Below are 57671 nucleotides of genomic sequence, written 5' to 3'. Positions count from 1 at the left end.
CCATGTTTTTTGGCCATCCCGGCCTCTTCGTACGAAAGTCCATATCGACGTTGAATCTCTTCTGTTAATTGTTTGCCACCAAAACCCTGCTCTCGAGAGTAAATTACTTTATTCTTATGAATAATATTAAGTGTCGTCACAGTGGAACCCGTATCAGCGATGGCAATCGTTGCCTCAGGACCATAATCAGGCAACCCGCTTTGTAAAAGCCCATAGGCATTTTCTAGCGCATAGGCTTCGACATCCACTATTTTGGCTTTCAACCCGGCCAGATCTAATACCGCCACCCTATCGTCTATATTTTCACGCCTTGACGCTGCCAGCTGTACATCTATTAAGCTTGCATTTCTTTCATTTGGACCAATAACACTAAAATCCAGATTAACCTCGTCCAAAGCATAAGGAATGTATTGATCAGCAATCATCTCAACCTGCGCTTCGAGTTCTTCATCACTTTCAGGTTTCGGGATAGTAACAATTTTGGTGATAACAGCGGAGCCAGAAACCGACAACGCAGCTTGCTTTAATTTTGTGCCTGAACGCTCAATAACGGTAGACAGCGTATTTCCGATAGCCTCAAGGTCTGCAAAATTATTATCAATAACCGCATTTTCAGGTAACGCTGCAACACCATAGCTCTCCACTCGGTAACGTGAACCATGTCGACTGAGCTCTATAAGCTTAATCGCTGATGAACTGACATCAATACCCAAAACATTAGGGTTATTACGTTTGAAAAAAGACATCCTGTATTTCCCTTCTCTTTAGTCGTTCCTGTGACCACACAAAGAACTCTCAATAATTTAAATACAACTAAACAACAAAATCAAGCATAAAATCAATAACTAACAACGTTTTCTTTGAGTATAGCCTTACTTTTAGATATATGTGTTTTCATTTTAAAAAAAAACCATTAAGCCACGGTTAATGTGATTTTCTTCATAATGCTAATACAATAGTACACCATTACTTAATCCACCCCCTACTTTTGCAGCTAAAAACGGAATGAATCAACAGCACAGCTCTTCATCACTTTTTAAAAAAGTCAGCATATCTATTTTTTTGATAGGTGTGATTTTTATTGGTGCCCTCGGTTTATACATCAAGTTTTCAATAATACCCGACCTCCCTGATGTCAATCTCTTAAAAAATATCCAGCTCCAAACCCCTATGAGCATCTACAGCCGAGACGGCTTACTCATTGCTAAATTTGGTGAAAAAAAACGCATTCCTACACGTTACGAAGACATTCCAGCGACCCAAATCAATGCCTTTCTTGCCGCTGAAGATAAAGACTTCTTTCAACACTCAGGTGTCGATTTTATTGGGCTTCTGCGTGCCACAGGCCAGCTTCTATTAACTGGCGAGAAGAAACAAGGAGGCAGCACCATTACCATGCAGGTCGCCAGAAATTTCTTTCTCACGAAGAAAAAAACGTATTCGAGAAAAATACGTGAAATCCTCTTATCTTTTATTATTGAAAGAGAGCTAAGCAAACAAGACATTCTAACGCTTTATCTAAATAAAATTTACCTTGGCCATCGCTCGTACGGTATAGCAGCAGCCGCTCAAGTGTATTATGACTCAACACTTTCAGATCTCTCTTTAGCCCAGCAAGCAATGATTGCTGGACTTCCAAAGGCACCTTCCGCCTTCAACCCAATCTCCAACCCAGACAGAGCGCTCCTTCGCCGTAACTATGTTCTTAACCGATTACTAAGTCTTAACTACATTAGTCAACCGGAGTTTAATGCCGCCATTGCCGAACCCATTACCGCTCGCTTACATTCTGCTTCTGTGGAACTTGAAGCACCTTATGTTGCAGAAATGGTGCGCAATGAAGTTTATGAAATATATGGTGATGAAATTTATACCAACGGCATGCATGTTGTCACCACTCTCGACAGCACTCACCAAAATGCTGCCAATCATGCCGTTAGAAAGGCCTTACACGCCTATGATCGGCGCCACGGGTATCGCGGTATTTTAGACCATATTGACTTAGATAATATCGACACCAACGACTTAGATTTAAGTCCTTTATCATCGTATAAAAAAATTGGTGAAACAGAACCCGCCATTGTGACCGCTTTAACGGACAAGAGCGTTACTGCCATCACCTCAGATAAAGTACTAGTCGAAATTACTTGGGAAAACCTGAAATGGGCATGGCCATATATCAACGAAAATAAGCAAGGCAAAAAGCCAACCTCAGCCGCTGAAATTTTGGCTGTTGGTGATATTATCCGGGTTCGTCAGCAACCTAATACTGATATTTTTGAGCTTGCCCAAGTGCCTAACGTTTCTGGCGCGCTCGTTTCAATTAACCCAAACGATGGTGCTCTCACTTCACTTGTTGGGGGCTATGATTATTACTCCAGTAAATTTAACCGTGCCTTTCAATCTCAACGCCAACCGGGGTCTGGCTTCAAACCTATTTTATACTCCGCTGCCCTATCTAAAGGCTATACAACGGCTACGTTGATTAATGATGCTCCTGTCGTTTTTGATGATGCAGGCCTCGAACAGCAATGGCGACCAGAAAATTATAGCGGCAAGTTCTTTGGCCCTACCCGTTTACGTGAAGCGCTTATTCACTCAAGAAACCTAGTCTCAATAAGAATTCTACGGGACATCGGCACAAAATATGTACGAAACTTTGCCGGACGTTTTGGCTTTAACCCCTCCTCACTACCAAACAACCTCTCCTTGTCCCTTGGTAGCGGTAGCGCTAACCCATACAAAATGGCAACCGCTTATTCTGTCTTTGCTAATGGCGGCTTCAGTGTAAGCCCTTATTTTATCCAACAAATTACTTCTGCCTCTGGCGAAATACTCTTCCAAGCTAATCCAGCTGTCGCCATCATCGACAAGCAAGAAACGCCACAAAGCAAAAATCTACTTGCCGACTCAGCAATGACAACGCCGCTAATAACGCCTACGCTATTAGATAACAACACACCCATTGACCCCATCGTTGAGCCTCCTATTAGAAAAGCTCCTCGTGTTATTTCCCCACAACTTCACTTTCTTATTAATTCTTTATTAAGGGATGTTGTCAACCGAGGAACCGGGAGAAAAGCCCTTTCTTTAGGTCGCTCAGACCTAGCAGGTAAAACGGGCACGACCAATGATCAAAGGGATGCTTGGTTCAATGGATTCAACCCTTCATTGGTTGCCGTTGCTTGGGTTGGCCTTGATAACGGCAAACCATTAGGCAATAGAGAAACAGGTGGCCGCGCCGCCTTACCTATTTGGATTGACTTTATGAGGGAGGCACTTAAAAACACACCTAATATCCCCCTCTCACAGCCCGACGGCATTGTTGGTTTATTAATTAACTCTGAGACAGGGTTAAAAACAAACCCTTCAAACCCAAAAGCTATTTTTGAATATTTCCGAGAAGAAAATACACCGCCAGCTGATAATAAAAATAATGAATTCAGTAACTCGTCCCTAGGAAAACAACCCTCCATCGAAGAGTTATTCTAAAACACGCGATCTAGCTACCAAAAAAAACGCACTTAAAAGTGCGTTTTTTGTAGCAATTATTAAACGTTACGGCTATTAACGTTCGTCCAGTGACACATAATCACGTTTTGGAGAACCTTTGTATAGCTGACGTGGACGACCAATTCTACCGTTTGGATCAGCCATCATTTCTAACCAATGTGACACCCAACCAGATGTTCTAGCAAGTGCAAACATCACCGTGAACATACTGACAGGAATACCAAGTGCCTTATAAATAACACCCGAATAAAAATCAACATTTGGATACAACTTACGCTCAACAAAATACTCATCTTTCAATGCAATTTCTTCAAGCTTCATTGCTAATTCAAACATCGGATCTTGCGTGCCCGTCTCTTCAAGCACCTCGTAGCATACCTTTCTAATAATCGTTGCTCTAGGATCAAAATTCTTATATACACGATGCCCAAAACCCATGAGTTTAAATGGGTCATTCTTATCTTTGGCTTTTTCTAAGAATTTAGGAATATTTTCCACACTGCCAATTTCGTCCAGCATTGTCAGCACCCCTTCATTAGCACCACCATGGGCAGGCCCCCATAACGCTGCAATACCCGCTGAAATACAAGCAAATGGGTTTGCACCTGTACTGCCTACCAACCTAACTGTTGAAGTACTCGCATTTTGCTCATGGTCAGCATGCAAAATAAACAATAGATTCAGGGCTTTTGCTGCAATCGGGCTAACGACATAATCCTCACAAGGTACTGAAAACATCATGTACAGTAAGTTTTCACAATAATCTAAATCATTACGCGGGTAGACAATTGGCTCACCGATTGAGTGCTTATAACAAGCCGCAGCAATCGTAGGTAATTTAGAAATCAACCTGTGCGCCGAAACCATCAAGTGCTCTTCATCATTCATGTTTAAACCATCATGATAAAAAGCCGCTAACGACCCTACCACACCCATCATCATGGACATAGGATGAGCATCATGACGAAAACCATCAAAGAACTTTTTCAACGACTCGTTAATCATCGTATGACGGCGAATAATATTACTGAAAGTTGCAAACTCTTCCGCATTTGGCAATTCACCATGAATTAACAAATACGCTGTCTCGATATAGTTACTATTTTCAGCCAACTGCTCAATGGGGTAGCCGCGATGCAACAACACGCCTTTATCGCCATCAATAAACGTAATTTCACTTTCACAACTTGCCGTTGTTCCAAAACTAGGATCGTGTGTGAAGTACCCTAGTTCACCCGGTATCCCTTTAACATCAATGGTTGAATTACCAAGCGTACCCTCAAGTAATGGCAGCTCTACACTTTTCCCAGTTGTATTATCTGTTAGCGTTAAATTTTTTGACGACATCTATAACTCCCTATCTATAAATAGTGCTATCTCACTACTTACGCGCAATAAAAACATGCACTCATTAAAAATAATTTGAAAACTTACTCATGATTTTAACGAACTATCTTAATCAGGTCACCTAGTTTGGGCTCACGATTCGGAAAAAGATCATTCAAAAGCCTCAGTTGGTCTTCTACATGGTGAGTGATCGGCGAGTTTTTAGCCAGCAGCTTTATACTTTTATTATGTTGGCCAACCTTCACTAACACCACCTTTAACTCTTTTGCGACTTTTCTATCTTTAGCATTCAACCTTGAAAAGCTTTTAATGCTCGTAAGCACTTGCTTATCAACCTCTACAAATCTATCAGCTCGTTTTGTTGTCGCAAAAAAGACAAACGCCCTTAAGCCATCAAATACCACGGCTATTCGAACCTTGCCTTGCCCATATGGTGTTTTACCGTTAACTATCGCCTGATAGCCAGCTAACTGACCCACTGAAAAAGGCTTTTCACTGAGTGTTTTTGTTATTCCTAAGCGAGTTCTTAGAAACTCCTTAGGGGTTATTTTTTTGGGTATCCGGAATTTCTGGTTGATAAAATGCCAAAGATGTAAAGAAGAAAATCTTTCTCAGCGGATTATCTGATTGATCCTCTTCAGCCTACTCTACTGCCAATTTTCTGTTTCCACCTTCGCCTGAGTCTTCATAGCGATGCTGACTAGGGAGGACAGCGAGAGCTGGGCAAGCGTCAAAGCGGTTCTGGTTCATGCGCAATCCGGACACCTGCACAACATTCCTCTTGTAAGAAACCGATCAAATTCTCTAGGTGCCCATACTCGGGTATACAGACAATCGTGCGGCTATGTTTCTCCTGCCGGATCAGCCCTACCTTGGCCATGCGCGCAAGGTGATGTGATAGCGTCGAAGCAGGAATACCCAGCCCCTTCTGGATATCTCCGACCGAAGCCCCATCATGGCCAGCTTTGACCAGAAAGCGGAACACGGACAGTCGGTGACTATTCCCTAGCTCAGCTAAGCTGGCTGCAACCTTTTCGTGATCCATAGCACGCCCCAATAATTCGATGTTTCTAGAATTATAGTTGACAGGTCGGATAAACGCAAGTAGGCTGCGTACATCATTTCGACAATACTAGAAATATAGGAGTAATATTGAATGTCATCTCAACTCCAAGACGCTCTAGGCATGTTCGCCTTTCTCGCTATCGAGCTATCGGTTTTATTCATTGGCATTAGCTTGCTGGTCGGAGTTCTTCAACGTCACATCCCACCATCCAAGGTGGAAGCGTTACTGACTTCCAGTGGGAAGCGAGGCTATTTTCTTGCTGCTGGTTTAGGAGCTATAACGCCCTTCTGTAGTTGCTCGACTATCCCCATGTTGAAAGGGTTGATTCGGGCACGGGCCGGTTTTGGGCCGATGATGGTGTTTCTTTTCTCATCTCCGTTGCTGAATCCTATCGTCGTCGGCCTGCTGGTTGCCACGTTTGGATGGACACTTACTGCTATCTATGTGCTCGCCGCTTTGGTGGTCGCGGTAGGTGCCGGATGGCTGCTTCACACGCTTGGCTTCGAGCGTTATGTGCGCCGGACGGCGACACAAGAGAGCAGTGGATGTAGTTCATCAGCAAGCCCGTGCAGTGCTACATCGACCGCATCGAGTTGCGGCACCAACAGCTGCGACACCACTCCGAAGACGGCTTCTTGCGGGGCTGATAGGAAGACAACAGTCTCTACGTCTAGCGAATGCTGTGACAGTCAACCCACTGTCACGGTTAAGAAAGAAGGGAAGTACAGTGGTGTGTGGCGGGAAGCTTGGTCGGACTTTATCGATGTGTTGCCTTACCTGCTCATCGGTATTGCGATTGGCAGCGTGATCTATGGTTTCATGCCCACTGACTTATTGGAGCAGTATGCAGGCCCAGATAATCCCTTTGCCATTCCAGTTGCCGCTGTCATCGGCGTGCCGTTGTATATTCGCGCTGAAGCCGTCATACCTCTGGCAGCGGCTCTGATGGCCAAAGGCGTGGGTGCCGGGACGGTGCTAGCGTTGATCATCGGCAGTGCCGGAGCCAGCCTGACTGAGCTCATTCTGTTGCGCTCTTTGTTCACGCTGAAGCTTTTAGCGGCGTTTTTAGCAGTCATTTTTGCTATGGCGATGATTGCCGGTTACGCCACCTACCTGTTTTTCTGATCAAGGCGGGAGATGATTAATTCGTTAAGCCTTCCTGGGTACCAGTTGGTGGATTCTGATGAGCAGAATGAAGACATACATTTTCGGCTTGAAGCACCTACACCAGTAGCCTGCGAGGGGTGCGGCGTGCAGGGTGAGTTCGTGCGGTTCGGCAAGCGTGACGTTCCCTATCGTGATCTGCCCATCCACGGCAAGCGGGTCACTCTCTGGGTGGTCCGCCGCCGATACACCTGCCGGGCCTGCAAGACAACATTCAGGCCCCAGCTACCGGAGATGGTGGACGGATTCCGTATGACACTGCGGCTGCATGAGTACGTGGAGAAGGAATCCTTCAACCACCCCTACACCTTTGTGGCGGCACAGACCGGCCTGGACGAGAAGACGGTGCGCGACATCTTCAACGCCCGCGCCGAGTTCCTGGGGCGCTGGCACCGCTTCGAGACGCCCCGCATCCTGGGCATTGACGAGCTATACCTGAACAAGCGCTACCGCTGCATTCTGACCAACATTGAGGAGCGAACCCTGCTCGACCTGCTGGCCACCCGCCGCCAGGACGTGGTGACCAACTACCTGATGAAGCTGAAAGACCGGCAGAAGGTCGAGATCGTCAGCATGGACATGTGGAACCCCTACCGGGCAGCGGTCAAGGCTGTGCTGCCCCAGGCCCGTATCGTGGTCGATAAGTTCCATGTGGTGCGCATGGCCAACGATGCCCTAGAGAGAGTGCGCAAGGGCCTCAGAAAGGAGCTGAAACCGTCCCAGAGCCGGACTCTCAAGGGAGACCGGAAAATCCTGCTGAAACGCGCTCACGAAGTCTCAGACCGGGAGCGCCTCATCATGGAGACCTGGACAGGCGCGTTCCCGCAACTGCTGGCCGCCTACGAGCACAAGGAGCGCTTCTACGGCATCTGGGACGCCACCACACGGCTCCAGGCAGAAGCCGCCCTGGACGAGTGGATAGCCACCATCCCGAAGGGCCAAAAGGAAGTCTGGAGCGATCTGGTCAGGGCAGTGGGAAACTGGCGCGAAGAGACCATGACCTACTTCGAGACGGACATGCCCGTCACCAACGCTTACACGGAGTCCATCAACCGACTGGCCAAGGACAAGAACCGTGAAGGGCGCGGTTACTCCTTCGAGGTGATGCGGGCACGAATGCTCTACACCACGAAGCACAAGAAGAAGGCACCGACTGCGAAGGTCTCTCCTTTCTACAAGAAAACCATCGGTTACGGACTGCCGGACTTCGCAGAGGAACTCAACTACGGAGTCGATCTATCAACCATCTGATAATGGTATCAGGTTGGTGGGGTAAAGGTGCCCCATCAACCATTAAATCCGTATACCCATTTTTTTATTTAAATCTTCTAACGTTAATTGCATCAACGCATCGTTGTTAGGGGTTGATGCAGCAATTGCGTTCGGCTTGTTCAAAATAAGCCACTGACTAGGAAACGTCAGTTTAAAATTCATCTCAGGGTGATAAAAGTGACGCCCACGAATGATTCCATCTTTCTCGCTGTCGCCAAATGTTAAGCTCTCTATTTTTTTTAAAAACGTAGTGTCTTGACCAGTCGTTCCTGAAACAACTGATGAAGCCCCTGCTCCACTTAACACTTGTTGCAAACGGGTATCATTATCGGGGTGGGTTGAAAACACACCGTGATAAGCTCGTGGCTCACGGCCTTGCTCAATAGCTAGTTTTTTATCGAACAACTCTTGATTCTTTAACGTTGAGATGACTTGTCGCATGGCAGAGGCACGATACCCCGCATTAATCAGGTACTGAACCCCTAAACCGTCCGCTTCTAACTCGTGTTCACGCCCATAACCTCTGACTATGCCCGTGCCTAACATATTCGTTAATTGTCCAGCCCCCTGCACCCCAGATGCAGCCGCAATAAGGCTTCCAATGATATTTGTTGTCGTTGCTAGGCTATGCTGACGAACAGAGTGTCTCGCTGTGACATGACCTAATTCATGACCCAACACGGCAGCCAACTCAGCCTCACTATTAAGGTACACCAATAAACCTCGAGTAATATAAATATAGCCGCCGGGTAATGCAAAAGCGTTGACTTGAGTGCTATCTAATAAGGTAAATCGGTAAATTAAGTTTTGTCGATGGCTAACACGTGCAACCCGATCACCCACCGATTGCACATACTGCTGAAGCTCTGGGTCATCATAGCGACGATATGCCTTCATTACTTGCTGACTATGCTGCCGACCTAAGGCCAGCTCTTCTTGCTCTGACATTAAAACAAAGTCACGCTCTCCGGTTACTGGGTTAACCGAGCAGCCAACACAGAGTAATACGATTATGACAATACTATAACGACTTACCATGCCTCCTCCCTAAAACACTTAAGCAAAAAAAATGCTACCTATAAGGTAGCATTTTTTTCAACTATACGCTTTAGCGTCAACTTATCCACGCTGATAACGTTTATTAAACTTATCAACACGGCCAGCCGTATCAACAATACGCTGTTTACCGGTATAAAATGGATGACACTCTGAACAAGATTCAATATGCAGTTCAGACTTACTGAGTGTTGAACTAGTTTTAAAAGCATTCCCGCAACTACAAGTAACGGCTACTTCGTTATATTCTGGGTGTGTATCTGGTTTCATAGTATTCTCTAAAAATCTGTGGCAGGACAGTACTGTCCTTAAGCTTGGTCGCGCATCATACGAAAAATGTTAGCCTTTAGCAAGTCCTTTCATTGTTACCTTTGTTCGGTATGATGTCTAATTTTATTAATTGTTCAGAAAACCCCTCATGAAAATTGTTTCAATCAATATTAACGGCATTCGCGCTGGCGAAAGAAAAGGCTTTTTTAACTGGGTACAACAACTCGATGCTGATGTACTGTGCTTACAAGAAATAAAGGCCCAAGAAGATCAACTAACTGCCGATACCTTCTGGCCCGCTAATTACCATTGTTTCTACCATCCTGCCGAAAAGAAAGGTTACAGCGGCGTCGCCATTTTTTCCAAGCAAAAGCCTGACAATGTAACTAAAGGTATTGGTTGGGAAGACTTTGATGCCGAGGGTCGCTTTATTGAAGCCGCCTTTGGCAACCTAAGGGTATCATCTATTTACATGCCATCGGGGTCCTCAAAAGAATCCCGCCAAGCCTTTAAGTACGACTTAATGGATCGATTAATGCCCGTGCTACAAGAAAAACAAAAAGATGGCAAACAACATATTATTTGTGGGGACTGGAATATTGCACATAAAAAAATAGACATTAAGAACTGGCGCGGAAATCAAAAAAACTCTGGTTTTTTACCCGAAGAGCGCGCCTGGCTAGACGATCTATTTGGCAAAGAAGGCTGGGGTGATGCCTTTCGCCTTGTGAACCAAGAAGCTGAACAATATACATGGTGGTCCAACCGAGGACAGGCGTGGGCCAATAACACTGGCTGGCGGATAGATTACCAAGTTATTTCAGAAAACTTAAAAAATACGGTTGCCAATGCATCCATCTATAAAGATGAGCGGTTTTCTGACCATGCCCCCTTGATTGTTGATTACGACATCCCTACAGCCTAATTATGCCGATCTCTATCGCCCAAGGAAGTTGGCTAGGCTCTATTCGTGCCTTCTGCCAACCACCCGTCATAGCGATGCTATTTTTAGGCCTGTCTGCAGGCATTCCACTCCTATTAATTTTTTCTTCATTAGGCTTATGGCTGCGCGAAGCTGGCATTGAGCGTGCTACTGTTACTTATTTTAGTTGGGCTGCTTTGGGCTATTCTTTTAAGTTTGTTTGGGCACCCTTGGTTGATAAATTACCACTGCCTTTTTTAACCACTTGGCTCGGCTATCGACGAAGCTGGATTTTATTCTCACAGCTGATGATTATCATCTCGATTTGCTTGATGGCGTTCATAGATCCGCACCAAGATGACCTAGTTCTCATGGCTTTTGCCGCTATTTTGCTCGGTTTCTCTTCAGCGACGCAAGATATTGTTATTGATGCTTATCGCATTGAATCAGCCGAGAGCAGCCTACAGGCGCTGATGTCATCTAGCTACATTGCCGGCTATCGGATTGGCATGATTGTTTCTGGTGCTGGCGCGTTATTGCTAGCCAACCACTTAGGGTCCAGTATAGACAGCTACAGCTATAGTGCATGGCAGTGGGCCTACCTATGTATGGCCAGCATCATGTTGATTGGCGTTATCACAACACTTTTGATATCTGAGCCCCGTCAAAAAATTCACTCCAATTTTTTCCACGACACCCGTGAGCATGTCCAGCTATTAACGCTTTTCACCTTGGCTGTTACGGGTTTTATTGCTGTTTATTTTTTTAGCGCCGATACGGCAAACCAACTCAAAGCAGAGCTCACCACGCTTTTCTCAAACAGACCCCTAGCCAGTGTTTTAGTCGAATTCTTCCGCCTTGGACTGGCACTGGCAGGTGCAAGCCTTGTCACCCGCCTGCTGATATCAAGTGGGCTTATTTCTTATACACTGGTCACCAAAACTTACATAGAACCCGTTAAAGACTTTTTCTCACGTTATGGTTATTCAGTTGCTTGGCTGCTACTGGCTTTGGTTGGCTTGTATCGAATATCTGATATTGTTCTAGGCGTCATTTCAAACATCTTTTATCAAGACCTTGGCTTCAGTAAGCCCGAGATCGCGAGCGTGGTAAAAACATTCGGACTACTGATGACTCTTCTGGGTGGTTTTATTGGCGGCTTACTTGTTTTACGTTTCGGCGTGATACGAATTTTGTTTATCGGCGCCTTACTATCTGCACTGACTAACTTGCTCTTTATGCTGTTAGCACAAATAGGTCACAATATGCCTATGCTTTACCTTGTGATTTCTGCTGATAATTTGTCTGCTGGTCTTGCTAGCGCTGCCTTCATTGCTTTTTTATCGAGCCTCACCAATGTTTCATTCACCGCCGTACAGTACGCCATTTTTAGTTCTTTGATGACCTTGCTCCCCAAAATATTAGGTGGCTACTCTGGTTCGATGGTTGAATTATTTGGCTATGAACAATTTTTCCTAATCACCGCGTTAATGGGGGTCCCTGTCCTTGTGCTGATCAGTTGGATTAATAAACACATTAAACTAAACGTTTAAAGGGACGTAAAAAACTACGGCACCTTGATGAATAGCTGGCTAATCAACATAAAACTGTTGTTTAAAACTCAATTCCAGCGGTTTTATTACACCTTTTGGTTTTAGGCTGATATTAAATGTCACCACTTCTTTGTTCGACACTCTAAACTCACTCAAATAATAAATAGCCTTTCCTTCCGCTACTCTTCTTGATTCAAGAGTCTTTAACTGACCCGCACGATTAACGGCCATTACTTTAACGTCTGCATTAACTGTTTGAGGCAACTGGCCCGGGTGGGGCTTCTTTTGAACCGACAGGTTTAACACCCCTTTATAACGGCTCCGCAAAATGCCATAAGCCGTAGCCATTTGTGGCGGCAAGGTATCAGCAGTAAACGCGTTGTAATACACAATATAATCACCAAAATCGTAAGCATTTTCTGCTGTACTCAATGTTGGGCATAACAATAAAAGTAATAAAAAGTATTTTTTAAATCGCATCTTTTTTTCCATCAAGTTGATAGAGTGCCACTTCGCCAAATAAATTAGGCCATAGCTTCATTAATGTACTTGGTCGATGATCATAATCCATGATCCCTTTTTTAGAAATCACCATTGAACGTTGATGACAAAACTGTTCAAAATCACTCACTGTACATAAATGTATGTTTTTTGTATCGTACCATTCAGCCGGTAAAGCCTTAGAAACGGGCATCCGCCCTTTCAGCGAAAGGTAAAGGCGACAGCGCCATAAACCAAAGTTTGGGAACGTCACTATACTTTTTCGTCCTACCCGCAGCATTTCCTCCAGTGTTTTATCTGGTCGATGCAGCGCCTGTAATGCTTGGGTCATAATCACGTAATCAAATGATCCATCAGCAAAATCAGTTAAACCTGCATCCAAGTCTGTCTGAATAATATTGACGTTCTTTTTTAAACAACTCAAGACATTCTGTTGGTCTATTTCTACCCCATAGCCCGTCACCTGCCGATTTCTTTGCAACCAATCGAGTAACGCACCATCACCACAACCTAAATCTAGCACCCTAGAGCCCGGCTCTACCCAATCGCAAATTTTTTCTAGTTCGGGCCTAAGTTCACTCACGGCGACACCTCAATATTTCGCATATAGGCACCAAATGCATCGAGATAGTCGTCATTGTGCACTAAAAATGCATCATGCCCATAATTCGACTCAAACTCTAAGTAGCTAACATCTCGACCCGCCTCGGTTAATGCACTGACAATCTCTTTGGAACGAGCAGGTGAAAAACGCCAATCTGTAGTAAACGAGGCTAAAAAGAATTTTGCTTGAACTTTCTCAAATACAGCAGATAAATCGCCCCCCTCTTTTTCAGCAGGGTCAAAATAATCTAACGCCTTGGTCATTAATAAATAAGTGTTCGCGTCGAAACGGTTAGCAAAAGATTCTCCTTGATATCGCAAATAGCTTTCTACTTGAAACTCAACACCGTAATCATATTTAAGTTGATCGTTTTTTAGTTCTCGACCAAATTTATCACCCATTGCATCATCAGATAAATAGGTTATATGCCCCAACATTCTTGCGACCTTTAAACCATTAGCCGGCACCGTATTATGATCATAATAACGACCGCCGTGAAAATCAGCGTCACTCATAATAGCCTGTCTCGCGACCGCATTGAAGGCGATATTTTGTGCTGATAATTTAGGGGCAGACGCAATGACGATGGCATGGCGTATCATATCTGGAAATTGAATCGCCCATTGCAACGCCTGCATACCTCCTAAACTGCCGCCCGCTACAGCGGCCCATTGACTGATACCGAGCTTATCTGCCAGTCTTTTTTGATAGTTAACCCAATCAACAACGGTCACTATTGGAAAGTCTTGACCGTAAGCTTGCGAGGTTTTCGGGTCAATACTTCGCGGCCCTGTTGAACCACTGCAGTGGCCCAAATTACAGGGCGAGACCACAAAAAACCGGTTCGTATCAATTGCTTTTCCCGGCCCTATGCATATATCCCACCAGCCTGGCTTTGAGTCGCCTTCATGATGATACCCAGCGGCATGATGATCTGCCGATAAGGCATGGCAAATTAGAACCGCATTATCTACTGCCGAATTTAACCTGCCATAGGTTTCATAAACAATATCGTATTGCTCAATGAGCCTACCACTCTCCAACGATAACGGCTCGTCAAAGTGAAGGGTTTGTGGCTCAACAATACCCACTGAATTTGTTTTAATATTAGACAATTTATTCTTTTAAGTTATAATAATATCAGTTAATATTATTTTTAATTATATCAAAAACCCTTTATATTCACCGGCCTAGTATGAATTTACTGCGCCTTAAGCGACGATAATAACATGTACCTGTATAACGAATTTGATCAAACTCTTGTCAACGAACGCGTTGAACAATTTCGCGATCAAACAAAGCGGTTCTTAAATGGCGATCTAACGGAAGAACAATTTCGCCCCTTACGCCTTATGAATGGTTTATACATTCAAACACATGCGCCAATGTTGCGCATCAATATACCGTACGGCTTATTATCAAGTAAACAGCTTCGCATGCTTGCCCACGTTTCTCATAAGTATGACAAAGACTACGGACACTTTACGACTCGCCAAAACATTCAGTTTAATTGGCCAGAGCTAAAACGGGTGCCCGATATTCTTGCTGACTTAGCAAGCGTGCAAATGCACTCTATTCAAAGTAGTGGCAATTGCATCCGAAACACGACGGCAGACCCACTAGCCGGCGTTTGTGCAGATGAAATTGAAGACCCAAGACCCTATTGCGAAATAATTCGTCAATGGTCAACTTTACACCCAGAGTTTTCATACCTGCCACGCAAATTTAAAATTGCCGTAAGCGGTTCACCAAAAGATCGTGCCGCTACGCAAGTACACGATATTGGTCTACATCTTAAAAAAGATGCTGATGGCAACATCGGTTTTGAAGTCTTAGTTGGTGGAGGACTTGGGCGCACCCCCGTTATTGGTCAAACAATTAACAACTTTATTGCTGAAAAAGACCTCTTGTCCTACCTTGAAGCGATTCTTCGCGTTTATAACCGCTTTGGCCGCAGAGATAATAAATACAAAGCCCGTATTAAAATACTCGTTCGCGAAACAGGCTTAGATACTTTTAAAGAACAGGTCGAAGCAGAATGGGCTTCCATCCGAGACAGTCAATTAACGCTAACCGACGATAACATTCAACGTGTAAAACGTTACTTCACACCACTAAATTACGAAACAGCTAACGATGAGGCTTTAGAGCAACACTTGGCTAATAGCGGTGCTTTTCGTCAGTGGTTTCAACAAAATACTAAAGCGCACAAACAATCCGGTTACCGTATTGCCTTTGTTTCGCTTAAATCACCAAAGCGTCCGCCGGGCGATGTAACCAAACAGCAAATGGAACTCATCGCCGACTTGGCTGACCAATATAGTTTTGGCCAGATCAGAACCACTCACGACCAAAACCTTGCATTAACCGATGTAAAATCCTGTGATTTATATGCCCTTTGGCAGCAATTAGCCGAGCATGACCTTGCAACAGCAAATATTGGCACGATTACCGATATGATTTGCTGCCCCGGTCTCGATTTTTGTAGCTTAGCAAATGCCAGCTCTATTGATATCGCACAAGGTATTACTGACCGTTTTACTGACAGCGCCATTGACGCTGGCAATATCAGCCTCAAAATGTCTGGTTGCATGAATGGCTGTGGCCACCATAGCATCGGTGAAATTGGTATTTTGGGTGTCGATAAAAAAGGCGAGCAATGGTATCAATTAACTCTAGGTGGTTCCGATAGCCATCAAAGTAAATTAGGGGACAGGCTTGGAAAAGCCATTGCCAAAGATGGTGTAGTAGATGCTATTGACGACATTGTTCAGGTCTATAAAGCCAACAGAATAGATGATGAAAACTTTGCAAGCACACTGCAACGCATCGGATTACAACCGTTTAAGGATAAAGTGTATGACGCTCATTAAAAACAACGAAATCGTTCAAGACCGTTGGACCAAGCTAGACGAAGAGCAAGCTCTACAAGCAGACTATAACATCATCGATCTTGCCTATTGGAATGCCAATAAAGATTCCTTAATCGCTAGCAAAGGACATCTTGGCTTATGGGTTCAAGGCGATGAAAGTGCAGAACAATTTGCAGATGACTTACAATACTTTGAGCTTATCGCTATACACTTTCCAACATTTGTTGACGGTCGTGGTTACTCACTAGCGAAAATATTACGTGAAAAGCACCATTACACCAAAGAAATCAGAGCCGTTGGTGATGTCCTACCCGATCAGGCTCTTTATTTAACACGTGTAGGATTCGATACACTTGAATTCTCAACTAAAGAAGCTGGTTCGCTTGCCTTAGAAAAATTAAATGAGTTTAGCGTTTTCTATCAGGCTGCTACCAACTAGCAGCCTTGCCCTTATCGTTATTTTTATCAAAATAACGACAAGATACGCAAAAAAACATATTACACCACTAGCTCGCTTCTTAGCTCCCTTGCCAGGCTGTAACTAAAACACCCCCTAACCGTCACACAAGCGTCATAACCTGTTGGTACATTTGATGTCCCGTTTCAATGCATAAGGACATCCAATGGATTCACTAATAAAGCTCACTCTCGGCGTCAGCTTAACGCTTGGCATATCATTCTCTACACTTTCTTTTGCTGATATTAATATCGTTAAAAAAGGTCAATATACCGAGGAATGTGGCGGCGAAGAAAGTTGCACCGAGATTTCAGCTTTTAGTCCTGTGTCGAATAGGATTTACACCACCAATGCCGAAGAGAATGAACTCAAAATTCTTAATGTAGATAGTAACGGCTGGCTCTCCGAGCACAGCACTCTGACTTTGATTGGTGGCGGCCCAAACAGTGTTACTACCTACGGGAATTGGGTTGCTGTAGCCGTAGAGGCTGTCAATAAACAAGATGATGGCAACGTTCTTATCTATGACCTTGAAGGAAATTTACAGCGGATCATAAAAGCTGGCGCATTACCCGACATGCTGACATTTACCCCGAACGGTAAATTTTTAATTGTTGCTAACGAAGGAGAGCCTGACGATGAGTATAAAAATGACCCTGAAGGTACGGTAACTGTTATCAATACAAACACTTGGATGCCTGCAACGGCTGATTTTAATACGTTTAACAGTACTAAATTAAAAAACGTGCGTATTTTTGGCCCAGATGCGTCAATTGCCCAAGACCTAGAACCTGAATATATTACTGTTTCAGCCGACTCCAGTACGGCTTGGATTAGCCTGCAAGAAAACAATGCTTTAGCAAAACTAGACATTGCGTCAGCGACTATCACCGATATTTATGGCTTAGGTTACAAAAAACATCAACAAAATAAAAATGCCTTTGATGCCAGCAACAAAGATAATGCAATAAACATTCAAACATGGCCAACATACGGCATGTATCAACCCGATGCTATTGCAAGTTTCGAGTATAAAGGTTCAACTTTCATTTTATCTGCCAATGAGGGCGATGCTAGAGACTATGACGGTTACAGCGAAGAAGTGCGTGTTGAAGACCTAATATTAAACCCTGACGCATTCGAAAATGCTAGAGAGCTTCAACAAATAGAGAACCTGGGGCGATTAAAAACCACCACTGCCAATGGCGATATAAACAATGATGGGGCACATGAAAAGATTTACTCTTATGGCGCACGCTCTTTTTCTATCTGGGATGAAAAAGGGTCTCGAATCTATGACTCTGGGTCTGACTTTGAACGCTTCTTAGCCACCTATGCTGATAACAACGTTGATAATGAACCATGGGAAGAAGGACGTAGTGACGACAAGGGGCCTGAACCTGAATCTATTACTACCGGTGAGCTACGCGGTAAAATTTATGCCTTTATTGGCTTAGAAAGAGCTAATGGTATTTTTATATATGACATCTCTAATCCGCGCAAACCAAAGCCTGCCGGTTATATCAACATTGAGAAGCAAGGTGACATTGGACCAGAAGGGTTAATTTTTATTAAAAAAACTGAGTCTCATGGTTGGCTAATTGTTACTAATGAGATTAGTAACACGATTAGTATTTACGAAATAAGCATTGATTAACACAATGCTTTGTTAAAAAGTCCCTGCTGGTTTTATCAGCAGGGACTTTTTGTGTTCATTGCTGAAACAGCGTGCAATTTAGTTAATGATCTTACCCACTACCATTTGTGCCGATCTTTTCCGAAGCTGATATGAAATAGGCTCAAGCTTCACCCCCCGTAAGGCTAATGTGGGTAACATTTCTTGCAATACACTTAATGTTTCTGGATATGGGTGACCAATGCCCACGGCATAACCGTTTTCTAAAGCTTGTTTAATCAATATATCAAACTGTTGTTTAATCTTTTCTTCATCAATAGTGTGGTCGAGAAAAACATCACGACTAAGGACGGGCACACCTTGTTCAACGGCAATTTGCGCGGCAATAGACTGCCCAGCAGTACGACTATCAACAAAAAAATAATTTCCCTGCCGCATTGTTTTCATCACCCATTCCATATGGCCAGGATGCCGTGTTAGCAAACTCCCTTGGTGATTATTCATACCGATTGCGTGAGGTACTTTATTAAACGCTTGCAACAGGGCCTGCTCCACCTCTTTTTCTTTCATATCAATGGCTAAGGCACCCTCTTCGGCAGCTTCTCCAAGGGTTGACTGCATTGGCATATGCAGCATAACTTCGTGCCCATGCTGATGCGCAAGATTGGCCAACTGTCTGGCTTTTGGTGCATTGGGTAAAACCGCATACGTTAAGTTGGCCGATAGATTAATCAGCTGCCGGCCTTCTTCTAAACGATAACCAATATCGTCAATAATAATACTGATAACCGCCTCTGGTTTTACTTCCTCGGCGTGGCTAGGCCCTATCAAAAAAACACAAGCGATCAATAAAAAAGTCCGAGCCATAATTAACTTTTCCACCGGTCGCTCGTGCCTATCGCTTACTTTCTTAAAATATTGATGCCTTTAAGCAAATTAAGCGCTTCGTGCAAGGGGTAATCTGTACTCACTTGCTCTACTACTTTTTCTTCCTTTTCTTCTTCGCCTTCGGGGTTCACTAAATGCTTTGTTAAATCTTTTTCTTTAATAGCAACAAAATCATCTTCTAATTGTTCTAACTTTACTGCCGATAAAGTAATGTCAGGCGTGATCCCTTCAGCTTGAATTGAGCGACCTGATGGCGTGAAGTAGCGCGCCGTGGTTAATTTAATCGCTCCGCCTTTATTGTTTTCTAAAATCGTTTGCACCGAACCTTTACCAAAACTTTGCTGCCCCATAATCACTGCACGCTTATGGTCTTGTAACGCACCAGCAACAATTTCTGAGGCCGACGCAGAACCACCATTAATCAACACAACAATTGGAGCACCTTTTAAAACATCATTGGGGCCTGCTTTAAAGCTCATTTTAGAATGCTCAATACGGCCTTCTGTGTAAACAATTAAACCATCGCTTAAGAAAGCATCACTCACTGACACGGCCGCATTTAATAAACCACCAGGGTTATTACGTAAATCCAATACCAGACCTTTTAGCTCATTACCTTCAGATTCTTTTTTTAACTCAGAAATCGCGTCATTTAGGTTTTCTCCAGTCCTTGTTTGGAAGCTGGCAATTCTTACATAGCCATAGCCGGGTTCTAAAAGACGATTTTTCACACTAACCACTTTAATAACTGCACGGGTGATCTTAATTTTAAGTGGCTTCGGCTCACCTTCTCTTATAATCGTTAACAGAATATCGGTCCCTGGTTTGCCGCGCATTATTTTTACTGCATCTGACAAGGTCATGCCTTTTACTGGTTTTTCATCTAAACGAATCACCAAATCACCGGCTTCTATCCCTGCTTTAAAAGCAGGCGTATCATCAATTGGCGTAATAACTTTTACGAAACCATCTTCCATACCTACTTCGATGCCTAAACCACCAAATTCCCCACGTGTTCCTTCACGCAAATCTTTAAAGGCTTTTTTATCCAAATAGGTTGAGTGAGGGTCCAAGCCCGTTAACATCCCTTTTATCGCATTCTCTAATAGGTCGTGATCACTAACCTCTTCAACATAAGACGCTTTAATTTGGCCAAATACTTCTGAAAATGCCTTTAAATCCTCTAATGGTAACGAACTGTTAACCCGTTCTTTCTCAGCCAACACGGTCCCGCCAATGCTCAACATAATACCCAGTGCAGCACCTACCATTAACACTGGCAATGTTTTACGTAAAAAATTCATATCAACTCCATTAACTTACAAAATTACCCAACGCGACCTTTTTTAACCGCTCGACACCATTGAATAGGATTCACCGGCTTTCCATTTTTTCTAATGCTGAAGTATAGACCGGCTTTTTGTTGTCCGCCACTCACTCCAACCGTTGCTATCATTTCACCCGCTTCAACCCAGTCACCCACTTCTTTGTACAACCCTTCATTGAAGGCATATAAACTCATATAGTTTGAACCATGATCGACGATAATCAACAAACCATAGCCTCTTAACCAATCCGCATACACTACTCTACCATGCGAGATAGCCTTAATGGCGGTGCCTTCGCTTGCAGCAATAACAACCCCGTCATAGCGACCAGATTGTCTTGCACTACCAAATCGCTTACGTATCGAGCCTTTTATAGGCCAAGGCAATCGACCTTTTAAGCTCTTAAAAGGTTTATTTTGCTGGGCCAACACAGGCGTATCAATAATGACTTGGCGAATACTAGCTAATAGCGTTGTTAAGCGTTTTTCATTTTCTTTTAATTCAGCCAATTCATCGGCCGCTGATTTCATCTCTTTACCTAACTGAGCCAACACCTTTTTACGTTGACTCTTAGCCGCCATTAACTGCTCGTTCTCCATTTTTTTTGCGTCAATAAAGGTGGCTAACTCACTCAACTGATCATCTAGCGCCACTTCAACATCGAGTAATTGTTTAATACCCGCGTCCAGTGCCGTTACATTGTCCAATCTCGCTTGGTTGAAATAGTCATAGTACTGTATTACTCGACTCATCCGATCTGGGTGCTGTTGATTAAGTAACATCTTCACACGCTGTTGCTTACCCATTAAATACGCCGACTTTAATTGCTCTGCCAATAACTGTTTTTGCACCTTAGTCTGTTCTTTTAGCCTAGCTTGCTGGGCTCGCAATTGCTTAATTTTTTTGTCTGTTTCATCAAGCTTTTCATTCAGCAAACGAAGCCTTTTTGAAGACTCAGCCAAGCGTTTATCCAGTTGTTTAAGCGCCTTTTCCTCTTTAGTTTTTGATTGCTGCGTTAAAGCGATGTTTTTTTCCACCAATTGCATCCGCTCGCGCAACAAAGCCAGTTGTTTCTTTTTCTCACTCTCAGACGATGCAAATAAGGACCCTGAACCCAGTAAAGAAACTAATATAAGCGTCGTTAAAATAAGTCGTTGCTTTAACATTCTTATTGGCTAGAGGTACTACTTTAACTGGTTAAATGAAGCAAACTATGCCCACTCATCTCGGCTGATGGACTAAGCCCCATAGCGGCCAACATCGTAGGCGCGACATCTGCTAAATCACCGCTGCTATCAAGCTGTGCGGAACGGCCAACATAAACAAAGGGCACTGGGTTGGTGGTATGCGCTGTGTGCGTCTGACCAGAATCTGGATCCGTCATTTGTTCGGCATTACCATGATCCGCCGTGATAAAAACCTCACCGCCTACTTTTTCAAGTGCTTCCAACAACCTTGCAATGCAGGCATCAATCGTTTCAACAGCTTTCACCGCTGCATCAAAATTACCTGTATGGCCAACCATATCGCAGTTTGCATAATTGGTAATAATGGCATCATATTTTTCTGATAAAACAGCCTCAACCAATTTATCTGTGAGTTCTGGCGCACTCATCTCTGGTTGTAAATCATATGTTTTAACATTTGGCGATGGAATTAAAACTCGATCCTCACCCTCATTTGGTGCGTCATCACCACCATTAAAAAAGAACGTAACATGCGCATACTTTTCAGTTTCAGCAATACGCAATTGCTTTAGACCTTTACTGGCAAGCACCTCTCCAAAGCCGTTATTTACCTCTATAGGAGGGTAGGCAACGGGCAAATCAAAATCCTCATGGTACTGTGTTAAACACACAAATTTATTCAATAACGGCGCCTCAGCTTGCTCAAACTCATTGAAGCCAGTTTCTGTAAATGCCCTGGTTAATTCACGTGTTCTATCTGATCTAAAATTCATAAAAACAACGCTGTCGCCATCTTCTATTTTAATAGCCTGGCTACTGGTAGGGTGTATGCTGGTTGGCAAGACGAACTCATCTGTTTGCTCGCGTCCGTAAGATGCCATTAATCCACTAATTGCATCTTCAGCAGAGTATTCTGCTTTCCCTTGGCTCAATAGGTCATACGCCAGTTGGACTCTATCCCAACGATTATCTCTATCCATCGCATAAAAACGACCTACTAAAGACACCGTTTTGCCAACACCTAACTGTTTATATAGAAGCTCCATTTTTTCTAATGACGCCTTAGCACTTTTCGGCGGTGTGTCCCTGCCATCTAAGATGGCATGCAAATAAAGCTTTTTAACACCTTTCTCAGCAGCCATTTCTATCATTGCTTTAAGGTGATCTTCATGGCTATGTACACCACCAGGCGATAATAAGCCTACAACATGTAGCGCCTTATCATCTTCAATCACATCCTTTACTACATCACAAAGTACTGGATTGTTTTTAAATTCACCCGAATGAACATCATCATTTAATTGCGTAAACGTTTGCGGCAATAAGCGTCCTGCACCCAAGTGCAAATGCCCAACCTCTGAATTACCCATTTGCCTATCTGGTAACCCCACTACCGAGCCTGAACAATCTAATAAAGCTTTAGGCTTGGTTGCCCATAGTCTGTCCCAGGTTGGCGTGTTCGCCGCATTAATGGCGTTAGATTCTCCTGCCTCAGCGTAACCAAAGCCATCTAAAATCATTAACACAATAGGGCGTTTAATTAAATGTTGCTTCAAAATGCTATCTCCACAGTTTGCTTGTTATAATGGGTTAATATATGTCATCCATTTTACGATATATGCCCTTTTAATACTTTAACTATATGCAAAGACAAGCCCTATGAGCAACCTAGCTATGGACAAACTCATCGAAAGTGATGAGGAAATAAACAAAGCCGCTGATCTTCTTAAAGTGCTCTCTCACCCTATTAGGCTAAAAATCATTTGTCAGCTAGGGCATGACGAAAAAACTGTACAACAACTATTAGACAGTGTTGGCTCTACCCAAAGCAACGTCTCACAACATCTTGCAATTATGCGAAATAATGGCGTTTTACAATACCGTAAAAATGCCACTCAAGTCCTCTATAGCGTGGCTGAAAAGGCCTCTATAGATGTCGTACATTTATTAAAAAAAATCTACTGCTAATTAATCTAATACTTTAAGGCTCACCCTAAGATGGATATTTATTTGGAATTTATCAGCAATCACAGCCTGCTTTTTATTGCCTTGCTGTTTGTTATTATTTTATTGTTACAGTCTTTTTTTAGCGACATTACCCGCAAATATAAACTCATTTCCCCATCTGAAGCGATCAACCTGATTAACCGTGAAGACGCTGTCGTTATTGATACACGTACTAAAGACGAGTTTAAAAGTGGTCACATTTCAGGCGCCGTATTGATGCCGATCTCTGAGATAAAAGATAACGCTGATGCGTTAAATAAATACGAGGAACGCCCGCTAATACTTTACTGTAAGTCAGGAACACGTTCTGACGAAGCTTGCAAAACACTCAGCAAGCTTGGCAGAACTAATGTGCATGCTTTAAGCGGTGGGATCCAAGCTTGGGAAGCCGCCAGCATGCCACTCGTTAAAAAATAACCCTTTTCATCTGGAATCCATATGGCCTCTACCGAACAAACCGCTTCATCTGACAAACAATTTGCAATTCAAAAACTATATGTAAAAGACCTATCTTTTGAATCGCCTAACACACCCACTGTTTTTACAGAAAAGTGGGAACCCAATGTTGATATAAACTTAAACAGTAATGCCAAAAAAGCACCTCAAGACCTTTTTGAAGTCTCAATCACTGTTACCGTCACCGTAAAAAATAATGACAGCGTGGCCTACTTAGTTGAAGCGACCCAGGTAGGAATTTTCGGTGTTAAAGGTTTCTCAGAGCCTGAGTTAGGCCCACTCTTAGGTAGCTTTTGCCCAAGTGTTTTATTTCCCTATTTACGTGAAGTGGTTTCTGAGGTTGTCACCAAAGGCGGCTTCCCTCCAATGTTACTAAACCCTGTTAACTTTGATGCTTTATACGCTCAGCATAGCCAACAAAACGATATCTCCAAAGCCAATTAACTAATACGCAGATGAGCCCTAAAAAAATAGCTGTTCTTGGTGCTGGCTCGTGGGGTACCGCCATGGCTGTGATGATGGCCAGAGCAGGTCACCACATTACATTATGGGGACATAACCCGAGCCATATTAAGCAACTCAAGATTGATAATAGTAACGTTGAATTTCTTCCTGGCACCGACTTCCCCAGCACCTTAAGCGTTACAGATCAGCTGGAAGAAACCGTCGAAGAACACGATTTTTTAATGCTTGCTGTTCCCAGTCATGCATTTAGACAAACGCTACTTAAATGTAAGCCTCAGCTTAAAAAAGATACTATCGTGAGCTGGATAACAAAAGGCTTTGAAACCGGCACAGGGCTATTAGCACATGAAATCGTCATAGAAACCCTAGGCAAGGATACAAAGTTAGCCCTAATCTCTGGGCCTAGTTTTGCACTTGAAGTTGCAGATAATCTGCCCACAGCCGTTGTAGTAGCTTCTACAGATATCGAGGTTGCCACTGAGGTTGCAGATATAATACGAAACTCTAACTTCCTGACCTTCCCAACTAAGCACCTTGCTAGCGCAGAAATAGGTGGCGCCATGAAAAATATCTTAGCCATTGCTGCCGGTATTTCTGATGGTTTAGGTTACGGAGCCAATGCTCGAGCCGCATTAATCACCCTAGGCTTAACTGAAATGGTACAACTCGGCCATGTCTATAATTGCTCGGAAAGTTCTTTTCTTGGCTTAGCCGGTGTCGGTGATTTAGTGTTGACTTGTACCGATAATAAATCACGTAACCGACGTCTTGGTTTACAGCTTGGACAGGGCAAAAAAATTGATGACGCAAAACAAACGATTGGCCAAGAAGTAGAAGGCATCCATGCTGCTCGTGAAGTGCATGCTATTTGTGAAAAGTGGTCACTCGATATGCCCATCTGCATTCAAACATACCGAATTTTGTATGAAGGATTAGCCCCTGACGTAGCCGTTAGATATTTGCTCAGCCGCGCTCAATTGGCCGAACCTCAGCTAGACTAGTTTTTACCATTCGAAATCATGTTGGCGCCATGCTTCATACACCGCTACAGCAACTGAGTTTGATAAATTAAGACTTCTATTACCCTCCTTCATTGGAATTAAAAGTCGCTGCTGCTCTGGTAAGGCTTCAATAAATGCCTTTGGCAAGCCTCTCGTTTCAGGACCAAAAACCAAGGCATCGCCAGCTTGATAGCTGACCTGCGAATAATTACTTTTTGCAAACCTAGAAAAAGCAAACACCCTGTTTGGTTTTTCGCCGTCTAAAAATTCATCAAAATTTTGATATTCCTTCACATCCGCCACGTCTCGGTAATCCATCCCTGCTCGCCTTAACTGTTTATCGTTAATTTCGAAACCGAGCGGGTGAATTAAACTTAAACGCACCCCAGCATTAGCGCAAAGGCGCATTACATTACCCGTATTAGGAGGAATTTCTGGTTCAAATAAAACGACATGGATCATGATGATATTAACCTTGGGTTAACTGGTATAATTGAGCATATTATCTCACTATCAGTCAGCAAATGTTACACCCTAAATTAGCCTCTTACTTTTGTGGAATGCGATTCCAAACACCCGTTGTCTTACTTTCTGGCTGTGTTGGCTTCGGTCAAGAATACACCCGCGTAGAGGGTTTTTCTCATCGAGATATTGGCGCTGTTTGCCTTAAAGGCACCACGTTGAGCGCCCGCCCTGGAAACCCAACACACCGCGTTTACGAAACCCCATCGGGCATGTTAAACGCGATTGGCCTGCAAAACCCCGGTGCCAATAAGGTTGTTGATGAGATACTTCCTTCGCTAAATTTCCAAGAAACTCGTTTTATTGCGAATGTTTCTGGCTCCACTATTGAAGAATACACTGAGGTAACACGGCTTTTTGATCAATCTGCTATTGATGCCATAGAAATTAATATTTCTTGCCCGAATGTAAAAGAAGGTGGTGTGACATTTGGCAACGATCCTGACATGTCTGCACGCGTGGTAGAAGCCTGTCGATCCGTTACCAACAAACCACTAATTACTAAACTATCCCCCAATCAAACAAATATTGCTGACAATGCACAACGTTGTATTGACGCCGGTAGCGATGCCTTTTCAGTCATCAACACCTTAATGGGCATGGCTATCGACACCAACACAAGAACCCCCATTATTGGTAATGTACAGGGCGGGCTTTCTGGCCCGGCAATTAAACCCATTGCTTTATTGAAAGTTCATCAAGTCTATCAAGTCTGCAAAGCACATAATATTCCTATTATTGGCCAAGGCGGTATCACTACCGCTAATGATGCGCTTGAGTTTATTATTGCTGGAGCTAGCGCAGTTGGTCTTGGTACAGGGCTATTCTATGACCCCTTACTGAGTAAAAAAGTTAATGATGGGATAGTCGATTATCTCGATACACACCAACTTAACCACTTTTCTGAATTAATCGGTAGCCTCGACTGTTAAGCACTAAAATCTTTAATTTTCCGAGTTAAGGTATTTCGCCCAAGGCCTAGTAATTTTGCCGCTTCTTGCCGGCGCCCCTTGGTAACATCCAATGCTTGCATAATTAATACTTTTTCTACCGAAGCCACCACCCTTTTCGCCACATCTGCTTCCCCTGCTAATAATCTTTTAGTAATATCTTCTTTTGCAGCGTCTAACCAGTCACCCTCAACCATCACTTTTTCTGTCGAGGTGATATTTTTCAACTCATCAGGTAGGTCATCTAACTGAATGATGTTGCTCGGGCACATTGCCGTTAATAAATGACAGGTATTTTCAATTTGCCTTACGTTGCCCAACCAAGGCAAACCTGACAGATACCGCATGGATTCGTCATCCAACAACTTCACATCATCTTCCAACTCGCTGGCAGCCTTAGCTAAAAAATGTTTTAGAAGTAATGGAATATCTTCGCGACGTTCTCGAACCGGAGGGATTTTGATACGCACCACATTTAAACGATGGAATAAATCTTCTCTAAAAAGTTTTTCTTCAACAAGTTTTTCTAGCCCCTGATGTGTTGCCGCAATAATACGCACATCCACCTTTATTGGTTGATGACCACCGACAGAAAAGAACTCTCCATCTGACAGTACCCGCAATAAACGTGTTTGCATATCTGCTGGCATATCACCAATTTCATCTAAAAACAGCGTCCCACCATCGGCTTGCTCAAAACGCCCTTTTCGACGACTCGTTGCGCCAGTAAATGCCCCTTTCTCATGCCCAAATAGCTCAGACTCTAATAAATCTTTAGGAATCGCCGCCATATTTAACGCTATAAACGGTTTATCTCTTCTTAAACTATGTTGATGAAGGGCCTTGGCAACTAATTCCTTACCGGTGCCTGATTCTCCATTTACCATCACCGTAATATTAGACTTTGACAAGCGCCCAATCGCCCTAAAAACAACCTGCATAGCTGGAGCACTACCAATAATGCCCGACTCACTGGCCTCATCTTGAGTATCAGGTTGCTCAACAGCGCTTGTTTTCTTTTTAAGGTGCTCGTAGGCTCGTTCAACTTGATTAACAACCTCATCAACATCAAAAGGTTTAGGCAAATATTCAAAAGCACCACCATCATAGGCAGACACCGCACTGTCCATATCTGAATGAGCCGTCATCACAATCGCAGGTAAATCTGGATAATGTTTCTGTAGTTCTGCAAGGAGTTCAATGCCACTTTTGCCGGGCATACGAATATCAGTTAGCAACACATCCGGCTTATCTTTACGCATAAGATTTAGAATACCCTCTGCACTTTCAAAACATGTGACTTGGTGCCCCTCTCTTTTTAATGCTGTTTCCAACACCCATCGAATAGAACGATCATCATCGACCACCCATGCTTTTATCTTTTCACCCATAATTAATACTATCCATTTATCTGATGCTTACGTTTTACTCGACAACCCATTAGGTATTACACTCCCTAGTTATCCTGCTTTTTCTAGCGGTAATATTGTTGAAAAAACCGTGTGGCCCGGTTCACTGGCCACTTCTATAATGCCACTATGGCGCTGCACATTTGTCTGAGCTATTGATAAGCCCAAACCTGTTCCGTCAGTTCGCCCAGTCACCATTGGGTAGAAAATTTTTGTTTGCATCTCTTTCTCGATGCCAGGCCCATCATCAATTACATCAATTTTTACCGCTAACTTTCTAGTCTCATCACCTATCGTAAAATTTCGATGTATTCGCGTTCTAAGGATAATTTCACCACCATCTTGAACAGCTTGCGTTGCATTCCTAACTACATTTAGTAATGCTTGAATAAGCTGATCTTTATCTGCATTGATATCTGGAAGACTAGGATCATAATCTGCTCTTATGATGACTTTTTCATTAACCTCGGCTTCCACTAATTGCCTTACACGTTCCAAAATCACATGTATATTAATGTATTGATGATTCGGTAACTCTGATGACCCCAACATTCGATCAACTAGCGTTCTTAAGCGGTCCGCCTCTTCGATAATAACGTGTATATAGTCAGAAAAATCACCATTTAACTCTTTTGATAGCAACTGAGCAGCCCCCCTAATACCACCTAATGGGTTTTTAATTTCATGGGCAAGCCCTCGTAACATATTGGTCGCTAGTTCATTTTGTGCTAATAATTTTTCATCATGATCGATCTGTAAATAGTAATTAAAATCAACGATTTCAACGAGCAGCTCTTCTTCATCGTCATTACTATTATTTGATAATGGTGTTGCTGATAAACTTACGCTTCTTTTTGTTCCAACGGGGTGGCCGATGGGAACCAAGTGCTCAGTCACTTTTGACCCTAGTTGCCGGCTACGCTGAAACACCTTATTGATATCAAAGCGTGCGGTTTCAAACAGGTTTTCTGCCTTCGCGCCAATGGCTTTACGTTCACTGATATCAAGTAATTCTTCAGCTGCATTGTTTATATAAACTAACGCATTTTTTTCGTTAAACAGCAATATACCGACAGACAGTTGTTCCATGACAGAATTTGGCATAAAGGTGTGTTTTTTCATTCTAGATACCTAGCAATTAATGCGCCAAGTAGTATGAGGCGCCCTCTTTAATAAACATAGGTCTCATCATACTCGTTAACAGAAATTTTATGCACCAGTACAGTGCATTTTTATTTTAACGTCCCATTGTTAAACGCTTTATATCTTTATGATGCTGTGCTTCTTTGTAAATAAAAAGTCACACTGGGGCTAGTTATTTTTACCTCACCATTCTTATCTATTACTTGCACCTGAACAACATGCGCACCACGCTCCACCCCCTCAAGATTGAAGCCTTCTTGAACCACCCCATCAAGTAATAATTCAACCGTATCTTCTTCTTGCAAAGCCGGCTGCAAATCATATGTAACATTCACAATACCTTGATTACTCCTAACCGTTCCCTGCTCAATGGGTGAAATAATACTAATATGATCATAAGGAATATTGGCTTCAGTTAACTCTTTGCGCTCTTCTGAAGTCACTATTTTTTTTGTAGGAATATTAGGTGCCTCATAAGTCATAATCGGCGGCACAATCACTTTCTCTGCACCTTTAACAGGTGTGTCGGAGTAGGCTGTTTTCCCTTGTTTATTGATATATTTATAAACATCGGCTTGCACAAAACCCGCTAAAAAAATTGTGATTAAAATAATACTTCGCTTCATACCCTGCTCCTTTATGACTGTGCTATGCAACCATAAGACCATATTTCTTAAAATTTGTGCAAAAAAAACCCCGCAATAGCGGGGTTTTCATTACATCAATGCAATTTTACAAGCTGTAGTACATATCAAACTCAATCGGGTGAGTGCTCATCCTTAGGCGAGTCACTTCTTCCATTTTTAATTTAATGTAGCCATCAATCATATCATCAGTAAACACACCGCCCTCAGTTAAGAATGCACGGTCTTTATCCAATGCAACTAGTGCTTCATCAAATGAAGTCGCTACTTGTGGAATTGCAGCTTCTTCTTCTGGTGGCAAATCATAAAGGTCTTTATCCATAGCTTCGCCAGGGTGGATCTTATTCTTAATACCATCAAGACCCGCCATTAACATGGCTGAGAAACATAAGTATGGGTTTGCCGTTGAATCAGCAAAACGCACTTCAATTCGACGACCTTTAGGGTTTGCTACAAAAGGAATTCGAATAGATGCTGAACGGTTACGTGCAGAATAAGCCAACATAACAGGTGCTTCAAAACCCGGTACTAAACGTTTGTAGCTGTTTGTTGAAGCATTTGCGAAGGCGTTAATTGCCTTAGCATGTTTAATAATACCGCCAATATAAAACAAGGCTATTTCAGATAAACCGCCATATAAATCACCAGAAAATAATGCTTTGCCGTCTTTAAAAATTGATTGGTGAACATGCATACCATTACCGTTATCACCAACGATTGGCTTCGGCATAAAAGTAGCTGTTTTGCCATAGGCGTGAGCAACGTTTTGAACTACATATTTAAGCTCTAAGACCTCATCTGCTTTCTTCACCAATGTATTGAACACTGTGCCAATTTCACACTGGCCCGCTGTTGCTACTTCATGGTGATGAACTTCAGTCTCTTGACCCATTTCTTCAAGCGTTAAACACATAGCCGCACGCATGTCATGAAGAGAATCAACAGGAGGGACTGGGAAATAACCGCCTTTTGTACCAGGACGGTGACCCATGTTGCCACTTTCATAATCTTTTTCTGAATTCCAGCCCGCTTCTTCAGAGTCTATTTTATAAAAAGACCCCGACATGTCTGTTTTCCAACGAATATCATCAAATACAAAAAACTCATTTTCTGGACCAAAATAAGCCGCGTCACCAATACCTGTTGACTGAAGATACTCTTCTGCTCTTTTAGCAATTGAGCGAGGGTCTCTTTCATAGCCAGACATATCGCTAGGCTCAACAACATCACAACGGATAATCAGCGTTACGTCATCAAAAAATGGGTCTAAAACAGCTGTTGATGGATCTGGCATCAAAATCATGTCTGACTCATTAATACCCTTCCAACCTAGAATGGAAGATCCATCAAACATTTTGCCGTCCTCAAACACATCAGCATCTACCGTATGTGATGGAACTGTTACGTGTTGTTCTTTACCAATAGTATCAACGAAACGGAAATCAACAAAAGCGACTTCTTTTTCTTTGATCAAATCTAATACATCTTGTGCTGACATGATTACTCCTAAAGTTTTTTAAATGATTGCTTCTAAAATTAAGTTAGCTCGACATTTTGTGCACATAATATGCCAAAACATAACTTGTTGTATTTTACGGATATTTACCTTTTTCACGGCTTAAAATCCCAATATTGGTGCATTATTTACACTAGCCGCACCAATTTTGGGCAATTTAAACAAATAACACTTTTACATCCGTCACCTCTGGAAGTGTTAACGTTTTCTTTTTAAATTTTTCTGACACATCCCGTGCTTCACTAATATTATTAATGACCTCTAAAGGAAGCTCTATTTCAACCTCTACCTTACCATCCAGATAATGAAGGGTGACATTTGACACTCCGTCTTTTTCAGCAATGCCTTCCCATGACTCATTAAGCTGGCCTATAAGACGATGCCTTAAGGGTAAATCGACACTTGGCGAATAAATCTCATCATCCTCTGGGTCGATATGGACCGTCACCTCACCAATATTTTCAACGCCCTTTATTAATGATAAGCGTACCCTTTCGCTAATTAAATGTCCCTCAGAAACACTTATTTTAGGGTCCACCAAGATATGCACATCTACAAGAGCTGTATCCCCCATTTTTCGAGTACGTAAAAAATGTAGCTCTCTCGTGCCACTGGCGTCTAATATGATTTGCTTAATTTTTTCTACAACCTCTTCATCCAATGCAGTGTCGACTAACTCCTTACTCGCATTCAATGCTAGATCAACCCCAACCTTTGCCACCATTAGACCCACGATAATTGCCGCAATAGAATCAAAGTATTGAAAGCCAGCCATATCAAGACCAACACCTATTAATACAACTAAAGAAGAAATCGCATCACTCCTGTGATGCCACGCATTAGCCTTCATCAACTCAGATTTTGTATCCCGAGCAATTTTCATCGTCAGCTGGTACATGACTTCATTAGATAAGACAGAGATCATTACAATAGTAATAACCAACCAACCATGCAGCAATACATCATCATTAAAGAAGCCGGCTATTGCATTCCAAATAATTCCCCCAGCCGTAGCCACCAACAAAGCACCTAAAATGACGGTTGCTAATGTTTCAAACCTTGCATGACCGTACGGGTGTTTTTCGTCCGCCTCTTGGCCGGCATGATGCGATGCGTAATACACCAAGCCATCTGTTAATAAATCGGACAGAGAATGAAAACCGTCAGCGACCAATGCGTGTGATTGAGCGAACCAACCACAACCAATTTTGAAAACGGACAATACTAAATTAGCCAAGCCACCAATCACGGTGATATTCTTTTTGGCCCTGGTTTCAGTCATCAGTTGAGACATATTATTTAATCGCTTCCAACTTTGATAATTAGGATATATTCGTGATCAATTTCTTCTGTGCTTAAAACAGTATGTCCATTGATTCTACACCAAGCAGGAATATCTTGCATAACACCAGGATCTGTACAGCTGACTCTTACTTTATCACCTGAAGAAAGTGTCTTTATTATATTTTGCGTTTTTATAACCGGCATAGGGCACATTAACCGGCGTGCATCTAGCTCTATCATACGCGCCAAGCGTCTTGAATCTGATCCGCCTTTAAAGGCGTTACGGTAAAGTTTTTATTAACCCCGTTCTCAGTCACTTCAACATCAACAGTTTTTGCATCTCTACCTTGACTAAACCGTGCGACAATTTGTGCCGCTAGTTTAAGGTCTTCATCATTGGCCGTTCCATCCAGCAACGTTAATGGCCCTTTATGACTCATGGTTCTTAGCGTTATAAACTGCTTTTTATAACCCTGTAAGAAATTATTCTCACCTTCTTCACGAGCCACTATCAATTTAAAGTTTGGTTTTGGTCGAATATGCCGGCCTACTTTTAACAACATAATGTCGTCTATTTCATAATCTCGTTTGCCTCGAGAAGCCCATAAATCAGTTAACTTAACGGAATACGCTTTATCGGTTAAGAAACAACAACCACCAGCAGGTTGGGCGTAATCATCAAAGCCAAATTTTTCAGCCAGCGCCATTTGAGGTTTACGTGTCCGCCCACTAAAGTCATACAATTGGTCACGATTAACCCAGCCTTCACGCTCGGGCAGCGTTTCTGGCAAATTTTGCGCGCACAAAGGGCGCAATAACAAATCATCCGCGCCCGACTCTTCAGAAATTACCGGCATAGTCTCCTTACGCTGTGACATCGGACGTTGACCAATAACTTCACCGGTAATAATAAAGTCAAAGCCATTTTCTTCTGCCCACTCTTTGGCTTTTCCCACCATAAAGATTTTACAATCTAAACAAGGGTTCATATTGGCGCCATAACCATGCTTTGGGTTAAGCAAAACATCTTTATATTCTTCAATAATATCAATAATATGAAGCTTAATGCCTAGCTTTTCAGCGCTCCATAATGCATTGTTTCTTTTCGGTTTTGCTTTATCTTTTTTTCGAATTGCATGGGTATGCCCTTCCACACAAAACCCTGTATAAAAATTTATACCCTCTACATGAACCCCTTGCTCAAGCATAACTTTTGCCGCTAATAGTGAATCTAAACCACCTGATATCAGTGCGACCGCTTTACGTTGCGTTGCCATAATCTTCTCTTAAATACATTGATTGATCATTATACCCAAAGGGCCTCAAGTTTCGTATAAATGCTTAAATAGCTTATGCATTTAAGCTTGCTTTAATGATAAGTGTAGGCTTATTAGATATACTTCTCTTTTTTATTCAAACAACCGCCGAAACTACTGTGTCAAAATCTACTCAAGACCTTATGACGTTCCAAGGCCTTATCCTTGCTTTACAAGAATATTGGGCTAACCAAGGGTGTGCTATTCTTCAACCGCTAGACCTTGAAGTGGGCGCTGGAACTTTCCACCCTGCCACTTTTTTGCGTGCCATAGGCCCTGAACCTTGGTCAACGGCCTATGTACAACCCTCGCGCCGCCCAACCGATGGCCGCTTTGGTGAAAACCCAAACCGTCTACAACATTATTATCAGTTTCAGGTGCTTATCAAACCATCGCCCATTGATATTCAAGACTTATATTTAGGTTCACTCAGTCATCTTGGTTTAGACATGCTTGAACATGATATACGCTTTGTTGAAGATAACTGGGAGTCTCCTACCTTAGGTGCTTGGGGCTTAGGCTGGGAAGTCTGGTTAAATGGTATGGAAGTCACCCAATTCACCTATTTTCAACAAGTCGGCGGCTTAGATTGCCGCCCCGTTAGTGGCGAAATCACCTATGGTCTAGAACGCATTGCCATGTATATACAGGGCGTTGAAAGTGTGTATGACCTTGTCTGGACTAAGACCAATAAGGGTGTCGTTACTTACGGTGATGTATTTCACCAAAATGAAGTGGAACAATCGGCTTACAACTTTGATCATGCCAATATAGACGCCATGTTTAAACAATTCGATGAATGCGAACAGGCTTGCAACCTTTTAATTGAAAAAGGTTTGCCACTGCCTGCTTACGAACAAGTTTTAAAAGCCTCGCATACCTTTAACTTATTAGATGCTCGTCACGCCATTTCTGTGACTGAACGGCAGCGCTTTATTTTACGTGTCCGCAGCCTTTCTAAAATGGTCGCTGAAACATATTTTGCCTCTCGAGAAGCGCTAGGCTTCCCCATGCTAAAAACTGAGGAGACACCGTAATGGCCGAAACAAAAGATTTATTGTTTGAGCTCGGTTGTGAAGAACTTCCACCATCAACATTAAAAACCTTACGCGACCACCTGCTATCTGCAATATGCAGTGGCCTTGAAGAGGCAAAATTAGGTTTTACTCGTACTCATAGTTTTGCCACACCCCGCCGTTTAGCTGTATGGATAGAAGAACTCGAAACAACTCAAGAAGATATTCATGTTGAAAAGCGTGGCCCCGCTATAGCGGCTGCTTATGATGCTGAAGGCAACCCATCTAAAGCTGCTTTAGGGTTCGCACGTGGCTGTGGCGCTAGTTTTGATGACCTTGGCACGCTGAAAACAGATAAAGGCGAGTGGCTTTCGTATAAAAAGCTTGAAAAAGGTCAATCGGCTAAAGCGCTTATTCCTAGCATTATAGAAAAAGCCTTGACTCGCTTACCAATTGCAAAACGTATGCGCTGGGGTCATTCTAACGATGCATTTGTACGGCCTGTACATTCAGTATTATTGCTCTTAGGTGATGAGGTCATTAATACTCAATTTTTTGCTGTTAACGCCTCAAATACTTCATTCGGTCATCGCTTTCATGCACCTGGCCCTATTACCATTGAAGAGGCCAGCCAATACAATGATAAGCTCGCTAATGCCCACGTGATCGCTTCTTTTGAAGACCGCAAAGCCCTTATTGAACAGCAAGCCATTCAAGCTGCTAACGCGGTCAATGGTCAAGCGCACATCGAACCTAGCTTGTTAGATGAAATTACTGCATTAGTAGAATACCCTGTTGCCGTAACAGGTAGTTTTGACGACCATTTTTTAGCACTCCCCAAAGAAGTCCTCATTACCACCATGCAAATCAACCAAAAATACTTCCCTATTTTGGATGAGAACGGCGAGTTGCTTCCATACTTTATTACCATTAGTAATATTGATAGCAACAACCCAAGCTCTGTTAGTCATGGTAATGAGCGAGTTATTCGCCCGCGCTTATCCGATGCTGAGTTTTTCTGGCAACAAGATATGAAAAAGACACTTGCTGAACGAATCAGCTCATTAGATAACGTCATTTTTCAGCAAAAGTTGGGATCTATTGGTGAAAAAACTCGTCGCGTTGAAAAACTCTCTATTCAACTTGCCGATCAACTCGGGCGTGATACAGCACTAGCCTCACGCGCCGCACTTCTCAGTAAAACAGACCTGGTAACGGATATGGTTGGCGAATTTGCTAGCCTACAAGGCGTTATAGGCCGTTACTATGCCAAAGAAAATGGCGAACCAGATGAAGTCGCCGAAGCCTTACAAGAACAATACTGGCCGAAACAGTCGGGTGGTGTGCTACCGACCAGCAAAACAGGTCAACTTCTTGCCCTTACCGATAAACTCGATACCGTTGTGGGGATTTTCAGTGTCGGTTTATTACCTACCGGCGACAAAGACCCATTTGCTTTACGTCGCGCCTCTTTAGGTATTTTAAGGATTATTATTGAAGGTCAACTCGAATTTGACCTAAAAGAACTCATTAGCCTATCTTGTGCGCAATTTAGCCACACGTTTGACGCAAATAAGACCAAAGAGCTCGTTTTAAATTTTATGCTCGACCGTTTAAAAGGCTATTGTTTGTCAAATCATTACTCTCCTGAGCAATTCGTTTCCGTTGCCTCTGTTGACTGTACTCGACCTGTAGATTTTATGAATCGTATTCGTGCGGTCAAAGATTTTTCTAAACTAGACGAAGCTATGAGCTTAACTGAGGCCAATAAACGGATTCAAAACTTATTAAAGAAAGCACCGGACAATGTCAGCGCGCTTTTTGATGCCTCGCGTTTAGTCGATCAGCAAGAAATCTACCTATATCAACAATTACAACTGATCGAAACACAGACTCAGCCATTAATCGAGCAACAACAATATATTGAAGCGCTAAAAGTATTATCTAAGCTGAAAACGCCCATCGATGATTTCTTTGAACACGTTTTTATTATGGCCGAAGATGAACAGCTTAAACATTCGCGGTTGGCTTTGCTTAACAAAATTCACTCTAATTTTATTAAAATAGCTGATATATCAATTTGTTAGATAGACAGTAATGCTTACTAAAATAAACAAGCCAGACATTATTTTAGACCGTGATGGTGTTATTAATATCGACAGTGACAGCTACGTTAAAAGTGTTAATGAATGGCTCCCAATTCAAAGTAGCATTCTTGCGATTGCTAACTTGCACAAAGCAGGTCATCGAATTTTTATTGCAACCAACCAATCCGGTTTAGGTCGTGGGTACTTTAGCTTAGATACCTTAACCGCCATGCACAACAAAATGCTCGATTTAATACATCAAGCCGGCGGTGAAATTACTGGGATAGCCTTTTGCCCACACACACCTGATGATCATTGTACTTGCCGTAAACCAAAGCCTGGCTTATTGCATGATTTATCCCTAGAATTCAATATTGATTTAAACGCCGCTATTGTCATTGGCGATAGCCTAAGGGACTTACAAGCCGCAACTGAAGCTGGTTCAAAAGCCATACTTGTTTTGACCGGAAAAGGAAAAAAAACTCAACAAGAAAACCCTGAGCTCCCTTACCCTATTTTTGAGACACTTTATGACGCAAGCCAAAACATCCTTATTTAAACTGTTAATTCCCGGATTACGATCGGTTGTTTTTTTTATATTCCAAGTCACTACTTTGTTTATATTTGCACCACTGGTTCTACTGTCTTTTCCGTTCTCCTATAACATAAGATACGCCATAGCTAGCACCTGGGCTAAACTGGTTATTAAAGGCCTTAAAGTTATTTGTAAGCTGGATTTTCAGGTAACTGGTTTAGAAAACATAAAAGGTAATGGCATTATTTTTTGTAAACATCAATCTGCTTGGGAAACCTTTGCGTTACAAGTCATGTTTCCAGAGCAATGCTGGGTCTTAAAAAAAGAACTGCTGTGGATCCCTTTATTTGGCTGGGCGCTTGCACTAACGCAACCTATTGCAATAGACCGCTCAAAAAAGAGTAAATCGTTTCGACAAATTATCAAACAAGGCAGCCAACGACTTCAATCTGGTCGGTGGGTTGTTATTTTTCCAGAAGGCACACGAACAGCCCCTGGTGAACGAAAAAAGTACATGGTAGGCGGTGCCTTATTAGCGGAAAAGTCTGGTTACCCGGTTATTCCTGTTGCACATAATGCCGGCGAGTTTTGGAAAAAAAATGCTTTCATAAAGCACCCAGGTACGATTCAAGTTCGAATTGGAAAAATGATCGACAGTAACGCCATGTCTGCCAAAGAGCTCAATCAACAAGCAGAAAACTGGATTGAAGGGCAGATGGAAGAAATAACAAACAAATCGCCTTAAAACGTTATTAGTGTCCCTTAACTATCATGCTATTAAATCAACTCTTATAGCTTTCAAGTGATCACTAATAACCCCATTAGCAATAGGTTTTATTAGGTATAGTTGACCTATCCAGAGTAAAGTTTCGGCTTTAAAGCATGCCTTCTTTAACTAGAAAGTCGATAATGCTGGCGCGACCTTCACCGGTCTTAAGGTTTGTAAAAACATAAGGTTTATCTACTCGCATTCGCTTCGTATCCTTATCCATTACATCCAATGATGCGCCTACATAGGGTGCTAAATCAATTTTGTTAATCACTAAAAGGTCTGAGCGCGTAATACCAGGGCCACCTTTCCTAGGAATTTTTTCTCCTTCAGCAACATCAATAACATAAATTGTAATATCGGCTAATTCAGGACTAAATGTAGCCGATAAATTATCACCACCGCTTTCAATAAATATTAGATCTAAATCTGGAAATTTCTCACTCAAATCCTCAACAGCAGCAAGGTTCATTGATGCATCTTCACGAATAGCTGTATGAGGACAGCCACCCGTTTCAACCCCCACAATTCGATCAGCTGCAAGCGCTTCACTTTTAGTTAAGAATTGCGCATCTTCTTTTGTATAAATATCATTCGTAACCACTGCTAACTGGTAATCAGCACGCATCGCTTTACAAAGGGAGTCCAATAAAGCTGTTTTACCTGACCCAACCGGGCCACCCACTCCAACTCGTAAAGGTATTTTTTTTGAACTATTCATCATTTTCTTTTTTTACCCAAATGTTAAGATCTAAATAATCGTGTGTATTGTGTTTCGTGGCGTGCGCTAGCATGAGCCAACGCTGGCGATGAGCTACCTATATCTTCATCAAGAATTTCCAACCCCTGCTCCACTGCTGTAGCTAACGGCTTTGCTAAATCACGTAAAATACGTTGGCCAGAAACTTGACCTAAAGGTATTAGTTTTACACCAGAAATAACTAGGTTCTCCAGCCAAGTCCAAGCAAAACCATGAGCAGCTATATTGACAGGAATACCCCATTGATTGACAGCTAACGCAAACCCAGCTGTTTGCGTTTTCGCCAGTGTTGACTGTAAATCAATAGAAGCCTCCACCTCTAAATCTATTAATAATCGCGTCATTGCTCGGCCACGGTTATTTTCTTCTAATCTCAGCTCACTGGTTTCTCTATAGGCCAATAAAATATCTGACCAACGCTTTAATGCTAATTCGTCATTATCTTCACACGCTCTAAGCATTCTCAAAAAAACTGGAATTTCAAGCTGTTGCAGATTAGTTTTTATGAGATCTAATAACCATGCTCGCAAATCGTTTTCACTATTCACCCAGTGTCCTTCAACAGCCCATTCTATGCCTTGTGAGTATGTGAATCCGCCTATCGGCAACGCACTACTACACAATTGTAATAGCCGTATTAAACTAACATTAGACTCCAGCATTAATTACTTTTTACTAAAAGCGGCCCCAATAACAACAATCAAAACAATGCCCAACGATAAAGGCCACACATGTTCTGGATTTGAAAATATATGCGAAATATTTTCTGATAGGTTGTGCCCATGCTCTTGGTGGGCATATGCTAAAGCTGGAAATAAAGTGACGATCGCTACGAGTAATTTATTCATGAAGAAAGCTCCTACTTAATGTTCATGGTGATGTAATCCAGTACTTTGATAAGCACCTGGCTCAGGTTCAAATGGCGCTTTTTCGACCTTAACGGTTAACCCAAACCCCTTAAGCATGTCGTCTAAAACATGGTCATGAAGGTAGCGCAGCTGTCCGGGTTTAATCTGTAGGGCAACATGCCTATTACCCAAGTGGTAACTTGCTCTTGCCTGTAATAGATAATCATCGCAATTTACTGTCGACACGGTTTCATCCGCAGCAATGACCTTAACAACCAACCCATCGGTACTTACTAATAAGTCTCCATGATAAAGAGTTTGGCCTCTTTCTAAAAATAAGCCAACTTCTCGTCCATCATCTAGGGTTGATCGTAGCCGACTTTTAACCCTACTTGCCAGTGGCAGGGTTAAGCTTGCTTGCGCATCAGCCGCTTCTTTCAGTTTTTTTACTAACTTCAGCATCATTAAAATAAAAAATATCGTTGCGTTAACGGTAACTCTGTTGCTGGCTCACAGGTCAACTGCTCACCATCAGCAAACACTTGATAGGTTTGAGGGTCAACTTGAATATTAGGCTGATAATCATTAAGCAGCATATCCGACTTACATACATCACGGCAATGTTTGACTACCCCAATCATGCTTTTTAAGCCTAACTTGCCTGCAATATCATCTTTCGCAGCAGCTTGCGACACAAACGTCATACGAGTTGCATGCCGTGCACCGCCGAGTGCTCCAAACATAGTTCGATAATGCACTGGCTGAGGTGTAGGAATAGATGCATTTGGATCGCCCATTGGAGCGGCTACTATCATGCCACCTTTAATAATCAGACTTGGTTTAGTGGCAAAAAATGCGGGCGACCATAAAACCAAGTCAGCTAATTTACCGACCTCAATTGAGCCTAATTCATGAGACATGCCATGTGTTATTGCAGGATTAATTGTATATTTAGCAATATAGCGTTTTGCTCTAAAGTTATCCGACAACTCATCATCTGTTTCTAATGCACCCCGTTGTACTTTCATTTTATGTGCTGTCTGCCATGTGCGCGTAATAACTTCGCCAACCCGTCCCATTGCTTGCGAATCAGACGCAATCATTGAAAATGCACCTAGGTCATGCAGAATATCTTCTGCTGCTATGGTTTCCCGGCGAATACGAGACTCTGCGAAAGCCACATCTTCAGCAATATTAGGGTCTAAATGATGGCAAACCATCAACATATCTAAATGTTCATCCACCGTATTGATCGTATAGGGCCTTGTTGGGTTCGTCGAGGATGGTAATACAAACGATTCACCACAGGCCTTGATAATATCTGGCGCATGACCACCGCCAGCACCTTCCGTATGGTACGTATGAATTGTACGCCCCTTCATTGCACCTAAGGTATGTTCTACAAAACCGGACTCATTTAATGTGTCTGTATGAATTGCGACTTGTACATCCATTTTCTCAGCTACTGACAAGCACGTGTCAATTGAAGCCGGTGTCGTCCCCCAATCTTCATGTAATTTAAGGCCAATCGCGCCGGCTGTTATTTGTTCTACTAGTGGCTCTTCACTACTGGCATTGCCTTTAGCTAAGTAACCGATATTCATCGGCAATTCTTCTGCTGCTTCCAGCATTCGATGCATATTCCAAATACCCGGTGTACACGTGGTGGCGTTAGTTCCAGTAGCAGGGCCGGTACCACCACCTAACATGGTGGTGATACCTGACATCAAAGCTTCTTCAACCTGTTGAGGACAAATAAAGTGAATATGCGAATCCACACCACCGGCCGTTAATATTTGGCCTTCTCCGGCAATGACCTCGGTTCCTGGCCCAACGACTATATCAACACCGGGCTGTACATCAGGGTTACCGGCTTTACCAATACCAACAATACGTCCATGTTTAATACCAACATCCGCTTTAATAATACCCCAGTGATCTAGAATTAATGCATTGGTAATGACCACATCAACGACCTCCGCATCTACACGTTGGCTCTGCCCCATTCCATCACGAATAACTTTACCACCACCAAATTTTACTTCATCACCATAGATGGTTCGGTCATCTTCAACTTTAATCCAAAGCTCGGTATCACCTAATCGAACACGATCCCCTGTCGTGGGCCCGTACATCTCCATATAAGCTTGTCTACTAATCCTGGTCATGAGTCCGTCTCCAAAGTACCCATTACTTCAGCATTAAAGCCGTACACTTTTCGATCTCCCGCATAGGCGACCAACTCCACTTCCCGCGTTTGCCCTGGTTCAAAACGCACCGCTGTACCGGCAGCTATATTTAATCTAAACCCATAGGTTTTTTTTCGATCGAATGTTAAAGCAGGATTGGTTTCAAAAAAGTGATAGTGAGAACCAATTTGAATCGGACGGTCACCCGTATTAGCCACACTAACAAGGACTGTTTCACGGCCAACGTTAAGCTTAATCGAGCCCTCTAGAACCTTTACTTCACCTGGAATCATAAGGCACCTTCCTGTCGTACTTTATTAAACAATTGGATCATGGATAGTTACCAACTTTGTACCATCGGGAAATGTTGCCTCAACTTGTACCTCCTGAATCATTTCGGCAATGCCTGTCATTACATCATCTCGTGTTAATAGTGTGCGACCAAAATTCATTAATTCAGACACACTTTGTCCATCTCGCGCACCCTCTAGTATGGCCGAACTAATATAAGCAATGGCTTCAGGGTGATTTAACTTTACACCTCGCGCTTTGCGCCGCTCAGCTAGTAATCCTGCGGTAAAAATTAATAACTTATCTTTTTCTCTTGGGGTCAAATTCATAATTAATCCTACTAAGTAGCCCAGATGCGTGGTGAACAGGCTTTACGCTTGAGTACCAATGGCCTTAATTCACCCCATAGACGAGTGAATATTTTCCTACATTGCTCCGTAGAATCACCTAAATATCGCACCAATAAACAGTCTTCGACTAAGGTTGCGGCAATCAATACGTTATTATCATCTGTCAATAATGTTCGCACCATCTCTAGCATGCTGTTGTTTGCAGGCGTTGCCAAAAAAATAGCCATCACCGAATTATTACGTAAACCGGTTGGTGACTCCAATTTATTTGCTTCAACGTTCATTTTTTCTATTAATAGCGGTCTCTCATTACGACTAAGCATAAAATCCAACTGCAAGCGACCTTCGGTAAATTTTTGTTGATTAGCTGGTAAACCAAAACAATGCATTTCCCAGCCTATAAATTGTGCTGTTGGCGTAAGGTCGATATGAGTACTCAAATGAACTTTCGCGCCAGGAAAATAAATATTTTCCTGAGGAAACCACTCTAATGCTGCCCCTTCATCTACAGTTAGCCTTTGTTGTTGGTGTGCTGTATCGCCTTGGCTTTTGTAATACTTCGTTGCACCCGGCGTAGTTAATAGCGTATTAGCCTGCTGCCCCACATCCACATTTATATACAAGCGATCACCACCTACCACTCCACCCGGTGGATGTAATATATACAAGTGACATACATCACCTTCAGGATAAAATGCACGCTGAACAGCTAAGGGCCCACGTTGTTGGCGTGCAGACAACACCGTTTTATTCACTTGCACTGCAAACTTTAAATCCAGCTGAGCCTCCCAACCAGACACTGTTTCTGTCTCTATTGTTGACGTTAATGCTGAACTCATACGGTTAAATATTCACTGACCAAATCATCCGTTAATTCAGCAATTTCACCCTTAGCTACTGCGCACCCGCGTTCCATAATGATAAATTGGTCAGCAACTTTTTTAGTTATCGGTAACTTTTGCTCAACAAGCAATACGGTTAACCCAGCTTCTTTGTTCAATTTATTAATAATATCGCCAATTTCTTGAACTATATTTGGCTGAATACCCTCTGTAGGCTCATCAAGAATTAACATAACAGGATCAAGCGCTAGGGCACGCCCAATAGCTAATTGTTGTTGCTGGCCACCCGACAAGTCTCCTCCACGGCGTTGTGACATTTCTTTTAATACCGGGAACATTTCATAAATAGACTCAGGAATTGTTCGCACCTTATCTCGGCGTGATGATAATCCAATTTTTAAATTTTCTTCTACCGTTAACAGTGGAAAAACTTGTCGCCCTTGAGGTACATAACCGATCCCTAAACTCGCTCGTTTTTCCGCAGATAATTTAGATAGCTCTTGACCATCAAACATCATGCTTCCAGATTTTGTTGGCAAAATTCCCATCACACTTTGGACTAGAGTGGTTTTTCCAACACCGTTGCGCCCCATCAAACAGGTACATTTCCCTTTAGGTATTTCTATATCTAAATCCCACAATGTATGACTTTGACCATAGTATTGATTTAATTTTTCAATTTTTAACATCGCTAAGCACCTAAATAGACTTCAATAACACGCTCATCATTCTGCACTTCATCCATGGTTCCTTCTGAAAGCACACGCCCTTGATGTAACACGGTCACTTTGCGTGCAATTGAACGAACAAAATCCATATCATGCTCTACAACTACAACAGAATGCTCTCCTGCCAGTGAGGTCAGTAGTTCCCCGGTTTTTTCCATTTCTTGATGTGTCATTCCTGCTACAGGTTCATCCACTAATAACAGCCTAGGCCGTTGCATTAATAACATACCAATCTCTAACCATTGTTTTTGACCATGAGACAATAAACCCGCAGGCAGTATTGCTTTTTCAAGTAAACCAATTCTCTCAAGTACTTGGTCAATAGTATCCCGTTGCTCGCCCGTTAATGTTGCAAATAGCGTCGCCCAAACACCTTTATCACCTTTCATCGATAGCTCAAGGTTTTCAAATACAGTATGGTTTTCAAATATTGTTGGTTTTTGAAACTTACGACCAATACCAGCATTCGATATTTCTGGCTCAGTCATTCTAAGCAGGTTCATCGTTTGGCCAAAATAAACAGTTCCACTATCCGGCTTAGTTCTGCCGGTAATAATATCCATCATCGTTGTTTTACCAGCACCATTTGGACCGATAATACAACGTAACTCTCCATCATTAATATATAAGTTAAGATCATTAATGGCTTTGAAGCCATCAAAGCTCACACTGACATCTTCCATATATAAAATAATGTCTTTACTAACCTCTAGGTTAGGGTTTATATCCGGCTTTAATAAATCAAACACCTCATCTCGGCGCAATACATCACGCACCATATCTAATGTACTCATACCGTAGCCTCTTTGCTTTTTTTGAATAAGCCGGCTACTCCTTGCGGTAGGTACATGGTTGCAAAGATAAATAACCCGCCTAGTGCATATAACCAAACCTCAGGAAATGCACCGGTAAAGTATGTTTTTGAGAAATTCACTAAAATCGCCCCTATTACCGCACCATATAGTGTTGACCGTCCACCAATCGCTACCCAAACGACCATTTCTATAGAGAGTAATGGTGAAAATTCACCTGGATTAATAATCGCAACCTGTGGTACATACAAGGCACCAGCAATGCCTGCAAGAATTGCAGAAAAAGTGAATATCCACAGTTTTACATTTTCAACTCGGTAACCAATAAAGCGAAGCCTATCTTCTGAGTCTCGTACCGCTATTGCAACGCGACCTAATTTAGATTGTACAATCGCTCGACAAGCTAAATAACCAAAAGCTAGCGCCACTGCCGAAGCAAAGAATAAACCCACTCTAGTTGCATCACTTTGCAGTGAAAAACCGAGAATATCTTTAAAATCCGTTAAACCATTATTCCCACCAAAACCAAGCTCGTTTCTAAAAAACGCTAACATTAGTGCATAAGTTAATGCTTGAGTCATGATTGATAAATAAACACCTGTTACACGAGAACGGAAAGCTAACCAGCCAAACAGATAGGCTAATAAACCCGGTACTAACATAACCATAATCGCTGCAAACCAAAACTGATCAAAGCCTTGCCAAAACCACGGTAATTCAGTCCAGTTAAGAAAAACCATAAAATCTGGTAACTCGGGGTTCCCATACACGCCTCTATCACCTATCTGACGCATAAGGTACATACCCATCGCATAACCACCCAGTGCGAAAAAAGCCCCGTGTCCTAAACTTAAAATGCCTAGCACTCCCCAAACCAAATCGACAGCTATCGCCAATAATGCATAAGTAAGATACTTGCCTAATAAAGTGACTGTATAGGTTGTTAAGTGAAAGGCACTTCCTTCTGGTACAACTAAATTTAATAGCGGCACCATAATACTAACGAGCAGTAAAATAGTAAGAAAAACTTGACCACCGACATCATCTTTTAAAATTTTCTTCATATACATTTTATTTATCCCCCACTTTTAAGTTGCTGCCCGACCTTTTTGTGGGAATAGCCCACTAGGTCGTTTCTGAATAAATAAAATGATAAATAGCAAGACGATAATTTTCGCTAACACTGCACCCGCCCAAGGTTCGAGTAATTTATTAGTGATACCTAGGCTTAGTCCAGCAACTAACGTACCCCATAAATTCCCTACCCCACCAAATACAACCACCATAAATGAGTCGATAATGTAGGCTTGCCCTAAGTTAGGGCCTACGTTTGTTAACTGACTAAGTGCTACCCCTGCAACACCTGCAATTCCAGAGCCTAAACCAAACGTCATTGCATCCACCCAGTTTGCTTTAACCCCCATTGCACAGGCCATAGTCCGGTTTTGGGAAACGGCCCTTACCTTTAAACCGAGTGTGGTTTTTTTTAAAATAAACAATAAAATGAAAAACACTAATACTGCAAAAACAATAATATAGAGCCGATTCCACGTTAGTGCTAAAGCATCATTAACCTGCCACACCCCACTCATCCATGTTGGTGATTCTACTGCTCGATTTAAGGGTCCAAAAATTGATCGTACAACTTGTTGTAAAACTAAGCTGACACCAAATGTAGCCAATAATGTTTCAAGCGGTCTGCCATATAAAAACCTAATAATACCTCGTTCAATTAGAATTCCCACCAATCCTGAAACAATAAAAGCCAGTGGAATAGCAATTAATACTGAATATTCAATTAGGTTTGGAAACCAAAGTTGCACAACATATGTTGTGTAAGCACCTAACATAATTAATTCGCCATGAGCCATATTGATAACACCCATCACACCAAAGGTTATAGCTAGGCCAATAGCGGCAAGTACTAACACTGATCCAAGACTTAAACCAAAAAACAGGGTTTCAACTTTGGCATACTGGCTAACTCGTTGATCAATCTTGGCTAATGTTTTCGTCGCAAGATTTTTCGTTTCTTTATCGTTTACATTGTCTATAACTTCTGCCAATACTTGACGCACACTCGGGTTAACACTGTCTTTCACATTTGCAATCAAGTTTCGTGTATCACCCTCATTCTTTTTAAGCTTTAGCGTTGAAATAGCTACATTTAATTTTTCTTTAACGTCATCATCCTGCTCTATCTTATAACGTTTTTCTAATGCCGCTAATTGCTTGACATCTATTTGACTTAACACCTGATCAACAGCTGTTTTCCTTATCGTTGCATTTTCATCATTAAGTTGAATCATCGCCAACGCATCACGTAACGTTGTACGCAAACGATTACTGATGATTATTTTTTTCCACTCTGATGAAATAGCAACACCCAGCGATTCACCTGTTAATACTGCACTTGCGTAGTCTTTACCTGTTTTTTCAGTTAATACAGCCACCAATTTATCTGCTTTTCGGTAATGAAGCTGACTATGTAGTAAGGCATCAATTACTAGTGGCAAGCGTTTGTCATTAATTTTGACGAGTTTTTCTATCGCTTGCGTCCTTTTTTTAAATTTAGATGATGTTAAATCTGCTAACATAATTTCAAAATCGGCTGATATCCCATCATCAGCAAAAGACGAAGAACTAATGGGTATTATTACCATTAGTATTAGTACGACCATCCTAGTTACGTATGTCATGAATCACACTCTTAAGTATTATTGTGTTTCTGAAAAGGTCTGCTGTTATTAAGTACAATTTAATCTCTTAATTTAAATACATGGCCAGACACAACATCAACTTACTTGTGCCTGGCCAAAAATTTTGCGATTACAACTGATTAGAAGTTTTGACCTGAACACTTTGCCGTTTTCACATTGTAATTGCCGCATGAAAGCGGTTTACGCCAATCTGAAATAAGGTCTTTCGATCCTTCTAAGTAATCTGACCATGCATCCCCTGCCACTAAACCAGATGTTTCCCAAACAGTACCAAACTGACCATCATCTTGGATTTCACCAATGACAACTGGCTTAGTAATGTGATGATTTGGCATCATCGACGAATAACCACCTGTAAGATTTGGAACTGAAATGCCAATAATGGCCTCTTGTACAGCCGCTGAATCAGTTGTGCCTGCTTTTTCTACGGCTTTAACCCACATATTGAAGCCGATATACGTCGCTTCCATTGGGTCATTCGTTACCCGTTTTTCATCTTTAGTAAAATCATGCCAGGCTGAAATAAACTTATCATTAGTCTCAGCTTCAATACTCATAAAGTAATTCCATGCCGCCAAATGGCCAACTAATGGTTTAGTATCCATACCTGATAGTTCTTCCTCACCAACTGAGAAGGCTACAACAGGAATATCTTCAGCTGAAATACCTTGGTTTCCAAGCTCTTTATAGAAAGGAACATTAGCATCACCGTTAATGGTAGAAACCACTGCTGTTTTCTTCCCTGCTGAACCAAATTTCTTTACATCAGAGACTATTGACTGCCAATCTGAATGACCAAAGGGAGTGTAATTGATCATAATGTCTTCTGCTGCAACACCCTTTGATTTCAGATACGCCTCAAGAATTTTGTTTGTTGTTCGTGGGTAGACATAATCAGTTCCGGCTAATACCCAACGCTCAACACCAATGTCATTCATCAGGTAATCTACCGCTGGAATGGCTTGTTGATTAGGTGCAGCCCCTGTATAGAAAACATTTTTAGAAGACTCTTCGCCTTCGTACTGTACTGGATAAAAAAGTATGCTATCTGATTCTTCAAATACAGGTAATACTGATTTACGTGACACTGAAGTCCAACAACCAAATACCGCTGATACCTTATCTTTATCAATTAACTCCTTCGCTTTCTCAGCAAATAATGGCCAATTTGAAGCAGGATCAACCACAACGGGTTCTAGTTGCTTCCCTAGCAAACCACCTTTTTTATTTTGCTCTTCAATTAACATTAAAACTGTATCTTTTAAGGTCGTTTCACTGATTGCCATGGTGCCTGATAATGAATGCAATACCCCTACCTTAATTGTATCTTCTGCCGCATAGACATTACTTGCTATTAAGGCACCTGCTGAAACTAATGATGTAACTAATTTTCGTTTTATATTCATTTTGATTTCCCTATTTAATAGTGTTGAGCTAATTATTAATACTGGAATTGATAACCGATAACAAAAGCATCCATATCATTTGTTCCGTTGTCTGTGCTTGAGTAAGCCACAGAAATTCGAGAGTTAAACCCATCGATAACATAATTAAAACCAGCATCAATTGTTTCAGAATCGCTGCCGTTATCTGGGTTTACTTCTGAGTAAGAAAAGTAAGGTTGAACCTTGCCTATACCTAACTTGTTTGGAAACAAGTAAAGTGTTGTTGCTTTCCATGAATCACCTTCAAATAAACCAAATGCATTTGTTTTTCCGTCTAAATCAAAGTCTTTATAGGCTGCTTCAATGGTCAAAACACCTTCGTTTTCCAACACGTTTTCATATAAAACATCTGTATATAAAGCTGTGAAATCACCTAAATCACCAACAATACCGGTAGCATCTTCCTCAAATTGAGCAGCCACTGAGACAGTAAAAATATCGCCCGCTGCACCGTATGATGTACTACCTGTGTAATAACCAGGTGCTTTTTCAACATTTAAGAAGTTATAACTGAACCTCGCTGCATATAAAAAGTTATCATCTGGGTCCGCATCACCCATCCCTGCACTTTCATAACCTTCAAAAACACCGACAGCATAGGTAAAACGCTCCTCAGCTCCTAAACGACCCCATACCGTTACACCTTCATCACGGCCATATAGACCTGCATTACCTTTTCCATGATCTTCTCCTTGATCAGCAGGGCCAAATGGGGTTTTAAAAGCATTCCATATATTGGCGTAGTATGGACCACTCATTTCTTCACGATCAGCAGGCACTAGCATGCGGCCAGCCCATATATTTAGTGCAGGGTTAATTTTAAACTTTGCAATAGCATCTAAAATTCCAAACTCCTCATCAAATGGTGCATTAGAACTACTCCAAAATGTCTCGGTATTTAATTCAAACCCGATATTTTCAGAAATTTGACCATTAATATAGATTCGCGCGTTATCCAAGTTAAAATCATTTGACCAATCATCCCCACTAGGCGACGCATCCTCTACTGCAGTGAAACTTGTTCTCACGCCCACACCGAAACTTATCCATTTACCATCTGAACCTTCAAATTTTGCACCAGCCAATACAGAACCAGCCATGGCTTGAGCAGCAATTAATGCCGCAATCCCTGTCACTTTTCCTGAATATTTCATCATTCATTACCTTTTATCTTGTCAATGGAAGGTACTAAGATGCGAATATCATGCCAGAATATAACCCTTTGTTTTTAATGGATAATGACTATATATTTAGAATTATTGCACAAAAAAAGCTCATAAAAATGAGCCTAAAAAAAATTAATGAGTTAATTTGGTGCGATTTCCAGATATAAACTAATCGCTAAAATAAAAGAACCCTCTCTTAAACAAACCTAGATCTGATTTACTTTGTGATCTTGCATCATTCGATGAATGAATACAGGCTTATACTGGTAAAGCTAACCATTGCTTTTATTTCTTATAAGGAACCAAACTATCTAAACCCCTGCTAACAGATGTTTCGACAACTAATACATACCTTAAATATACCTATCTTGTAATTATTTAATTTGTTTCTCACACGGCTTCAATAAATTTTTTTAAATCCAGGATAAAAATAAGCTCCTGAAAGCTTATTTAAGAAGCTTTTTCACATAAAGCAACCCATTTGTATGCGTTTTTTATTTTTAAGCTCTACAGCAAAGGATAAAGCCTTTAGTGAAATTCATTTCCGATTTTTCAAAAAAAAGCGGAAATTTAATTTCCGCCTTTGATACTTTTAAACGACACATAACCCTTCTGGTTTATGTGTGTTACTTTTTCATAAAAAAACTACACATCTAAGTTTGCTACTTCTAATGCGTTTTTTTCTATAAAGTTTCGCCTAGGTTCTACTTCATCTCCCATTAATGTTGTAAACACTCCATCAGCTGCAATGGCATCCTCTATTCTTACCTGCAATAAACGTCTTGAGTCTGCATCTAATGTTGTCTCCCATAGTTGATCTGGGTTCATTTCTCCTAGGCCTTTATAACGCTGGATTTGTTGACCTTTTCTTGCTTCTTTCATTAATAATTCAAAAACTTCTTTAAAACTAGTCACAGTATGTTTCTTATCAGCAATATTAAGGTGCGTGTCTTCCTCAAACATACCCACTAATGTTTTACCAAAACTGACTAAGCGTTTATATTCACCTGATTTAAAGAACAGACGTGGCATTTCAAAAGATTTCTCTACTCCATGAGACATGGTTATACAGTGAACCGACCAATTATCTTGTTGGTACTTTAATGACAAACTATATTGGGTTGGGCAACTTTCTATTCCGTTTAGGTTTTTTTCTAAGTCTTGCAACCAATCATTTAACTCATCTTCACTAACAGATTCTGTTATTTCAGTAGAAACCAATAGCTCGTTTAAAATCAACTCATCATAACGCCCCGCCAGTCTCGCAATCATTCCTTCAATTTGAATATGTTCTTTTGCAAGTTCTTCTAGCGCAAGCCCTGTAATAGCTGGTGTTGTCTCATTAATAACTAAACTTGCTTTTTGTAAAGCCAATTGTAGAAGGTAACTATTCAGCTCATTATCATCCTTAACATAATATTCTTGTTTACCTTTTTTAACCTTATATAAAGGCGGTTGCGCAATATAGACATTACCATTCTCAATCAACTCAGGCATTTGGCGATAGAAAAAAGTTAATAACAATGTTCGTATATGTGAGCCATCCACATCAGCATCTGTCATGATAATGATCTTATGATAACGAAGATTTTCTGGCTTATACTCTTCCTTACCAATACCGCAACCCAATGCTGTTATTAAGGTTCCCACTTCATCCGACGATAACATTTTATCGAACCGAGCTTTCTCTACATTGAGTATTTTTCCTTTCAACGGCAATATCGCTTGAGTTCTTCGATCTCTGCCTTGCTTTGCTGAGCCTCCAGCCGAGTCCCCTTCCACTAGAAATATTTCTGATAATGCAGGGTCTTTTTCTTGGCAATCAGCTAATTTCCCAGGTAAACCAGCAATATCTAAAGCAGACTTACGTCGTGTCATCTCCCTTGCTTTTCTAGCCGCATCTCTCGCCCTGGCTGCTTCTAGCATTTTGCCAGCTATTTCTTTTGCTTCTGTTGGGTTTTCTAACAAAAACTCTTGTAGCGCTTCAGCTAAGGATGATTCAACAATGGATTTCACTTCCGAAGACACCAATTTGTCTTTCGTTTGTGATGAAAACTTAGGATCTGGTACTTTAACTGATAAGACTGCCGTCAGCCCTTCACGCGCATCATCACCCGATGTTGTCACCTTCTGTTTTTTTGCTAGACCGCTACCTTCTATATATTGATTTAATGTTCGAGTGAGACCTGCTCTAAAACCTGCTAAATGTGTGCCCCCGTCTCTCTGAGGAATGTTATTTGTATAACAAAAAATATTCTCTTGATAAGAATCATTCCATTGCAAAGCCACCTCCACATTCACATCATTCTTATCTACGTTGATATAAATAATATTTTCATGGATTTGAGATTTATTTTTATTTAGGTGATTAACAAACGCTTTAATCCCACCTTCATATTCAAAGATCTCTTCTTTTGCGGTGCGCTCATCCGACAACCTAATTCTTACACCAGAATTCAAAAACGATAATTCTCGTAGCCTTTTTGCTAATAAGTCAAAATGAAATTCAATATTACTGAAGGTACCGATACTTGGTTTAAACCTCAGACTTGTTCCTGTTTTTTCAGTTGGTCCTACAACTTTTAACGGCTCTACAGGTTCACCTTTTTTATAAAGCTGATAATGCTGACTACCTTCCCTGTTTATAGTTAACTCTAATTCGTCAGATAGCGCGTTAACAACAGACACACCCACACCATGCAATCCACCGGACACTTTGTAAGCGTTATCATTAAACTTACCGCCTGCGTGGAGCACCGTCATAATGACTTCAGCAGCTGATCTCCCCTCATCGGGATGGATATCAACAGGAATACCACGACCGTCATCTGTGATAGTAACCGAATTATCTTCATGAATAATTACACCAACCTCTGTGCAGTAGCCTGCTAAAGCCTCATCAATAGAATTATCAACCGCCTCAAACACCATATGATGTAAGCCTGAACCATCATCGGTATCACCTATATACATTCCTGGGCGCTTTCTAACCGCATCTAAGCCCTTTAGAACTTGTATATTTGATGAATCATAAGTCTCATTGTTTTTTTCTTCGCTCACTTAACTATCCTCTATCTGCATAACTCCACGTTTCACGTGAAACACCTTAGTTTCTTTCGCACCAATAAACTCTAAAAACAAATCTATATTTGTTGTCGTCACGAAAGTCTGTATATTTAGTTTCTGTAAAAAAAACATTACTTTTCTTACATTCTCCCTATCAAGCTCAGCACCTAAATCATCCAATAACACACAAACCGACTTAGATACTCGATCACGCATTAACTTAATTTGCGCTAAATACATCGCAATGACCAGCAGTTTCATCTGCCCCCTGGATAAATAATCCTGTGCTAACCTTCCATTAACCAGAACCTTAATATCTGCTTTATGCGCGCCTGCCGTAGTGAAGCCATACAAGATATCTCGGTCCTTTGCTTTATTAAGCGCATCCTCAAACGATAAGCTTTTATCCCAGCCTTTTAAGTAATTTAAAGTAACCTCTGAATCACCAATAAACTGACAGGCAATACCTTTAAGTTCTTTATTTAACAACTCAAGATACTTCTCTCTTTCATGACTGACTATTGTACCGTATTCAATCAGTTTATTATTCCAAACAGTTAATGTATCTAATTGTTTGGTTTTCAATAACTTATTCCTCTGCTTCAACAAGTGGTTATATTGCTTCGATATATTCAAAAATGAGTGTTTCACGTGGAACACACCGGTATCAATAAAAGCCCTTCTACCAACCCCACCATTTTCTAATAATGTTTGGGATTCGGGCCTGATAAGGTGTGCATGAAACAGACGGGATAATTCAGAAGATTTTTTTTCTGATCGAGCATTTATCCTGATAATGGTTTTATGTTTGTTTTTTTTGATCGCTATCTTATGAGAAACGTTCACATAAGCTAATTGGGCAAAAACAATAAGGCTATCTTTATTATGTGAGAGAACCTTAGTAATATTTTGCGTTCTAAAAGAGCGCGCCCTACTTAGTATGTAAAGCGACTCTAGAATTGATGTTTTTCCACTCCCGTTAGGCCCAACAATAATATTAAGCTTAGGAGATGGTTGGAATATTATATTTTCAATATTCCTAACATCTTTAATTTGAACATCGACTAAAGACAAGAAAAATAATTACAGTAAAAATGTTTATATACGCATTGGCATAATAATAAATTGACTGCTCTTATCTTCTGGGTTTTCAAGCAAGCAACTACTGTTTGTATCGGTAAAAGAAACTAACACATTATCCGATTCAATTACATTTAGGGCATCCATTAAATAACTTGAATTAAAGCCCATACTCATCTCATCACCATTGTAATCAACCACTACTTCTTCTTCGGCTTCATCCTGTTCAGGATTATTGGCATTAATAGTCATTAATTGGTTTGATAAGTCTAAACGTATTCCTTTATATTTTTCATTGGATAAAATGGAAACACGAGATAAAGCGGATTTAAAAGATAACTTATTGATATTAAAGCTATGTTTACTTTGTTCAGGGACTACATTATTAAAATCAGGGAAGCGTCCATCAATCAACTTTGCATTAAGTTCAACATCACCCAACGAGAATTTAATACTGTTTTTAGCGATCTTTATCTCAACAGCACCTTCAAATTTATCCATTAGTCTGAGTAGTTCTTGGGCTGCTTTTCTTGGAATGATAACCTGGTTAATGGATTGGTTTTCATTATCAATTTTATTTTTAGATAGCGCTAGCCGATGACCGTCGGAGGCGACAGTTTGTAATTCACCATCAACAATTTCCATCATTAAACCATTTAGATAATAACGAACATCTTGTTGTGCCATACAAAAAATAGTTTTACTAAAGGCTTTTAATAAAACCTCTTGGTTAATGCTTATTTGATTTAGGTAACTTGATTCATCGAAAAGAGGGTATTCATCTGATGGCAGTGTCCTAAGTGTAAATCTGCTTTTGCCTGATTTAATAATAAGAACACCATCATTGAAAGATAAATTTAATTCACAGTGATCAGGTAAAGATCGACAGATGTCTAATAACTTTCTTGCAGGAATCGTTATATTAAAGCTATCTTCCCCTATCAATATGGATTTAGCGCTGACCTGTACTTCTAAATCTGTGCCTGTGAATTTGATCGTACCATTGTTAATCGATAAATAAACATTCGATAAAATCGGTAAGGTCTGTCTTCTTTCAATAACACCAAAAACCTTCTGTAATGGCTCTAATAGATCTTCTTTATTAATATTTAATTTCATATCTCTTAATACTTATTATGATTATAAGGAATTAAAAATCGGTTAGTATTTTTAATTATTAATTTTAAATCAATAACCTACGTTATTTTGAAAGTTGTTGTTAAATATAAAAACTATTGTGGATAACTTGTTTGTAAAAACATCTCAAATTTTATCCACAGCTTACACCTAATTAATGCGATAGGGTTCTTAACAGGTTAATATAATCTTCATCAATCAATTGATCAGAGTCTCTTAGCTCTTTTACTTTTCGTGTTGCGTGAAGAACGGTCGTATGGTCCCGGCCACCAAATTGATTCCCTATTTCTGGCAAGCTGTATTGAGTAAGTTCTTTTGCCAGAGCCATTGCTATTTGTCTTGGGCGAGCGATTGATCTTGTTCGTTTAGCAGACAATAAGTCAGATGTCCTTATTTTGTAGTACTCAGCAACCGTTTTTTGAATGTTATCAATGCTAATACGTTTGTTTTGTAGAGCAATCAAATCTCTGAGTGCTTCTTTAGTAAAATCTAAGGTAATAGGTTTACCGGTAAAGTTCGCATTTGCTAAAACTCTGCGTAAGGCCCCTTCTAGTTCTCTAACATTGGATTTAATTCTATTGCCCATAAAAAAAGCAACTTCATCAGCTAGGTCAACGCCACTTAACGCGGCTTTACTTTTTAAAATAGCCACGCGTGTTTCTAAGTCTGGCGGTTCGATGGGAATTGGTAAGCCCCAACCAAAACGAGATTTAAGTCGTTCTTCTAAACCATTGATCTCTTTTGGATAGCAATCACAGGTTAGGACGATTTGCTTATTGTTTTCAATGAGAGTGTTAAAGGTATGAAAGAATTCTTCTTGAGATCTTTCTTTCTTTGCAAAAAACTGGATATCGTCAATAAGTAATAGGTCTAATGAACGATAGTAGTTTTTAAAATCATTTATGGTGTTTTTCTGTAAAGATTGGACCATACCGGATACAAAGCGCTCGGATGATAAAAAAGACACACGTTTGTTTTTGTTCTTTTGAAGAATGGCATTGCCTATGGAGTGCATTAAATGCGTTTTACCGAGCCCTACTCCCCCATAGATAAAAAGCGGGTTGTATGAAACACCCGGGTTCTCCGATACCTGTATAGCCGCGGCTTTGGCTAACTCATTAGATTTACCCATAACGAAAGAGTCAAAAGTAAAGGCACTATTAAGATTATGGGAAACACTGGGTGTGTTATTAGCTTTAGTCGTCGTTTTTTTACTGACAGTAGCGGGCGAAGGTTGTACTTTTGAACTGCCTATTTTTAGATGAAGCTTAATTTTATTTTCAGTTAACTTATTGATTATATTGGTTATATTTTCAATATAGTTATCTGAAACCCAATCTAAAACAAATTTGTTTGGCGCAAATAAAAGCAATTCATCATTATTAGTTTGAGCTTGAAGAGGGCGAACCCAGGTATTTATTTGTTGAGGGGGAATTTCTTCCTCTAATCGTTGTAAACATTGCTCCCAGAGAGATGACAC

At 41.5% G+C, this 57671-nt stretch carries 56 protein-coding genes (1 of these 56 running past the window's edge); 17 read left to right on the top strand and 39 right to left on the bottom strand.

Features of this window, described 5'->3' with window-relative positions; translation table 11 throughout:
• A protein-coding gene (locus CYCME_RS00280) for a pilus assembly protein PilM (protein WP_020931773.1) crosses the window boundary here: on the bottom strand, positions 1-746 show its 5' portion. The gene continues 316 nt to the left of window position 1, outside the view; 746 of the gene's 1062 nt are visible here — the first part of the coding sequence; the start codon lies at positions 744-746; its stop codon lies off the left edge, out of view.
• A gap of 259 nt (positions 747-1005) precedes the next feature.
• On the opposite strand from CYCME_RS00280, the gene CYCME_RS00275 reads away from it, so the two are divergent.
• Positions 1006-3492: a penicillin-binding protein 1A gene (locus tag CYCME_RS00275; protein WP_020931772.1), complete on the top strand. Its 2487-nt coding sequence runs from the start codon at positions 1006-1008 to the stop codon at positions 3490-3492.
• 75 nt (positions 3493-3567) lie between these two features.
• Here CYCME_RS00275 and CYCME_RS00270 read toward each other — a convergent pair whose 3' ends face one another.
• The 3 genes from CYCME_RS00270 to CYCME_RS00260 all read right to left on the bottom strand — a co-directional run bounded on the left by CYCME_RS00270 (position 3568) and on the right by CYCME_RS00260 (position 5905).
• The gene (locus tag CYCME_RS00270; RefSeq protein WP_020931771.1) at positions 3568-4860 is read right to left on the bottom strand and encodes a citrate synthase; all 1293 of its coding nucleotides are present in this window, start codon (positions 4858-4860) and stop codon (positions 3568-3570) included.
• A gap of 95 nt (positions 4861-4955) precedes the next feature.
• A complete protein-coding gene (locus CYCME_RS00265) occupies positions 4956-5339 on the bottom strand; it encodes a hypothetical protein (RefSeq protein ID WP_020931770.1) in 384 nt (127 codons plus the stop codon).
• 251 nt (positions 5340-5590) lie between these two features.
• Positions 5591-5905 carry an ArsR/SmtB family transcription factor gene (locus CYCME_RS00260; RefSeq protein ID WP_000349485.1) on the bottom strand — a complete coding sequence of 105 codons (315 nt, stop codon included), beginning with the start codon at positions 5903-5905 and terminating at the stop codon, positions 5591-5593.
• Between the two features lie 111 nt (positions 5906-6016).
• Between CYCME_RS00260 and CYCME_RS00255 the strand changes: the two genes are divergently transcribed.
• Positions 6017-7051: a permease gene (locus tag CYCME_RS00255; protein WP_000098298.1), complete on the top strand. Its 1035-nt coding sequence runs from the start codon at positions 6017-6019 to the stop codon at positions 7049-7051.
• 12 nt (positions 7052-7063) lie between these two features.
• Positions 7064-8341, top strand: coding sequence for an ISL3 family transposase (locus CYCME_RS00250; protein WP_000610830.1), 1278 nt, complete (start codon positions 7064-7066; stop codon positions 8339-8341).
• A 42-nt stretch (positions 8342-8383) separates the two neighbouring features.
• Here CYCME_RS00250 and CYCME_RS00245 read toward each other — a convergent pair whose 3' ends face one another.
• On the bottom strand, positions 8384-9400 hold the full coding sequence (locus CYCME_RS00245; RefSeq protein WP_020931769.1) for a M48 family metalloprotease: 1017 nt from the start codon (positions 9398-9400) through the stop codon (positions 8384-8386).
• A gap of 81 nt (positions 9401-9481) precedes the next feature.
• On the bottom strand, positions 9482-9688 hold the full coding sequence (gene rpmE / locus CYCME_RS00240; RefSeq protein WP_015004861.1) for a 50S ribosomal protein L31: 207 nt from the start codon (positions 9686-9688) through the stop codon (positions 9482-9484).
• Positions 9689-9836: 148 nt separating this feature from the next.
• Here rpmE and CYCME_RS00235 point away from each other — a divergent pair, with 148 nt between their 5' ends.
• The gene (locus CYCME_RS00235; protein WP_020931768.1) at positions 9837-10613 is read left to right on the top strand and encodes an exodeoxyribonuclease III; all 777 of its coding nucleotides are present in this window, start codon (positions 9837-9839) and stop codon (positions 10611-10613) included.
• 2 nt (positions 10614-10615) lie between these two features.
• Positions 10616-12163: an AmpG family muropeptide MFS transporter gene (locus CYCME_RS00230; protein WP_020931767.1), complete on the top strand. Its 1548-nt coding sequence runs from the start codon at positions 10616-10618 to the stop codon at positions 12161-12163.
• Between the two features lie 39 nt (positions 12164-12202).
• On the opposite strand, the gene CYCME_RS00225 is transcribed toward CYCME_RS00230, so the two are convergent.
• Genes CYCME_RS00225 through metX form a run of 3 tightly spaced genes read right to left on the bottom strand, consistent with a single transcriptional unit; the run spans position 12203 to position 14383 of the window.
• Positions 12203-12643, bottom strand: coding sequence for a DUF4426 domain-containing protein (locus tag CYCME_RS00225; RefSeq protein ID WP_015004858.1), 441 nt, complete (start codon positions 12641-12643; stop codon positions 12203-12205).
• The gene (metW, locus tag CYCME_RS00220) at positions 12633-13247 is read right to left on the bottom strand and encodes a methionine biosynthesis protein MetW (protein WP_015004857.1); all 615 of its coding nucleotides are present in this window, start codon (positions 13245-13247) and stop codon (positions 12633-12635) included. The genes CYCME_RS00225 and metW overlap by 11 nt, the downstream gene beginning before the upstream one ends.
• Positions 13244-14383 (bottom strand): homoserine O-succinyltransferase MetX, encoded by a 1140-nt coding sequence (gene metX / locus CYCME_RS00215; protein ID WP_020931766.1) that lies wholly within the window; start codon positions 14381-14383, stop codon positions 13244-13246. Before metX ends, metW begins: the two co-directional genes overlap by 4 nt.
• A 114-nt stretch (positions 14384-14497) precedes the next feature.
• Here metX and CYCME_RS00210 point away from each other — a divergent pair, with 114 nt between their 5' ends.
• The 3 genes from CYCME_RS00210 (at position 14498) to CYCME_RS00200 (ending at position 18255) form a co-directional block, all read left to right on the top strand.
• Positions 14498-16141, top strand: a complete 1644-nt coding sequence (locus CYCME_RS00210) for a nitrite/sulfite reductase (protein ID WP_020931765.1) — start codon at positions 14498-14500, stop codon at positions 16139-16141.
• Complete coding sequence (locus tag CYCME_RS00205; RefSeq protein WP_015004854.1) at positions 16128-16580, top strand: DUF934 domain-containing protein; 453 nt, start codon at positions 16128-16130, stop codon at positions 16578-16580. Before CYCME_RS00210 ends, CYCME_RS00205 begins: the two co-directional genes overlap by 14 nt.
• A gap of 184 nt (positions 16581-16764) precedes the next feature.
• Positions 16765-18255, top strand: a complete 1491-nt coding sequence (locus CYCME_RS00200; protein ID WP_016390266.1) for a choice-of-anchor I family protein — start codon at positions 16765-16767, stop codon at positions 18253-18255.
• A gap of 78 nt (positions 18256-18333) precedes the next feature.
• Here CYCME_RS00200 and CYCME_RS00195 read toward each other — a convergent pair whose 3' ends face one another.
• The 4 genes from CYCME_RS00195 to gpmI are packed head-to-tail and all read right to left on the bottom strand — an operon-like array spanning position 18334 to position 23178.
• Positions 18334-19116, bottom strand: a complete 783-nt coding sequence (locus tag CYCME_RS00195) for a divergent polysaccharide deacetylase family protein (RefSeq protein WP_016390265.1) — start codon at positions 19114-19116, stop codon at positions 18334-18336.
• A 20-nt stretch (positions 19117-19136) separates the two neighbouring features.
• A complete protein-coding gene (locus tag CYCME_RS00190) occupies positions 19137-20426 on the bottom strand; it encodes a S41 family peptidase (RefSeq protein WP_016390264.1) in 1290 nt (429 codons plus the stop codon).
• Positions 20427-20449: 23 nt separating this feature from the next.
• Positions 20450-21616: a murein hydrolase activator EnvC family protein gene (locus CYCME_RS00185; RefSeq protein WP_020931764.1), complete on the bottom strand. Its 1167-nt coding sequence runs from the start codon at positions 21614-21616 to the stop codon at positions 20450-20452.
• Positions 21617-21639: 23 nt separating this feature from the next.
• The gene (gpmI, locus tag CYCME_RS00180; RefSeq protein WP_223253248.1) at positions 21640-23178 is read right to left on the bottom strand and encodes a 2,3-bisphosphoglycerate-independent phosphoglycerate mutase; all 1539 of its coding nucleotides are present in this window, start codon (positions 23176-23178) and stop codon (positions 21640-21642) included.
• A gap of 118 nt (positions 23179-23296) precedes the next feature.
• Here gpmI and CYCME_RS00175 point away from each other — a divergent pair, with 118 nt between their 5' ends.
• From CYCME_RS00175 to CYCME_RS00160, 4 genes are read left to right on the top strand one after another with little or no spacing between them, the layout of a single operon-like run.
• Positions 23297-23605 carry an ArsR/SmtB family transcription factor gene (locus tag CYCME_RS00175; protein ID WP_016390261.1) on the top strand — a complete coding sequence of 103 codons (309 nt, stop codon included), beginning with the start codon at positions 23297-23299 and terminating at the stop codon, positions 23603-23605.
• A gap of 30 nt (positions 23606-23635) precedes the next feature.
• Positions 23636-24061 carry a rhodanese-like domain-containing protein gene (locus CYCME_RS00170; protein ID WP_015004847.1) on the top strand — a complete coding sequence of 142 codons (426 nt, stop codon included), beginning with the start codon at positions 23636-23638 and terminating at the stop codon, positions 24059-24061.
• A 21-nt stretch (positions 24062-24082) separates the two neighbouring features.
• Positions 24083-24544: a protein-export chaperone SecB gene (secB, locus tag CYCME_RS00165; RefSeq protein WP_015004846.1), complete on the top strand. Its 462-nt coding sequence runs from the start codon at positions 24083-24085 to the stop codon at positions 24542-24544.
• An 11-nt stretch (positions 24545-24555) separates the two neighbouring features.
• Positions 24556-25566: an NAD(P)H-dependent glycerol-3-phosphate dehydrogenase gene (locus tag CYCME_RS00160; protein WP_020931762.1), complete on the top strand. Its 1011-nt coding sequence runs from the start codon at positions 24556-24558 to the stop codon at positions 25564-25566.
• Between the two features lie 3 nt (positions 25567-25569).
• Here CYCME_RS00160 and CYCME_RS00155 read toward each other — a convergent pair whose 3' ends face one another.
• A complete protein-coding gene (locus tag CYCME_RS00155) occupies positions 25570-26028 on the bottom strand; it encodes a tRNA (cytidine(34)-2'-O)-methyltransferase (RefSeq protein WP_015004844.1) in 459 nt (152 codons plus the stop codon).
• Positions 26029-26090: 62 nt separating this feature from the next.
• Here CYCME_RS00155 and CYCME_RS00150 point away from each other — a divergent pair, with 62 nt between their 5' ends.
• A complete protein-coding gene (locus tag CYCME_RS00150; RefSeq protein WP_015004843.1) occupies positions 26091-27020 on the top strand; it encodes a dihydroorotate dehydrogenase in 930 nt (309 codons plus the stop codon).
• Here CYCME_RS00150 and ntrC read toward each other — a convergent pair.
• The 7 genes from ntrC to CYCME_RS00115 form a co-directional block, all read right to left on the bottom strand.
• On the bottom strand, positions 27017-28429 hold the full coding sequence (gene ntrC, locus CYCME_RS00145) for a nitrogen regulation protein NR(I) (RefSeq protein ID WP_020931761.1): 1413 nt from the start codon (positions 28427-28429) through the stop codon (positions 27017-27019). The two genes, CYCME_RS00150 and ntrC, sit on opposite strands and share 4 nt — an antisense overlap.
• A gap of 69 nt (positions 28430-28498) precedes the next feature.
• Complete coding sequence (gene glnL / locus CYCME_RS00140) at positions 28499-29569, bottom strand: nitrogen regulation protein NR(II) (protein ID WP_020931760.1); 1071 nt, start codon at positions 29567-29569, stop codon at positions 28499-28501.
• A gap of 146 nt (positions 29570-29715) precedes the next feature.
• Positions 29716-30216 (bottom strand): DUF4124 domain-containing protein, encoded by a 501-nt coding sequence (locus tag CYCME_RS00135; protein ID WP_015004840.1) that lies wholly within the window; start codon positions 30214-30216, stop codon positions 29716-29718.
• A gap of 106 nt (positions 30217-30322) precedes the next feature.
• Positions 30323-31732, bottom strand: a complete 1410-nt coding sequence (glnA, locus tag CYCME_RS00130) for a glutamate--ammonia ligase (RefSeq protein WP_015004839.1) — start codon at positions 31730-31732, stop codon at positions 30323-30325.
• Positions 31733-31907: 175 nt separating this feature from the next.
• Positions 31908-33032 carry a cation diffusion facilitator family transporter gene (locus CYCME_RS00125; protein ID WP_223253200.1) on the bottom strand — a complete coding sequence of 375 codons (1125 nt, stop codon included), beginning with the start codon at positions 33030-33032 and terminating at the stop codon, positions 31908-31910.
• Positions 33033-33049: 17 nt separating this feature from the next.
• The gene (locus CYCME_RS00120) at positions 33050-33274 is read right to left on the bottom strand and encodes a sulfurtransferase TusA family protein (RefSeq protein ID WP_015004837.1); all 225 of its coding nucleotides are present in this window, start codon (positions 33272-33274) and stop codon (positions 33050-33052) included.
• Positions 33271-34311, bottom strand: a complete 1041-nt coding sequence (locus CYCME_RS00115) for a tRNA (5-methylaminomethyl-2-thiouridylate)-methyltransferase (protein ID WP_015004836.1) — start codon at positions 34309-34311, stop codon at positions 33271-33273. The genes CYCME_RS00120 and CYCME_RS00115 overlap by 4 nt, the downstream gene beginning before the upstream one ends.
• Before the next feature lie 95 nt (positions 34312-34406).
• Between CYCME_RS00115 and glyQ the strand changes: the two genes are divergently transcribed.
• From glyQ to CYCME_RS00095, 4 genes are read left to right on the top strand one after another with little or no spacing between them, the layout of a single operon-like run.
• A complete protein-coding gene (glyQ, locus tag CYCME_RS00110) occupies positions 34407-35387 on the top strand; it encodes a glycine--tRNA ligase subunit alpha (protein ID WP_015004835.1) in 981 nt (326 codons plus the stop codon).
• Positions 35387-37453 (top strand): glycine--tRNA ligase subunit beta, encoded by a 2067-nt coding sequence (gene glyS, locus CYCME_RS00105; protein ID WP_020931759.1) that lies wholly within the window; start codon positions 35387-35389, stop codon positions 37451-37453. Before glyQ ends, glyS begins: the two co-directional genes overlap by 1 nt.
• A gap of 10 nt (positions 37454-37463) precedes the next feature.
• Complete coding sequence (gene gmhB, locus CYCME_RS00100; protein ID WP_020931758.1) at positions 37464-38012, top strand: D-glycero-beta-D-manno-heptose 1,7-bisphosphate 7-phosphatase; 549 nt, start codon at positions 37464-37466, stop codon at positions 38010-38012.
• Positions 37984-38733 carry a lysophospholipid acyltransferase family protein gene (locus tag CYCME_RS00095; RefSeq protein ID WP_015004832.1) on the top strand — a complete coding sequence of 250 codons (750 nt, stop codon included), beginning with the start codon at positions 37984-37986 and terminating at the stop codon, positions 38731-38733. Before gmhB ends, CYCME_RS00095 begins: the two co-directional genes overlap by 29 nt.
• Positions 38734-38863: 130 nt before the next feature.
• Here CYCME_RS00095 and ureG read toward each other — a convergent pair whose 3' ends face one another.
• The 18 genes from ureG to dnaA all read right to left on the bottom strand — a co-directional run bounded on the left by ureG (position 38864) and on the right by dnaA (position 57671).
• Positions 38864-39478 (bottom strand): urease accessory protein UreG, encoded by a 615-nt coding sequence (ureG, locus tag CYCME_RS00090; RefSeq protein ID WP_015004831.1) that lies wholly within the window; start codon positions 39476-39478, stop codon positions 38864-38866.
• 23 nt (positions 39479-39501) lie between these two features.
• On the bottom strand, positions 39502-40179 hold the full coding sequence (locus CYCME_RS00085) for an urease accessory protein UreF (protein WP_020931757.1): 678 nt from the start codon (positions 40177-40179) through the stop codon (positions 39502-39504).
• A gap of 3 nt (positions 40180-40182) precedes the next feature.
• The gene (locus CYCME_RS00080) at positions 40183-40365 is read right to left on the bottom strand and encodes a hypothetical protein (RefSeq protein WP_016390251.1); all 183 of its coding nucleotides are present in this window, start codon (positions 40363-40365) and stop codon (positions 40183-40185) included.
• A 15-nt stretch (positions 40366-40380) separates the two neighbouring features.
• Positions 40381-40830 carry an urease accessory protein UreE gene (gene ureE / locus CYCME_RS00075; protein ID WP_015004828.1) on the bottom strand — a complete coding sequence of 150 codons (450 nt, stop codon included), beginning with the start codon at positions 40828-40830 and terminating at the stop codon, positions 40381-40383.
• Positions 40830-42533: an urease subunit alpha gene (gene ureC, locus CYCME_RS00070; protein ID WP_020931755.1), complete on the bottom strand. Its 1704-nt coding sequence runs from the start codon at positions 42531-42533 to the stop codon at positions 40830-40832. The genes ureE and ureC overlap by 1 nt, the downstream gene beginning before the upstream one ends.
• Complete coding sequence (locus tag CYCME_RS00065) at positions 42530-42847, bottom strand: urease subunit beta (RefSeq protein WP_015004826.1); 318 nt, start codon at positions 42845-42847, stop codon at positions 42530-42532. The genes ureC and CYCME_RS00065 overlap by 4 nt, the downstream gene beginning before the upstream one ends.
• A 24-nt stretch (positions 42848-42871) precedes the next feature.
• A complete protein-coding gene (gene ureA / locus CYCME_RS00060) occupies positions 42872-43174 on the bottom strand; it encodes an urease subunit gamma (protein ID WP_015004825.1) in 303 nt (100 codons plus the stop codon).
• Positions 43175-43185: 11 nt separating this feature from the next.
• Positions 43186-44034, bottom strand: a complete 849-nt coding sequence (locus CYCME_RS00055) for an urease accessory protein UreD (RefSeq protein WP_041932844.1) — start codon at positions 44032-44034, stop codon at positions 43186-43188.
• Positions 44031-44726 carry an urea ABC transporter ATP-binding subunit UrtE gene (urtE, locus tag CYCME_RS00050; RefSeq protein ID WP_020931753.1) on the bottom strand — a complete coding sequence of 232 codons (696 nt, stop codon included), beginning with the start codon at positions 44724-44726 and terminating at the stop codon, positions 44031-44033. Before urtE ends, CYCME_RS00055 begins: the two co-directional genes overlap by 4 nt.
• A gap of 2 nt (positions 44727-44728) precedes the next feature.
• Positions 44729-45559: an urea ABC transporter ATP-binding protein UrtD gene (urtD, locus tag CYCME_RS00045; protein WP_015004822.1), complete on the bottom strand. Its 831-nt coding sequence runs from the start codon at positions 45557-45559 to the stop codon at positions 44729-44731.
• Positions 45556-46647: an urea ABC transporter permease subunit UrtC gene (gene urtC / locus CYCME_RS00040; RefSeq protein ID WP_015004821.1), complete on the bottom strand. Its 1092-nt coding sequence runs from the start codon at positions 46645-46647 to the stop codon at positions 45556-45558. Before urtC ends, urtD begins: the two co-directional genes overlap by 4 nt.
• Before the next feature lie 18 nt (positions 46648-46665).
• On the bottom strand, positions 46666-48276 hold the full coding sequence (urtB, locus tag CYCME_RS00035; RefSeq protein WP_020931752.1) for an urea ABC transporter permease subunit UrtB: 1611 nt from the start codon (positions 48274-48276) through the stop codon (positions 46666-46668).
• A 140-nt stretch (positions 48277-48416) separates the two neighbouring features.
• Positions 48417-49703, bottom strand: coding sequence for an urea ABC transporter substrate-binding protein (urtA, locus tag CYCME_RS00030; RefSeq protein ID WP_015004819.1), 1287 nt, complete (start codon positions 49701-49703; stop codon positions 48417-48419).
• A 35-nt stretch (positions 49704-49738) separates the two neighbouring features.
• Positions 49739-50899, bottom strand: coding sequence for a hypothetical protein (locus CYCME_RS00025; RefSeq protein WP_041932842.1), 1161 nt, complete (start codon positions 50897-50899; stop codon positions 49739-49741).
• 654 nt (positions 50900-51553) lie between these two features.
• The gene (gene gyrB / locus CYCME_RS00020; RefSeq protein WP_015004817.1) at positions 51554-53968 is read right to left on the bottom strand and encodes a DNA topoisomerase (ATP-hydrolyzing) subunit B; all 2415 of its coding nucleotides are present in this window, start codon (positions 53966-53968) and stop codon (positions 51554-51556) included.
• Positions 53969-55048, bottom strand: a complete 1080-nt coding sequence (gene recF / locus CYCME_RS00015; protein WP_020931750.1) for a DNA replication/repair protein RecF — start codon at positions 55046-55048, stop codon at positions 53969-53971. It lies immediately after the preceding gene.
• Between the two features lie 24 nt (positions 55049-55072).
• Positions 55073-56173, bottom strand: a complete 1101-nt coding sequence (dnaN, locus tag CYCME_RS00010) for a DNA polymerase III subunit beta (RefSeq protein ID WP_020931749.1) — start codon at positions 56171-56173, stop codon at positions 55073-55075.
• Positions 56174-56345: 172 nt separating this feature from the next.
• Complete coding sequence (gene dnaA, locus CYCME_RS00005; RefSeq protein ID WP_015004814.1) at positions 56346-57671, bottom strand: chromosomal replication initiator protein DnaA; 1326 nt, start codon at positions 57669-57671, stop codon at positions 56346-56348.

It is taken from the genome of Cycloclasticus zancles 78-ME (assembly GCF_000442595.1).
Lineage (GTDB): Bacteria > Pseudomonadota > Gammaproteobacteria > Methylococcales > Cycloclasticaceae > Cycloclasticus > Cycloclasticus pugetii.
This window is presented reverse-complemented; position numbering and strand designations above follow the sequence as displayed.

What these genes read in the sequence shown, in the direction of transcription:
- CYCME_RS00085 (WP_020931757.1), bottom strand. Translation starts at nt 40,179, where the DNA reads ATGCTGGAGTCTAATGTTAGTTTAATACGGCTATTACAATTGTGTAGT.
- CYCME_RS00175 (WP_016390261.1), top strand. Translation starts at nt 23,297, where the DNA reads ATGAGCAACCTAGCTATGGACAAACTCATCGAAAGTGATGAGGAAATA.
- CYCME_RS00190 (WP_016390264.1), bottom strand. Translation starts at nt 20,426, where the DNA reads ATGAATTTTTTACGTAAAACATTGCCAGTGTTAATGGTAGGTGCTGCA.
- CYCME_RS00055 (WP_041932844.1), bottom strand. Translation starts at nt 44,034, where the DNA reads ATGAGTTCAGCATTAACGTCAACAATAGAGACAGAAACAGTGTCTGGT.
- ureE (WP_015004828.1), bottom strand. Translation starts at nt 40,830, where the DNA reads ATGATGCTGAAGTTAGTAAAAAAACTGAAAGAAGCGGCTGATGCGCAA.
- dnaN (WP_020931749.1), bottom strand. Translation starts at nt 56,173, where the DNA reads ATGAAATTAAATATTAATAAAGAAGATCTATTAGAGCCATTACAGAAG.
- rpmE (WP_015004861.1), bottom strand. Translation starts at nt 9,688, where the DNA reads ATGAAACCAGATACACACCCAGAATATAACGAAGTAGCCGTTACTTGT.
- glnA (WP_015004839.1), bottom strand. Translation starts at nt 31,732, where the DNA reads ATGTCAGCACAAGATGTATTAGATTTGATCAAAGAAAAAGAAGTCGCT.
- CYCME_RS00025 (WP_041932842.1), bottom strand. Translation starts at nt 50,899, where the DNA reads ATGATGAAATATTCAGGAAAAGTGACAGGGATTGCGGCATTAATTGCT.
- CYCME_RS00095 (WP_015004832.1), top strand. Translation starts at nt 37,984, where the DNA reads ATGACGCAAGCCAAAACATCCTTATTTAAACTGTTAATTCCCGGATTA.
- CYCME_RS00245 (WP_020931769.1), bottom strand. Translation starts at nt 9,400, where the DNA reads ATGGTAAGTCGTTATAGTATTGTCATAATCGTATTACTCTGTGTTGGC.
- glyQ (WP_015004835.1), top strand. Translation starts at nt 34,407, where the DNA reads ATGATAAGTGTAGGCTTATTAGATATACTTCTCTTTTTTATTCAAACA.
- CYCME_RS00260 (WP_000349485.1), bottom strand. Translation starts at nt 5,905, where the DNA reads ATGGATCACGAAAAGGTTGCAGCCAGCTTAGCTGAGCTAGGGAATAGT.
- CYCME_RS00210 (WP_020931765.1), top strand. Translation starts at nt 14,498, where the DNA reads ATGTACCTGTATAACGAATTTGATCAAACTCTTGTCAACGAACGCGTT.
- CYCME_RS00080 (WP_016390251.1), bottom strand. Translation starts at nt 40,365, where the DNA reads ATGAATAAATTACTCGTAGCGATCGTCACTTTATTTCCAGCTTTAGCA.
- CYCME_RS00255 (WP_000098298.1), top strand. Translation starts at nt 6,017, where the DNA reads ATGTCATCTCAACTCCAAGACGCTCTAGGCATGTTCGCCTTTCTCGCT.
- CYCME_RS00125 (WP_223253200.1), bottom strand. Translation starts at nt 33,032, where the DNA reads ATGACTGAAACCAGGGCCAAAAAGAATATCACCGTGATTGGTGGCTTG.
- ureG (WP_015004831.1), bottom strand. Translation starts at nt 39,478, where the DNA reads ATGAATAGTTCAAAAAAAATACCTTTACGAGTTGGAGTGGGTGGCCCG.
- CYCME_RS00270 (WP_020931771.1), bottom strand. Translation starts at nt 4,860, where the DNA reads ATGTCGTCAAAAAATTTAACGCTAACAGATAATACAACTGGGAAAAGT.
- urtD (WP_015004822.1), bottom strand. Translation starts at nt 45,559, where the DNA reads ATGAGTACATTAGATATGGTGCGTGATGTATTGCGCCGAGATGAGGTG.
- CYCME_RS00275 (WP_020931772.1), top strand. Translation starts at nt 1,006, where the DNA reads ATGAATCAACAGCACAGCTCTTCATCACTTTTTAAAAAAGTCAGCATA.
- CYCME_RS00250 (WP_000610830.1), top strand. Translation starts at nt 7,064, where the DNA reads ATGATTAATTCGTTAAGCCTTCCTGGGTACCAGTTGGTGGATTCTGAT.
- secB (WP_015004846.1), top strand. Translation starts at nt 24,083, where the DNA reads ATGGCCTCTACCGAACAAACCGCTTCATCTGACAAACAATTTGCAATT.
- urtC (WP_015004821.1), bottom strand. Translation starts at nt 46,647, where the DNA reads ATGTATATGAAGAAAATTTTAAAAGATGATGTCGGTGGTCAAGTTTTT.
- CYCME_RS00225 (WP_015004858.1), bottom strand. Translation starts at nt 12,643, where the DNA reads ATGCGATTTAAAAAATACTTTTTATTACTTTTATTGTTATGCCCAACA.
- gmhB (WP_020931758.1), top strand. Translation starts at nt 37,464, where the DNA reads ATGCTTACTAAAATAAACAAGCCAGACATTATTTTAGACCGTGATGGT.
- CYCME_RS00120 (WP_015004837.1), bottom strand. Translation starts at nt 33,274, where the DNA reads ATGATAGAGCTAGATGCACGCCGGTTAATGTGCCCTATGCCGGTTATA.
- CYCME_RS00235 (WP_020931768.1), top strand. Translation starts at nt 9,837, where the DNA reads ATGAAAATTGTTTCAATCAATATTAACGGCATTCGCGCTGGCGAAAGA.
- ureC (WP_020931755.1), bottom strand. Translation starts at nt 42,533, where the DNA reads ATGACCAGGATTAGTAGACAAGCTTATATGGAGATGTACGGGCCCACG.
- CYCME_RS00160 (WP_020931762.1), top strand. Translation starts at nt 24,556, where the DNA reads ATGAGCCCTAAAAAAATAGCTGTTCTTGGTGCTGGCTCGTGGGGTACC.
- ntrC (WP_020931761.1), bottom strand. Translation starts at nt 28,429, where the DNA reads ATGGGTGAAAAGATAAAAGCATGGGTGGTCGATGATGATCGTTCTATT.
- ureA (WP_015004825.1), bottom strand. Translation starts at nt 43,174, where the DNA reads ATGAATTTGACCCCAAGAGAAAAAGATAAGTTATTAATTTTTACCGCA.
- CYCME_RS00150 (WP_015004843.1), top strand. Translation starts at nt 26,091, where the DNA reads ATGTTACACCCTAAATTAGCCTCTTACTTTTGTGGAATGCGATTCCAA.
- CYCME_RS00200 (WP_016390266.1), top strand. Translation starts at nt 16,765, where the DNA reads ATGGATTCACTAATAAAGCTCACTCTCGGCGTCAGCTTAACGCTTGGC.
- urtA (WP_015004819.1), bottom strand. Translation starts at nt 49,703, where the DNA reads ATGAATATAAAACGAAAATTAGTTACATCATTAGTTTCAGCAGGTGCC.
- urtE (WP_020931753.1), bottom strand. Translation starts at nt 44,726, where the DNA reads ATGTTAAAAATTGAAAAATTAAATCAATACTATGGTCAAAGTCATACA.
- CYCME_RS00065 (WP_015004826.1), bottom strand. Translation starts at nt 42,847, where the DNA reads ATGATTCCAGGTGAAGTAAAGGTTCTAGAGGGCTCGATTAAGCTTAAC.
- CYCME_RS00115 (WP_015004836.1), bottom strand. Translation starts at nt 34,311, where the DNA reads ATGGCAACGCAACGTAAAGCGGTCGCACTGATATCAGGTGGTTTAGAT.
- glyS (WP_020931759.1), top strand. Translation starts at nt 35,387, where the DNA reads ATGGCCGAAACAAAAGATTTATTGTTTGAGCTCGGTTGTGAAGAACTT.
- CYCME_RS00185 (WP_020931764.1), bottom strand. Translation starts at nt 21,616, where the DNA reads ATGTTAAAGCAACGACTTATTTTAACGACGCTTATATTAGTTTCTTTA.
- urtB (WP_020931752.1), bottom strand. Translation starts at nt 48,276, where the DNA reads ATGACATACGTAACTAGGATGGTCGTACTAATACTAATGGTAATAATA.
- CYCME_RS00205 (WP_015004854.1), top strand. Translation starts at nt 16,128, where the DNA reads ATGACGCTCATTAAAAACAACGAAATCGTTCAAGACCGTTGGACCAAG.
- CYCME_RS00135 (WP_015004840.1), bottom strand. Translation starts at nt 30,216, where the DNA reads ATGAAGCGAAGTATTATTTTAATCACAATTTTTTTAGCGGGTTTTGTG.
- CYCME_RS00170 (WP_015004847.1), top strand. Translation starts at nt 23,636, where the DNA reads ATGGATATTTATTTGGAATTTATCAGCAATCACAGCCTGCTTTTTATT.
- glnL (WP_020931760.1), bottom strand. Translation starts at nt 29,569, where the DNA reads ATGAAAAAACACACCTTTATGCCAAATTCTGTCATGGAACAACTGTCT.
- CYCME_RS00230 (WP_020931767.1), top strand. Translation starts at nt 10,616, where the DNA reads ATGCCGATCTCTATCGCCCAAGGAAGTTGGCTAGGCTCTATTCGTGCC.
- CYCME_RS00155 (WP_015004844.1), bottom strand. Translation starts at nt 26,028, where the DNA reads ATGATCCATGTCGTTTTATTTGAACCAGAAATTCCTCCTAATACGGGT.